We start from the raw sequence: 54,126 nt of genomic DNA on the forward strand, positions 1-54,126 counted from the left end.
CCGGCAATCGCGTTGCCTGCCGGCGAGAGGTCCTCCTTGGGCTTCTGCGCCTCCGGCGGGGCCTCCACCTTGCCGGGGTCCACCTCCGCCTGGTCCTGCGCCCACGCGGCCGCCGGGAGCAGGAGCAGGGCGAGCAGGAGCCCGCGCCGGTGCGTGTGTCGCGTCTGCATCGCCCTCTCCTCTCTCTGTGTTGCGGCGGGCCTACTGCGCCCCGCGCGTGGCGCTGGCCGAGGCAGCGCCCGCGGCGTAGGGGTTACCGCCCAGGGCATTCGAGATGTCTGCGATGGCCTTCTGCGCCTTCACCGAGTTGCCCGCCTCGTCCAGCGGCGGCGAGACCACGGCGATGCCGAACTTGCCGGGCGACACCGCGATGAGGCCGCCGCCCACGCCGCTCTTGCCCGGCAGGCCCGTGCGGTAGAGCCACTTGCCCGAGTCGTCGTAGAGGCCCGCGGTGGCCATCACCGCGAGCACCTCCGGCACGTTCTCGGCCTTCATCACCTGCTTGCCGGTGATGGGGTTCTTGCCGCCGTTGGCCAGCGTGGCGGCCATGGTGGCCAGGTCCTTCGCGTTCACGTTCACCGAGCACTGCTCGGTGTAGATGTCCGTCGCCTCGAGCGGGTCGCTCTTGATGTGCTCGTAGGCGGCCATCAGCATCGCGATGGCGCGGTTGCGCTGGTTCGTGTCCGCCTCGGACTTGAACACCTCCTGGTTCACGGTGAGCGGCCGGGCGGCGAAGTCCGAGTAGTAGGAGAGCAGCTTGCGCCACTTGTCGTTGCGGCTGCTGCCGCTCACCATGCTCGTGGCGGTGATGGCCCCGGCGTTCACCATGGGGTTCATCTCCTTGCCCTTGTACTGCTCCACCGCGACGATGGAGTTGAACACCTGCCCCGTCGCGTCCACGCCCATGTTGTTGGCGATGGCGTCCGGCCCCTGCTCCTCCATCACCAGCGCCATGGTGAAGACCTTGGAGATGGACTGGATGGAGACCTCGGATTTCACGTCACCGGCCGTGTAGACCTTGCCGTCCGGCGTGACGAGCGCGATGCCGAAGATGTTGGGGTCCACCTTGGCGAGCGCGGGGATGTAGTCCGCGTTCTTGCCCTCCTTGAGGTTGCGGTACTTCGCGTACGCCGCGTCCAGCGCCGAGCGGATCTGCGCCTCGGTGGGCCTCGCGCTGGTGGCGGTACCCGAGGGCGCGGGGGTGGCCGGCTGTGCGAAGGCGCCGAGGCCGGCGGTGAGCGCGAGGCCGACCAGCCCTGCGCGAAGCGTGTTCATGCCCATGCGGTCCATCACTTGCCTCCAATGGTGGTCTTGAAGCTGTACTTGGCGGAGAACTGGATGCGCCAGTCGTCGACCGAGAAGCCGTCGCGGAAGTTCTGGCGCCGCCCCCACTGCAGCTCGGGCCCCAGCATCACGCTGGGCACGGGCGAGAAGAGGATGTTGGCGAGCGCGTAGTGCCCGCGGTGGAAGGAGTCCGGCGCCTGCGAGTCCGTGTTCTCCATGTTGATGTACGAGTAGCCGATGCTGCTGCTGACCTGCTTCGTCCACGCGAGGTCGAGGAAGGCCACCAGGCCGAGCACCGGGATGGGCTCGCCGGTGAGCGGCTTGAGCGGGTCCGCCTGGGGCTCCACCGCCACGTCCACCGGCGCGTCGTTCATGTAGTTCTCGATGGCCTTGCCGTAGACGCCCTGCAGGCGCAGCACGTGCTGGGCGACCTTGAGGTTGCCGCTGAGGTTCACGCCCCAGCCCCACGTCCCGCCGGTGAGGTCGACAGGATCCGTGCCGCGGTCATCCCAGTTGATGCGCCGCAGGATGCCGGCCAGCTGCACGTGCCCCATCCCGGAGGCGAGCCGCAGCTGGCCGGAGATGTCCGGCGCGGGGAAGCGCGCGCTCACGTCCGAGAGCTCGAGGCGGTCCGCGTAGTTGGTCAGGTCCTGGCTCGAGCCCGGCTTCTCGAAGGCGATGGCGAAGCGCGATCCGCTCTCCGTCTGCCAGGGCGTGATGCGCAGCTGCACATTGCGGAAGAAGACCATGCCGGTGGGGCCCCAGTACTCGATGGAGTTGGGGAACACGTCCGGGTCCATGAAGGGGCTCCACGTCTGGCCTGCGCCGATGGGGCCCAGCTCTCCCCAGGCGTGTCTGAGCCGGAAGGTGGTCTGGCCCGCGTCCACGCCCACGCCGAAGAGCTCGAACTCGAAGATGGTCTTCAGCTCGCCCAGCCCCGTGGGCAGGTAGGTCTTCACGCCGAAGCGGCTCTGGCGCACGCCGGCGTAGTAGCGGCCGTCCGTGCCGAACTCGTTCTCGAAGGAGGGCAGCTTCGTGGGCCGCACCACGTCGTACCAGGCGGGGTCGTTCTGGCCGAAGTCGTAGCCGAGGTCGAGCATGGCGAAGCCGTAGACCTCCACCTTGGGCCCCTCGGGCTCTTCCTTGGAGGTCTCGGCGGGCTCGGGCGCGCTCGTCTCGGAGGGCGGAGGCGGCTGCTGGGTCGGCGCGGGGCTCTGCGCGCGCGCGAGCGGGGCGAGCAGGAGCGCTGCGGCGAGCAGCCAGGGGCTCGCGCGCGGACGGCCCCTCTCCTCGTGGTGCATGGCGTATCTCATGGCGTCCGACTCCTCTCTGCTCAGGGGGTTCTGTGGGCTCCAAGGGGGTGGGCCTGCTCCCAGGCGCGCACGCGGCGGCGGGCCTCGTCGAAGAGGCGCTCGTAGTTGCCCTTGCGCACCTTCTCGCTCGCCTCGGGCGTGAGCTTCGCGAAGAGGGGCGCGTACAGGTCGTAGACCTTCAGGTACTTCGCCTGCTCGGTCGGAGCGACCTCGTCCGTGCCGAAGATGAAGCGGCCCGGGTAGCGGTTGATGAGCGCCGCCACGGCCTGCGTCGTCTCGGGGGTGGCGACGAGGTACTTGGCCGTCTCTTCCCACGAGAGGTCGATGAAGACGTGGTGCAGCCCGGGCTCGGCGAGCGCGCGCTCGAGCAGCGCGAGCTGGTCCTTCACCGGGCGCACCACGCGGCCCAGGCCGCAGTGGGCCCAGATGATGGTGGTGCGCGGGTGGCGCTGGAACAGCGCGCGCAACTGCGCGAGCTGGTAGGGCTCCTGGTTCGGCTTGGGGAAGGGCATGTCCGCGTCGTTGTGCAGGAGCACGACGAGCCCGACCTCGCCCGCGAAGTCGAAGAGCCGGTCCAGGGCGGGGTTCGTGAGGCTCGCCGTCTCGCCCGCCACCTTCGCGGAGACGAACTCCTTGTGGATGGTGAACTCGCCGATGCCGCTGAAGACGCCGGGGAAGGTCTGCAGCACGCGCTTCACGTGGTCCGCGGCGTACATGTCCGCGGGGTTGAAGCCGGTGATCATCGGGTCGAAGCGCGCCTGCTCCGCCTTGGGGAGCGAGCGGTACTGCATGGCGATGAAGGCGTCCGTGAACGAGTAGTAGTAGAGCGGCGCGTCCGTCTGCAGGTAGTAGGTGGGCGCGAACTCGCCCGTGTTGCCGTAGTCCCAGGTCTGCTGCAGCGGGATGCCGAAGAGGGCCGCGCGGCCCACCTTCGTGCCCATGACCTGGAGCAGGCCGCGCACGTCGATGCCCTCCTGCACGTAGTTCGTCAGGTGCACGTGCACGTCGTTGACGACCGCACCGGCGGGAACAGCACCTGTCGGAACGGCGCTCGCGCGAGGGGCGCTGGCTGGAGCGGCGCTGGCCTGCGCGGCGGAGGTGACCGGCGCGCCCGCCGCGGGCGCGAGCTCCCCGGCGGGCCGTGCCCCTGCACCGAGGAGGAGCACGAGCCCGGCGAGGAGCGGGAGGGCGGGCGGGCGGTGGGGACGGCTCGTCATGGTTTTCCCTCGGGGCCGGCACGGCGCGCGCGGGCTCCTCCAGGAAGCAAGACTGGGCCGCTCTTCCGGGCGCCACATCGGGACAAGCCCCGAGCACGGACCCCGGGACAATGCGGCGGCCTGCTGCCGCGCCAGCCGGAGAGGCCCTGCGCAGGGCGGGCGCCCAGGGGTTTCTCCGAGGCGGCCAGGCAGCGCGCTCGGCGCCGGTCGCGACCCCGGCCTCATTGCGAGCGGGCGGCAGCGCGCCGCACCTTGAGCGGTCGAGCCAGGGAGGAAGCCATGGAGCCCACCGCGCAGCCGCAGCAGCAGAGGGCCACCCGCAGGGCCCCCCGCGTCCCGCACGCGGTGCAGCCGCGCGTGCTGATCGAGGACCACGCCCTCATCGGCGACCTGCACACCGCCGCGCTGGTGGGCAAGGACGGCGCCATCGACTTCCTGTGCCTCCCGGACTTCGACTCGGATGCCTGCTTTGCCTCGCTCCTGGGCGGCGAGGACAACGGCTTCTGGCGCATCTCCCCCACCCAGCCCGTGCAGGGGGTGCGCCGCCGCTACCGCGGCGACACGCTCATCCTGGAGACCGAGCTCAGCTGCGCGAGCGGCGCGGTGCGGCTCGTGGACTTCATGCCCATCCGCGACGGCGCCCCGCAGCTGGTGCGCTTCGTGGAGGGGGTGCGGGGCGAGGTGAAGGTGCGCTCGCAGCTGCAGCCGCGCTTCGCCAACGGCCTCACCACGCCCTCGGTGCGCCGGCGCGACGGCACCTTCGGCGCGGTGGCGGGCCCGGACGCGCTCTACCTGCGCGGCCGCCCCGGCGCGGAGCCGCCGGGCTTCGACACCGAGCTCACGGTGCGCGCGGGCGACCGCGTGCCCTTCGTGCTCTCGTGGGCGCCGCCCTACGAGGACATCCCCCGGGCCCTCGAGCCGGACACCGCGCTCGAGGCCACCGAGGCCTTCTGGCTCGAGTGGATCGACCGGGCGCGGCTGCCCGCGGGCTTCGAGGAGGTGGTGAAGCGCTCGCTGCTCACGCTCAAGGCCTGCTGCTTCGAGCCCACCGGGGCCATCGTCGCGGCGCCCACCTTCGGGCTCCCCGAGACGCCCGGAGGCGAGCGCAACTGGGACTACCGCTTCTGCTGGGTGCGCGATGCGTCCCTCAGGCTCCATGCGCTGATGCGCGCGGGGATGTTCGAGGAGGGCAAGGCCTTCGGCCGCTGGCTCATCGACGCGGTGGGCGGCGCGCCCGGGCAGCTACAGATCATGTACGGCCTGCGCGGCGAGCGGCGCCTCACCGAGGTCACCCTCCCCTGGCTGCAGGGCTACGGCGGCGCCGTGCCGGTGCGCATCGGCAACGGCGCCTACGACCAGTTCCAGCTGGACGTGCTCGGCGAGTTCGCCGCGGTGCTGCACACCGCGGTGGAGCTGCAGGGCACGCTGACCCAGGCCGCGGAGGGGGCGTTCCGCCAGCTTGCCCAGCACGTGGAGCGCGTGTGGCGAAACCCCGACCACGGCATCTGGGAGATGCGCGGCCCCAAGCGCCCCTTCACCGCCTCCAAGGTCGCGGCGTGGGCCGCGGTGGACCGCTGGCTGAGGGTGATCGACCAGTTCGGCCTGCAGGAGGACCGCGCGCGCTGGGAGCGGCTGCGCCAGCACATCTTCGACGAGGTGCTGAGCCAGGGCTACGACGCCGGGCGCAACACCTTCACGCAGTTCTACGGGTCGAAGCAGGTGGACGCGAGCCTGCTCTTCGTCCCCGCCACCGGGATGCTGCCGGCCACCGACCCGCGCGTGGTGGGCACCGTGAAGGCGATCGAGGAGGAGCTGCTCGTGGACGGGCTGGTGCTGCGCTACCGCACCGACCTGAGCGACGACGGGCTCGAGGGCGAGGAGGGCACGTTCCTGGCCTGCTCCTTCTGGCTCGCCCTCACCTACCAGCTGCAGGGTCGCACGAAGGACGCGCGAGCGCTCTTCGACCGGGTGGTGGGCTTCCAGAACGACGTGGGACTTCTCGCCGAGGAGTACCTCCCCCGCGAGCGCCAGCAGCTCGGCAACTTCCCGCAGGCCTTCAGCCACCTCGCGCTGGTGAACTGCGCCTACACCCTGGCGGAGGGCACCCCGCCGGCCGAGAGCACGCGCGCGCCCCAGCTGCACTGAGCGCGCGAGCTCAGTGCGGCTCGCTCGCGGCGGCGGGCTCCAGCCGACGCGGCTCGCTGGTCTCGGCGCGCGCGGCGTCCCGCGCCGGCTCGGCCTCCACCTGCTGCAGGCGGAAGGCGCGCACGGGGCCCGCGGGGCGCTGCTCGGGCGGGATGGCGGCGAGGTTGCCGTCGCGCGCGGACACGTAGTGCGGGCTCATGATCTCCACCCCCGCCTCGAAGAAGGCGTCCAGCACCGAGCGGTTGAGCGCCGCGAGGATCTCCTTGCGCCGCTGCGCCGCCTTCACCGCCACGCGCAGGGTGTGCCGCACGTAGAAGTCCTCCAGCCCCACCTGCCACACCACCGGCTCGGGGCTCTCCAGCAGGTCCGGGGTGCGGCGCGCCGCCGTGAGCAGCAGCCGCTCCACCGTGCGCCACGGCACGTCGTAGCCGATGGTCACCGAGGTCTCGATGACCAGCCCGCCCGTGCCCCGCGTGGCCGCGGTGAAGTTCTCCAGCTGCCCCTGCAGGATGGCGGAGTTGGGGACGGTGATCTCCATCCCCTCCAGCGTGCGCAGCCGCACCACGAGCAGCGTCTTCTCCACCACCACGCCCATGCTGTCCCCCACCTTGATGCTGTCGCTCACCCGGAAGGGGCGCATGTACGTGATGACCACGCCGGCCACCACGTTGGCGATGGCCGCGGTGGAGCCCAGCGAGAGCACCAGGCCCAGGAACACCGAGACGCCCTGGAACGCGGGCGAGCCCGAGCCCGGCAGGAAGGGGTAGATGACCACCGCGAAGAGCGCGAGCGCGAAGAAGCGGGCGATGTTGTACGTGGGCTCGGCCCACTCCGGGTAGAAGCGCGGCAAGGTGAGCCGCCCCGCCTGCACCTCGTTGCTCGCGAGCCGCACCATGCGCAGGAGCCCCCACGTCACCAGCGCCGCGACCGCGATGTAGAAGAGGTTGGGCAGGTAGCTCGCGATCCCCGCCACCACCCAGGCCGCCGCAGCGCTCAGCCGCGCGGCGCTCGCGCGCGCGAAGCCGCGCGTCCACGGGAAGAGCCCCAGCACCAGCACGACCCAGGTCACGAGCAGCCCCAGCGTGAGCAGGCGGCGCGCGAGCGTGAGGCCGCCCAGCAGGATGCGGTCCGCGCGCATCAGCGAGAGCAGGTGGCCCTTGCCCCGGGCGCGGGCGAGGCGCGCATCCAGCCGCTCGCGCACGCGCCGCTCGAGCGGGCGCACGCCGCGGCTGAGCACCCGCAGCAGGAGGAGGAGGCCCAGGGTGAGCCCCACCGCGATGAGCACCGAGCGCCCCAGCGCCTTGGCCGAGCGCGCGGCGAAGTCGCGCGCGAGCGCCGCGTGCAGGCGCTCCGCCGCCTCCTTCGCGAGCACCTGGCGGGGCTTGCCGGCGAGCTGCGCGTCCGCCGCGCCGAAGCCCACCACCACCAGGTCCGCGGCCATCACCCCGCTCAAGCCCCCCACCTCCACGGTGTGGATCTGCTCGAGCACCTCATCCGAGCCGGCCGCGAGCCGCTCCACGCGCGCCTGCACGTTCACCGCCCGCTTCTCCGGCGGCACGCCCTGCATCGGGGCCAGGATGCGGAACAGCTCCTCGCCGCGGAAGCGCACCGGCGCGGGCGGGGGCGCGCTCTCGTCCAGCTGCGCGTGTGCGCTTCCCGCGCCCAGCACCAGGGCGAGCAGCAGCAGGGGGGCGCGGAAGGTGGACATGGGAGAGGCCGCGTCCAGGGGCGCCTAGGCGCCGGTCCTGGAGAGGTTCATTGCACGTTCACGACGACGTACTGCGAGCCGGACGGCTGGTAGTAGGTGCCGCCGCACTGCTGCAGCGAGGTGCCGTTGACCACCACGGTGGTGCAGCCCTTGGGCAGCGTGGCCACGTACATGGACGTGGCGTAGATGGCGCGCCGGGTGGTGCGGCGCGCCACACCCGCCACGCTCACCGGCGTGAGCGGGCGGCCCACCACCGCCTCCGCCTCGGGGACCAGGGCGGGCAGGGCCAAGAGCGCGAGGGCCCACAACTTCTGCTTGCGAGAGGTGCTCATCGCTGTGCTCCCTCTGCTCCGGCTGCGAGCTCACCCAGCTCGTTGGTGGCGAGCGAGTCCACCTTCTTCGCGCCGGCCGGCGGCGTGAAGGCGAAGCGCTGGGCGTCCAGCTTCGGCTGCAGGTTCCACTTGTGCAGGCGCACGGCGTACTGGGGCGCGCCCGTGACCCACTTGCTGGTGATGACGTACTTTACCGGCAGGGGCTTGTCGCCGCGCTGCACCCACAGCTGCCAGTCCACCTGCGCCGCGCGGAAGGCGAGGTGATCGCAGTCCACGCCGTCCACCACCGCGGGGCCCAGGTACATCCCGCTGCTCACGTCCGTGAGCATGCCCTCGGCGGGCTTCGCGTAGAGGAGGTCCGCTCCGCCGATGTCCAGGTTCGCCTTGGTGCGCAGCGCGTCGATGGCCTCGTCGATGCTCCGGGGCCCGCTCAGCTGGTAGTACATGTTCGCGTTCTTGCCGAGCAGGGTGACGGTCTGGCCGTCGAAGAAGAGCTCTGCGTCGGCGAAGCCGCCGCGGCGGGTGGCGTACAGCTTGCCGGGCCGCTGCGCGGCGATGGTGCCCGAGGCGCTGAACTGCAGCTTCTGCCCGTCGGTGTCCATCACCTCGTTGTCCACGTCGTAGTCCACGGTGAAGGCCTGCTGCGCGGCGAGGAAGCCGGACATCGCCTTGAGGATGCGGTCGGCGTCCGCGTCGATCTTCGCATTCGCCTTGGGTTGCGCCGGCGCGAGCCCCGCGCCGAGCGCGAGCGCGGCGAGGGCCAGTGCGCGCAGCAGCGCGTGTGCTCTGGAGGCTGGGGGTCTCATGCGCTTCTCCGTGCTAGGGGCGCGCGGTGCGCCGCCTCGCGGGCAGGTGGTGACAGATGCGGTTGGTGAAGGCGCGCGTGAGCGTGAAGGGCAACCACACCAGGATGGCGCCCACGATCAGCGCGCCCAGGAGGCGGATGCGCCCCAGGGTGAGGTACTGGAGGACGGAGTCCATGCACACGGCGAGCGTGAGCGGGATGGCCGCATCCGAGAACGACTGCTTGAGCAGCTGCCAGCGCCGCCGGTGCGCGTGGAAGAGCCGGAGGAAGAAGGGCCGCTGCCCCTCGCGCGCATCCGCCACCCCCAGCCTCAGGCCCAGGAGGAAGGCCATGAAGGGCTGGAGGAAGAGGCGGAACTGGCCCCGGCCGGAGGTGAGGTTGCGCACCAGGTCGTCCCAGAAGCCGGCGAGCTCCATCGCTGCCTACTCGAAGCGCAGCCCGAACATGATGGGGATGTAGTCGCCGTTCGCGTGCTCGTTGGAGTTCGCGAGCTCGGGCCCGAAGATGTAGTGGTAACGGCCCTCCGCGTAGAGCCGCAGGCCGCCAGCCACGCGCACGCTGAAGCCCACGCCGCCGTTGATGCCCCAGTCCGTGGAGCTGCGCGAGCCGAGGATGGTCTCCACCGAGACCGCGCTCGGGTAGCAGTAGAAGAGCCACGGGTCGCACACCGGGACCACCGTGGTCCCGGCGAACTGGGTGAGCTCCACGCGCCGGTAGTAGAGGCCGCCGCCGCCCAGCAGGTACGCGGTGAAGGGCCCGCTTCGCACCACGTTGCCCACGATGTCCACCGTGCCGTACTGCATGCGGTGGTTCGCATCCAGGGCCGTGCTGTTGAAGATGTTCCCGTTCACGCCGTAGTGGCTCCAGTAGGCCTCCACCTGGGCGCCGAGGTAGCGGTTGAAGTTGAAGCCGACGCCGGCGTTGAAGCCGTAGCCCACGTTGAAGCGGTCACCCGTCTTGCCCATCGGGATGGAGGGGCCACCTCCGACGAAGCCGAAGACGGGCGCGACGTGCTCGGTGTGGCTGTACTCGAGCGGTTCCGTCTCCATCGACGTGTGCGTCGTCGTCGATGTGCTCGTTCCCGGATCCGCAGGTGGGGTCTCCACCGGCGGCTGATCCTGCGCGGCAACGGGCTGAGCGAGACCGAGCGCGAGCAGGCCCGGCAAGACGTACGAGGCAAGGTGCATGGCTCCCTCCAGGTGAGGCCGTTTCCACAGATGGGCATGCGCCGCGCGCCTTCCATCGGTGGAAACCACGACCCCGCACCCGGGTACAACGCACGCACAGGGGGCGAGCCGGCGCGCGGGGGCCTCGGGACTTGTCCCGATCCGGCACGGCTGCAGAGGGCCTACTCTCCGGGTGGGAGCCCTCCGCATGGACCTGCCGGCCAGCCTGCTCGACTTCTCGCTGGTGCGCGGCGGGCCCTTCGCCCGCCTGCTGCCGCGCAGTGCGCCGCGCCGCAGCCCCGAGCGCGCCGCGCTGCTCAGCGCGCTGGGGCTGGTGCTGCTCACCTGGGTGCCCCTGCCCCTCGTCGCACTGGTGGACGGGGGGCCCGCGGCCCTGCGCGCGCTGGCGGGCGACCTGCCCACGCACGCCCAGCTGCTGCTCACCCTGCCGCTGATGGTGCTGGTGGGGCCCTACATCGACCGGCGGCTCGCCATCGCGCTGCGCCTCTTCTGCTCCTCGGAGCTGGTGCGGGAGAAGGACCTGCCGCGGATGGCGCGCGAGGTGGAGCAGATCCACCGCCTGCGCGGCCACCCCGTGGCGGACGGCGTGCTGCTGGCGGCCGCGTACGCGCTCTCGCTCTTCCCCACGCTCGCGCTGTGGAGCAGCTGGGCGGTGCGCGCGGACGCCCACCTCACCGGGGCAGGGCGCTGGTACCACTGGGTGGGCGTTCCGCTGCTGCGCTTCGTGCTGCTGCGCTGGGTGTGGCGCACGCTGATGTGGGACGTGCTGCTCTTGCGCATCTCGCGGCTGCCGCTGGTGCTGGTGCCCACCCACCCGGACCGCGCCGGGGGCCTGGGCTTCCTCGCCATCTTCCAGGCGAGCTTCGGGGCGCTCGTGTTCGCCATCGCCTGCACGGTGGCGGCGGCCATGCGCAAGCGCCAGGAGCTCACGGCGCTCGCGGACCTGCTGCGCTACGCGAGCCCCCTGCTCGTGCTCGCCGCGGTGTCGGTGGTGGTCATCTTCGCGCCGCTCGTCTTCTTCTTCCCCGTGCTGCTGAGGACCAAGGTGCGGGGAGACGAGCACTTCTCCATGCTCGCCGCCCTGCACTCCCAGCACTTCGAGGCGCGCTGGTTCGGCCGCGAGGCGTGGGCCCAGCGCCGCGCCGCGGGCGACGAGGTGCTCGGGGCGCCGGAGATCTCCTCGCTCACGGACCTCGGGACCTCGTTCGAGGTGGAGCGCCAGCTGCGCCTCGTCCCGCTCGGCCGCCGCCCCGTCCTCACCGTCGTCGCCTGTGCGCTCGCCCCCGTGGTGCCCCTGCTCATGTCCCAGCGCCAGTTCCTCACGGTGGTGCTGCAGATGGCGAAGCTCTTCTTCTGATGGCGCCTAGCGGGCGAGCACCAGGTTGAGCAGCGTCACCTGCTCGGCGGGGCTGAGGCCCGTGAAGCCGGCGGGCAGGCTCACGGTGGCGGGCACCTCGCGCGAGCCCGCGCAGTTGCGCTTGCCCTCGTAGCTCAGCTCGCCGCCGGCCCCGCCCGAGCCACCGGTCGCGCTCCCGGCGGCGGCGCCCGCGCGCTGCAGCACGTAGGTGCACTTGAGGAACTGCCCCTCGAGCTTCTGCGGCGTGAGCAGCAGCTGCGAGCCGGAGCCCGCGAACATCCCCTTGGCCATCAGCTGCCCGCCCTGCTGCGCGAACTGCAGCCGCGTCGTGTTGCTGCCCACCTGCCCCACCACCTCCGAGTCGCTGAGCGTGAGGTCCACCGTGGCGCCCGCGATGCGCCCGCGCGCCGCCTTCGGGTCCACCGAGACGCTCACCTGCGGCGCGGTGAGGGTGCCATCCTTCAGCTGCCCACTGGTGGCGCGGCCCGCGGCGTTGACCACGATGTTGCCCTCGACCTTTGCGCCGCTTCCGCTCGCGGAGGACGCCGCACTGCCGGAGCCGCCGGTGCCGCTGCTCGGGGCCGCGCTGCCGCCGGAGGAGGCGCCGGGGGAAGCCCCCTGCGACGAGGGGGTGGCACAGCCGCAGAGCGTGGCGAGAGAGACGAGCAGCAGGAGGCGACGAGTGGACATGGGAGCTCCCTTTCGCTGCACGGATGCGGCAGGCCGCGGCGCCGCGCCTCCGGACAAACCCGGGGGAAGGCGCGGCCGGAGGTGGGCGCGGCCGCAGGGGGCGGGGCCGAGCGTGCGCCTGCGGCGCGAGAATCGACGCGTCCCCGGGTTTGCACCGATGGTCGGCCCGCATCCGGTGTGCACCGTTCCTCCGCTGGCACCGCAAAAAAAGCGCACGCACCGGTCACTGGAGGCTGCATGACCGACGACCACTGGCTCGACGAGGCCATCCGACTCGCCTACGAGAACGTGCGGCACGGAGGGCGCCCCTTCGGCGCACTGCTGCTGCGCGAAGGGCGGATCCTCGCCACCGGGGTGGACCACACGCTGCAGGACTCGGACCCCACCGCGCACGCGGAGCTGCTCGCGCTGCGCGCGGCCTGCCGGGAGCTGGGCACGCTCACCCTGCCCGGCACGCTGCTCGCCGCCAGCTGTGAGCCCTGTGCGCTGTGCCAGGCCGCGGCGCTGCTCGCCGGCGTCCCCCGCTGCATCTACGCCGCCGAGCAGGCCCAGGCGCTCGTCAGCGGCGCGGACCCCGGCACGCTGACGCGCCACCTCGCGATGCCCCCGGCGCAGCGCCCCCTCTCGCTCGAGTACCGCCCCCTCGCGCTCGCGCGGGTGCCGCTGGATGCCTGGCACATGCGCCAGCAGAAGGGGCTCGCGAAGCCGTAGCGCCGGCTCCCTGCTCGTGCATCGAGCGGCACGCCGCGCCGGCGCGTCCTCGTCCCCGGGTCCGAGGCGGAGGGGCGGGCGCAGCCCCATCTGTCCCCCATGCAAGCACGAACGAAGCAGTGTTCCCCCTGGTGTTCCTCCTCAGGCCTCGGGCTGCTGCTGGTGGCCCTGCTGGGCAGCGGTTGCGCCTCCACGCAGCTCAAGGGGGTGTGGAAGGCGCCCGACCCCGGCCCCAAGGTGAGCCGGGTGCTGGTCATCGCGCTCACGCGCAGCGAGACCGGCCGCCGCACCGTGGAGCGGCAGTTCGCCTCCCGCCTGCAGGCGGCGAAGGCGCAGCCCTTCGAGAGCAACCGCTTCGAGTCCGGCCAGCCCCTCGACCGCGCGAAGGTGGAGGAGCTGGTGAAGCGCGAGAACTTCGACTCGGTGCTGCTCGTGCGGCTCGTGGACGTGCACCAGGAGGAGCACTACGTGCCCGGCGGCTACGCGGGCTACTACGGCCCCGCGGGCGGCGGCTTCTACGGCTACTACGGCTACGCGTACCCCATGGCCTACAGCCCCGGCTACGTCTCGCAGAGCACCACCGTGCAGGTGGAGACCCAGCTCTACCGCACCCAGGGCCAGGGCCAGCTGGTGTGGAGCACCGTGTCCGAGACCCTGGACCCCTCCAACGTGGAGAGCGCGGCCTCGGGCATCGCCAACGCGGTGGTGGAGCGCCTGCACGAGGACAAGCTCCTCTAGTGCAGGCGCCCGGGCCTCAGTAGGTGTTGAAGATCTGCTGCACGGCCTTGGGGTCCTTCGTCTTGGTCAGCGCGAGCTGCGCGAGCACGCGGGACTTCGCAGGGTTGAACTCGCCGGAGGCGACGAAGCCCATCTTGTCGTCGTCCACCTCGTTGTTGCGCAGCACCAGGCCGGTCGCGAGCCGCGTGCTGCGCACCGCGAGCACGCCGTTCTGGGTCACCGCCTTCTCCAGCGCCGCGAGCGCCTCCTTCGTCATGTTGCCGTCACCCACGCCGGCGATGACCAGGCCCTTGGCGCCGTTCGCCACGGCAGAGGTGATGAGGTCTGGCGACATGTTCGCGTGCGCGTAGATGATGTCCACGCGCGGCAGCGCCTGGAGCGTGTCCACCGAGAACTCCGAGCGCGTGGTCTGCCGCTTGTCCATGGGCTCGAACCACGCGATCTTCCCCGTGTTCACGAGCCCCTGGGGACCCCGCTCGGGGCTGGCGAAGGTCTGCACGTTGGTGGTGTTCAGCTTCTCCACGTTGCGCGCCGCGTGGATCTCGTCGTTGATGACCACCAGCACGCCGCGGCCCTTGGCCTTGGGGTCCGCTGCCACCGCGACCGCGTTGTAGAGGTTCGCGGGGCCGTCCGCGCCCACCGCGGTGGCGGGCCGCATCGAGCCCACCAGCACCACCGGCTTGTCGCTCTTGGTCACGAGGTTGAGGAAGTAGGCCGTCTCCTCCATCGTGTCCGTGCCGTGGGTGATGACCACGCCGGCCACGTCCTTCTTGCTCAGCACCTCGTTCACGCGCTTGGCCAGCTTCAGCCAGATGGCGTCGCTCATGTCCTGGCTGCCCACGTTGGCCACCTGCTCACCGGTGAGGTTCGCCAGCTCCTTCATGGAGGGCACCGCGTCGATGAGCTGCTGGATGTCGAAGGCGCCGGACTTGTAGCCGTACTCCTTCTGGCTCGCTTGCGCGCCGGCGATGGTGCCGCCGGTGGCGAGCACCACCACGTTCGGCTTCGACGGGTCCGTCTGCGGCTTCGCGGTGGTGGGGGTGGCGGCGGGAGCCGGCTGCTTCGCCACCGGCGCGCTCGGGGTCTGCTGCGCGGCGACGACCGCCGAGCCCAGGGCAGCGCACAGCGCGAGGCCGCCGAGCGCCCGTCCCCAGAACTGACTCTTCACTTCGACCTTCATGACGTCCTCCTTCAGTGCACCTGCTGGGTTTCCTGCTTCCACTTCTCCACGGCGCTGCCCACCAGCTCCTGGAGGTGACGGCCGATCTGCGGGTAGGCGGCGTCATCCAGGTTGGCGAGCGAGATGCGTGCGGACCACGGCGGCCCGTGGAAGCCGCCGCCGTTGAGCAGCACGGTGCCGAAGAGCCGCGCCAGCGCGAACACGATGTCCAGCGGGTCGTGGTTCTCGCGCACGTAGTCCACGAAGTCCTCCCCGATGACCTTGCGGCAGTAGGCCTCCAGATCCAGGGTCTGGTAGTAGGCCGTGCGCAGCGCATCCGGGGTGAGCTCCACGCCGAGGCCCTCGAAGAGTCCGCGCAGCCGCTCCTCGCAGATCTGCCGGCAGCGCTTCTGGTACGCGTCCTCCTCGTCCAGCAGCGCGAAGGCGGAGAACAGGGTCATCATCACCTGCTGCGGCAGGGAGAGGCCGGCGGTGTGGTTGAGGGCGACGAAGCGGCTGTCGGCCACCAGCCGGTCGATGAAGCGCAGCTTCTCGGGCTCGGTGGTGATGGACTGGTAGCGGTGGTTCACCACCTCGCGTTCGTGGGCCGGCAGCCGCGCGATGAGGGCGTCCGCGAGGTGGTCCTCGTTCATCCCGATGACGCCCAGCCGCCAGCCCGTGCAGCCGAAGTGCTTGGAGAACGAGTAGACCAGCAGCGTGTTGTGGGGCAGCTCCGCCGCGAGCGAGCGGAAGCCCTCCACGAAGGTGCCGTACACGTCGTCCGTCACGATGAGCAGGTCCGGCCGGCGCGTGCGCACCAGCTCCACGAGCCGCTGCAGGCCGCTCTGCCGCATCGCCACCGACCCCGGGTTGGAGGGGTTCACGAGGAAGAAGGCCTTGATGCGCGGGTCCGCGAGCTTGTCGAGCTCCGCGTCCGGGTACTGCCAGGTGTGCCGGCCGCCCGCGTCCAGCTCGCTCGCCTCCACGTTCACCACCTGGAAGCGGCACTCGTCCAGGTGCGGGATCTCCAGGTAGGGCGTGAACACGGGCGTGCCCAGCGCGATGGTGTCCCCGGGCTCGAGCAGCCGGTTGGTGAGGAAGGAGTGGAAGAGGTAGGTCATCGCCGCCGTGCCGCCCTCCACCGCGAAGAGCTGCAGCCGGCCCGGCGGCGGGCGCCCGGCACACATCGTCTTGGCGAGGAAGGCGCGCACCACCTGCTCGGCGTGCACCAGCATCCGGTCCGGCACCGGGTAGTTGTCCCCGATGATCGCGTCCACCAGCTCCCAGACGAAGCTGTCCGCGTCGAAGCCCAGCTCCTCGACGCCGTAGGTCACCGTGCGGCGCAGCAGCACGCCCCCCGGGTCCGCGGCGTGCGCCTCGAGGTAGGCGCGCAGCCTCCCGGCGATGCCCGGGGAGCGGGGCATCCCCGCGAGCCCCACCTCGGGCTCGTCCCGCACGCGGCGGGCCTCCTGCAGCGCGAAGGCGCCGAGCAGGAAGAAGGCCTCGCGCGGCACGGTGGCGATCCAGTTGGGGTTGCCGCGCCCGGCGTTGAGCATCACGGCGGCGCGCGTGCGGGCCGCCTCGTCCGCGATGTCGATCAGCTCGTCCTTCAGCTCGAAGGGGCTGAGCAGCCCCACCGCCGTCACCGCCTGGGGGAGGCGCTGCTTCAGGCTCTGCGTCGAGGTCTGGGACGAGGGTGGCAAGGACGTCTGCATGGCTCGAGGCTCCAGGGGCTTCAGTCGAGGCTCGCCATCAGGTAGCAGGCGAGCGTCACCAGCACGTTGCTGAGCGCGAAGGTGACCGGGTACGAGAGCGCAGGCACGGAGCTCTGCGTGAGCTCCTGGGCGGTGCTCAGGCTCGCGCTGCTGCAGCGCGCGCCGGCGATGGCGCCGGTGAGCAGCCCCGCGTTCAGCCTGAAGAGGGACTGGCCCAGCACCCACCCGAGCACCGGTGGCACGAGGCCTACCACCACCGTCCCCACCAGGATGGGGGTGAGCGCGCCCGCCCCCACCGCCGAGACCACGCCTGCGCCCACGTTGAGCGCGGTGACGGCGACGAACACGTTGAGCCCCAGGTCCTCGAGCAGCTGGCGCGCGGGCTCGGGGAAGGGTCCGCCCAGCGTGGGGTTGCGCGTGCGCAGCAGCGAGATGGCGATGCCCGTCATCAGCAGCCCCACCGCCGCGCCGAGCTTCAGGCTCAGCCCGAAGAGGGGAATGGGCAGGCTGCCCAGCAGCGCGCCCACTGCGAGCCCCACCGCGAGCGTGACGATGTCCGTGGAGACGCTGGGGCGCACCACGCGGCCGTCCACCAGGCGCTGCAGCTCGCGCACGCGCAGCGCGCTGCCGGTGAGGCGGAACACGTCCCCGCGCTGCACCACGGTGTCCGGGCCGAAGGGGATCTCCGCGCCCGCCCGGAACACGGCGTTGACGGTGAAGCCGTGCCCGCCCGCGCGCAGCAGCTCTCCCACCGTCCTGCCGATGGCCCGCGCCCCCGAGGCCACTACCTCCACCGTCTGCACGCCCACCGCGCTGAGCGCGGCGTCCACCACCTCGGGGCCCACCCGCTGCCCCGCGCGCAGCATCGCCGCGGGAGGGCCGCTCAGCACCACCGTGTCGCCCCGCTCGAGCCACAGCGAGTCGGAGGGCTCGAGCACCCGGCCCCCGCGTCGCACGCGCTCCACCGCCACGTGCGGGAAGTGCTCGCGCAGCTCGCCGAGCGCGCGCCCCGCGAGCCCCTCCTCCTGCAGCTGGTAGACGCGCACCTCCACCCCGGGGTCGCTGGGCGTGAGCGCCTCGGCGGTGCTCGGCAGCGGGCGCGTGCCGGCCTGCTCGAGCTCGCGCTGGTAGGCCGCGGACTCGCTCACCGCGTCCCTGCCGAAGGCGCGCGGCAGCAGCTTCATCATCACCACGAAGAGCACCAGGCTCACGCAGTACCCGAAGGCGAAGGCGGTGGAGAGGTTGGCGAGCGCGGGCGAGTCCGCGCCGTAGCGCGCCAGGTACACGTCCTTCGCCGCGCCGATGCCCGGCGTGGCGGTGTTCGCGCCCGCGAAGATGCCGGGCATCAGCCCGGGCGCGAGGTGGAAGAGCGCCTTCACCGCCAGCATCAGCCCCACCGAGAGCAGCGGCACCGCGAGGCCCAGGGTGATGAAGGCGCGCGCCGCGCGGCGCAGGCCGCTGAGGAACTGCGGCCCCACCTTCATCCCCACCGAGAACATGAAGAGGTTGAACATCAGCGTGCTGGCGAACTCCGGCACGCGGAAGTCCACGCCGCGCAGGCTCGCCCACACGCTCGCGGTCAGCCCCACCACCAGGGTGGCCGCGGTGGCTCCCAGCTTCGAGGCGCCCAGCGGCACCTTGCCCAGCGCGTACCCGGCGGCGACCGTCAGGAAGAGCAGCACGAAGGGCTGCGAGTTGAGGAAGAGGAACACCGGCCCGAGGAAGCCCCGGGTCTCGGCGATGCCCGGCAGGCCCTGGGCCACCCCGCGCAGCAGCAGCAGCACGCCCAGCGCGAGCGCCAGGGACGCCGCGGCCCGCAGCGCGCGCTCACTGGGTGGGTGCGGCACGGTCTGCGCGGGCATCGACAACCTCCAGGGCACTCGTCGAAACCACAACGTGCGCATGCGCTGCGCGCGCCACATCGCACTTTCAGTCGGCGCGCCGGAGCACGAGGGGCTTCGAGGAGGCCTCCCCTTCCCGTCCGTCCCGGACAAACCCCGGAGGCCCGCCCGGGCGCGCGCGCGGGCCTCCTCGGGGGAAGTCCCGAGCTACAGGCTCAGCTGGAGGCGGCTCTGGAAGAACAGCGTCTCGCCCTTCGCGCTGAAGCGGTCCAGGATGCCGTAGCCGTACGCGAACTCGAGCCGGACGTTGTCGGACATGTGCCAGTTCAGCATCGGCGTCACGCGCCAGAACTTCCCGCCGTGGATGCCCTGGTCGTCCAGGTCGATGTACGAGAAGCGCGCCACCGCCTCCCACGCTCCGGGGCCTCCCTCGAACACCGTCTTGTTCGGGGACACCGCGTTGAAGAAGCCGCCGCGCGTGTTGTACGAGCGCGTCTCGCCCGTGACGAGCCAGCTCACCACCACGTCCCCTCCGTGGAAGAGCGGATTGCCGTTCGGATGGGAGCTCGCCTTCTGCACGAAGTACTCCGTCCCGAAGAGCCAGCGCCCGGGCCGGTAGTACGCCTCCACGCCCACCATGCGGGTGTTGGGGCTGGTGAAGTTCTCGGTGTCGACGAAGTAGGGGGCGGGGTTCGCCTCGGGGCGCGAGCGCAGCCGCAGCGTGTTGTCCAGCGGCTTGCCGTAGCGCAGGCTCACCCCCAGGTGCAGCAGCGTGCCCTTCTTCTCCGAGGCGATGGGCAGCCACATCAGGCGGGCCACGGCCTGGTTCTGGTAGGTGGAGAAGCTCTGCCCCTTGGACACCAGGTCCGTGTACACGCCGAGGTTCCAGAGGAAGCCGCGCTTGGGCAGGTAGCCCAGCCACTTGATGCCGTCCGCGAGGATGGGGATGGTCGCGTCGCTGATGGTGGCGCGCTCCATCGTCCAGCCCGCGTAGCCCACCATCACCTTGTTGAGCGAGAAGCCCTCCTTCGTGCGCCCGATGAAGAGGTGCCCCCACAGCTCCGGGACGGCGATCATGAAGCCCGTCTCGCGGAACAGCCACTCGTCGGTGACGCCGTCGTACATGATGCCGGTGCTGAAGGTGAGCCGCTTGAGCTTGGGGAAGCGCACCTTCAGCATCACGCGCGCGTCGCGCACCTTGGTGTCCGCCGCGAGCGGGAACTGGCCGCGGCTCGCCGCGTCCTGCGAGTAGGCCGCGCCCTCGAAGAGGAAGCCGCCGCCCACGCGGATCCCGATGTAGGGCCCCTCGTACTCGTTGAACTTCACCAGGCGGCGCTTGGGCTCCTGGAACTCGGACTCGCCCGCCTCGAGGGTGCTGTCGAGCGACGTGCCCTCTGCCGGGGCGGGCTCCGTCGCGGGCTCGGCCGCGGGAGCGGGCGGGGCCGCCTGCTCCTGGCCGCGCGCCGCGCCCGGCGCGAGCCACAGCGCAGCCGCGAGCAGCAACCCCGGGTGGAAGTGCGTGTCCATGGTCGTGCGCGGGCTAAGGGGTACCGCTGCCGCCCGTGCCCCGGTACTTGCTGCGATCCAGGCCGGTCAGCTTCACCGGATCCAGGAGCTCGGAGATCTGCTTCTCGGTGAGCAGCTTCTTCTCGCGCACGAGCTGCAGGATGCCCTTGTTCGTCTTGTAGGCCTCCGCAGCGAGCTCGGTGGCCTTCTCGTAGCCGAGCACCGGGTTGAGCGCCGTCACGATGCCCACGGTGGTCTCCATGTAGTGCTCGAGCACCTTCTCGTTCACCGTGATGCCGTCCACGCACTTGGTGCGGAACACCTTCGAGGTGTTGAAGAGCAGGTCCTGCGACTCCATCGAGACCAGGCCCTCCACCGGCTCGTAGGCGTTGAGCTGCAGCTGCCCGGTGTGCGCCGCGTAGCCCACCGCGGCGTCGTTGCCCATCACCCGGAAGGCCACCAGGTTCACCAGCTCGGGGATCACCGGGTTCACCTTGCCCGGCATGATGGAGGAGCCGGGCTGCAGCGCCGGCAGGTTGATCTCCGCGAGCCCCGCGCGCGGGCCGGAGGCGAGCAGGATGAGGTCACCCGAGATCTTCGAGAGCTTGATCGCCGTGCTCTTGAGCGCGCTCGAGTAGGTGACGAAGCCCTGCTGGTCCCACGTCGCCGCGAGCATGTCCGTGGCCGGCACGATGGGCTTCTTCGTGAGCTTGGCGAGCTCGCGCGCGCACGCCTCGGCGTAGCCCTTGGGCGCGTTGAGCCCGGTGCCGATGGCGGTGGCGCCCATGTTCACCGTGTAGAGGGCCTTCTCCGCCTCCTGCAGCTGCTTGATCTCCCCGTCCAGCGAGGAGGCGAAGGCGTGGAACTCCTGCCCCACCGTCATGGGCACCGCGTCCTGCAGCTCGGTGCGGCCCATCTTCACGATCTCCAGGTACGCGTCCCCCTTCTTGCGGAAGGACTGCGAGAGCTGCTGCAGCTCGGCGACGAGCTTGGCGTTGCGCAGGATGAGCGCGACCTTGATCGCCGTGGGGTAGGAGTCGTTGGTGGACTGCGACTGGTTCAGGTCGTCGTGCGAGTCGAGGAACTGGTACTCGCCCTTCTTGTGGCCGCCCAGCTCGAGCCCCACGTTGGCGAGCACCTCGTTCGCGTTCATGTTCGTGGAGGTGCCGGCGCCGCCCTGGTACCAGTCCACGAGGAACTGGTCGTGGTACTTGCCCTGCAGCACCGCGTTGCAGGCCTTCTCGATCATCGCGAGCTTGGGCTGCTTCATCGCGCCCACCTCGGTGTTCGCGCGCGCTGCGGCCAGCTTCACGATGGCCCAGGCGTTCACGAACTCCGGGTAGTGGTTGATGAGCACGCCGGAGATGGGGAAGTTGTCGAGCGCGCGCGCCGTCTGCACGCCGTAGTACGCGTCCCCGGGGATGCTCATCTCACCGAGCAGGTCGTGCTCCGTGCGCGCAGGTCCCGTGGTGTTGCCGGGGCGCACAGGCGACACGCGCGAGGGCTGGGGCGGCGCGGCGGGCCGGGCCGCGGGCTGCGCGGCCGCGGGAAGCGCGAGCAGCAGCGCCAGCGCGCCCGCTCCCACGAGGCGGGACAGCCGCCGGCGGGCCGGCGGCCCGACGGATGACACGTGTTCGAGGCTCATGACGTTCTCCTTGGGGACTCACTGCACCCGCTTCCAGCTCGCATCGGGGTCGAAGGCGCGCATCTGCTCCACGAGCTCGGCGGTCTTCGGTCCCAGGTCCTTCTGGAAGACCACGCCCTCGTGGTTGACGAGGAAGGTCATCACCCCGGAGACGCCGTAGCGGGCGGGCGCGGCCACCACCGCGAAGCCGCCCAGCAGCTTGCCGCGCACCATGTAGTCGTAGGCGCCGCCGTCCGCGTGCTTGCCCTGGGCGGTGAGGATGCGGAAGTCGTAGCCGTGGTAGGCCTCCTGCTCGGGGCTGCGCAGCTGCTCGCTGTAGCCCTCGAGCGAGGCGCGCGCGGCGAGCACGCCGAGCGGGCTGTCCGGCTCCCCGGGGCTCGTCTCCCAGTACAGCCCGTCCTTCTTGCCCGGCGTCGAGCGGAAGCGCTGCGCGTAGTCCGCGAAGCCGTCGCGGTCCGCGTCCTGGGCGGCGTACTCGCGCTGCGCGTCCACGATGGCGAGCAGCGTCTGGATGGTGTCCAGCTCGTTGCCGCCGATGCGGCGGTTGAGCAGCTCCTCGCGCCCCGCCGCCGCGTCGAAGTGCCAGCCCGCGCTGCCCTTCACGATGGGCGCGGGGAAGGGCCAGTCGTCGTTGCCCACCACCAGCACCGCGCGCTCGCCCTCGCGCCGCTGCAGCGCGTGCTTCTCGTCGTACGCGGCGAGGAAGCGCTCCCGGTCGCCCGCGTCCGCCACCGGGTCACCGGAGAACAGCCACGTGGCGGCCTCCTGGCCCAGGACGTCCAGGAAGCCCTCGCGGTCCTTCGCCCGCAGCGCGGTGACGAAGGCGTCCGCGGCCTCGTCGGGCGTCGCGAAGGTGCGCGCGGTCGAGGAGGCCTGCGTGGCCGCCTTGGGCGCCTGCGCCCGGCCCGCGTGCGGCGCCATGAGCCCGAGGGCGGCGGCGAGCGCGGTGCTGAAGAAGTGAGAAGCGCGCTTCATCGCCGGCCTCCCCCGCGCCCGCCGCCACCACCACGACTGAAGCTGCCGCGCGAGCTCGCGGCGCGTGTCGAGGAGCCTCCGCCTCCGGCGCCGGAGAAGCCGCCCCCGCTGAAGCTGCCGCTGCGGCTCCCACTGCCGCTGTAGCTCCCGCTGCTGCGGCTTCCCCCGGAGCCGCTGCCGCCGTAGCTCCCGCTGCGGCTGCCGGCCGAGCCGCTGCCGCTGCGGCTACCGCTGCCCACCGAGCCGCTGCCGCCGTAGCTACCCGAGCGCGAGCCTGCGCCGCCGTAGTTGCCCGAGCGCGAGCCCGCCCCCGAGAAGTCCCCGGACTGCGCCCGCCCGCGGAACTGCTCTCTCGACCGGCTGGCCTGCGTGTTGCTGCCGCGGTTGTAGCGCTGCGCCGTGCCCTGGTCGCGGTAGGCCACGCCACCGCGGTGGTTCACGTTGTGGTTCCAGTTGCTGTTGTTGATGCTGGTGCGGTTGAAGCTGTTGTAGCGGTTCACGTTCACGTTGACGCTGCCGCGGCCCCACGCCACGCCGCCCCACATCGCGGCGCCCACGAAGGCGGCGGTGGTGAACGCGAGCCCCACGCCCACCGCGTAGCCCACCGGGTAGTAGTAGTAGGGCGGCGGGGCGGGGTACCACCAGGTGCCGTAGACGACGGCCGGGTTGTAGGTCGGCACGTAGACCACCTGCGGGTCCGACTGCTCGATCACGATGACGGTCTTGTCCTCCTGGGTCTCCGTCTTCACCTTCTGCTGCTCGGTCGTCTTGAGCGTCCCGGCCTCCTCCGCCTTCGCGCGCAGCTTCTGCACCGTGGCCATCACCTCGGCCTGCTGCGCGAGGAAGGCGTCGCCGAGCTTCTGCGTCCAGTCGAGCTTCTGGTCCATCATCTCGAGGGCCTGCGGCACCGCGACGATCGACTTCACGCTCGGGTCCCAGGGCTGCTTCTGCAGCGCGTCTTCCAAAGCCTTGTCCTTGAGCTTCGGGTTCGCCTTGCGCCAGCGCGCCGCCTCCACCACCTCCAGCGGGTAGGTGGAGGCCATCAGCACCTGCGCGAGCAGCGTGTCCGGGTAGAGCGCGATGGGCGCGAGCAGCTCGTCGAGGTCCTTCTGGCTGAAGGTCTTCTGGCCCTGCGCGGGCTGCTGCCCCTGCGCGCCCTGGGGCGGCACGTTCTGCACGGTCTGCGTCTGTGCGGGCTGGCCGGGCTGGTTCGTCACCGGCTGCGCCGGCGAGGTGCCATTGGTCGCCGCGGGCGTGGGCTGCTGCTGCGGCGGCGGCGCAGCCTGCGCGGTCGTCGGTTGTTGCTGCGCCGGCTGCTGCTGCGCCGGCTGCTGCTGGGCCGCGGGCTGCTGGCCCGAGGGCTTCTGAGCCGCTGGCTGCTGGGTCTTGGGCGGCGGAGGCTTCTGCTGGTCGGCGCAGCCGCCGGGTGCGGCCAGCGCGACGGTGAGCGCGTAGACGCCCAGGCGTTGGTACGGCGATCGATCGCGGCTCATGGCGTCCACCTCGAGGTGCGAGGCCACCGGCCTGTCTCGCCCCTTCGTTGGGTACTGGCGGCGCGGCCTCCGGAATTCCGCTCCTGTCCGCGGGGGCAACTCCGCGCCGTGCGCTGCAGGTCCTCACGCATGGGCCCTCCGCGCTCCACCCAGGGGACGGGGCGGGGGCAGCCTCTGCTCCACGTCGCTGCGCGCGCCGGCCCTCGCCCAGCGCTTGTAGGGCCTCACTGCGAGCAGGCGGAGCAGGACGTAGAGATCGACGACGGAGCGGGCGCGCGAGTCCGGGAAGTGGGCCTGGGCGATGGCGAGCGCGAGCGCCGGGTTGCCGTACACCGCGGCGATGGCCACCGCGATGCGGTCCTCGCGCCGCGGGCCACCCGCCGCGTGGCCGAGCAGCGCCGCGCCCGAGACGAATGCGAGGAAGGCGAGCAGCGTGCGGGGTGAGACGTGCAGCAGGAAGGCGCCGGACCTCGCGAGCGCGAGCAGGATGACGAGCCACAGCGCCACCGAGACGATGCGCTGGGCGAAGCGGGTGAGCACCGGCACCGCGCCGGGCAGCGCCGCATGCAGGAGCATCCCGAGGGCGAGCGGCCCGAGCACGGCGGGCACCGTCGTCGCGAACACCTCGCGGGCGGGCAGCGCGAGCGCGAGGCCATAGGCAGGGCCGATGGACGCGAGCCACAGGCCCAGCGTGAGGGGCGTGAGCAGGGATGAGAGCAGCAGCACGTTGAGCGCCGTGACCAGGCTGCCCCCCTCCTTCTGCGCGGTGGTGGTGAGGTGGGCCACGCCCGGGCATACCGCGAGCAGCAGCAGGGCGAGCGAGGTCTCGGCCGGGAGGCGAGCGAGGCTCACCAGCGCCAGCGCGAGCAGCGGCACGGCCAGCAAGAGCACGCCCAGTGCGCGCAGGTAGAGCGCGGGGCGCCGCCCCACGTCCCGCAGGTCCTCGGGCCGGCTCTGCAGCCCCACGAAGAACATCACCGCGAAGACGAGATTTTCCGAAGCGAAGGCGATGAGACTCCGCAGCATGAGCACTCCTGGGCTTCAGGAGTGCGCACGCCTGCGGCCCGAGCCATCCGGACAAACCCGCAGTGGCGCGCCTCCGCAGAAACCCCGAGGCAGGGCAGCGGGCGACCGCGAGCCGCTTGCACGTGCGCGCCACCGTGGAGACAACGCGTGCATGCTCCGCTCGCTCAACCTCGTCGCGCTCCAGCTCTCGGTGCGCGCGTCGAGCGCGGCGGCGCTGGGCATCGCGGTCTCCCACCTGCTGCGGCTGGAGATCCCGATGCATGCGGTGCTCACCGCGGTGCTGGTGACGGATCTCGACCCGCGCAGGACGCAGGCGGTGGGGCTGCCGCGCCTGGTGGGGACGGTCATCGGAGCGGGGCTGGGGGCCTTGCTCTGCGCCCTGCTGCCGCCCGGCACGCTCCGCGTGGGCCTCGGCATCCTGCTCGCCATGCTCCTCACCTTCGCGCTGCACCTGAAGGGCTCGGCGAAGGTGGCCGGCTACGTCTGCGGCATCGTGCTGCTCAACTTCGGCCACAACCCGTGGTGGTACGCGACTCACCGGCTCGCCGAGACGATGGTGGGCGTGGTGATGGCCGTCCTGGTGAGCTTCGTGCCCAAGCTGCTCAGGGCGCGGCGGGAGCGGCGGCCGTTCACCGGTGAGAAGGCTCCGTCGGGAAGAGGAGCGTGAGCACGAGGCGCCCTCAGGGCTGCGGCTGGGGCGGCAGCGGCGGGATGAGCTCGTCGTCCGCCTCGCTCTCCGGCAGCGCGCTGAGGCCCACGTCCACGCGGCCGCGGGCGCCGAAGAACTGGAAGCGCACCGTCCAGAGGCCCGGGACGCCGGGGCGGGTCTGGTTGTCGAAGTTGTAGTCCGCCGGCGTGGAGTAGAGCTGGGTGCCCGCGGCGTCGAACACGCTCACCACCACCTGCCCGTGGTGCACGAAGCTGCGGTGCGCCACGGCCGCGCGCCCCTCGGGGTTCACCCAGGGCACGCTCACCTCGTCATGCACGTTGTCCAGGTCCTGCGCCGTGAAGCGCAGCTGCCCCGGCGTGCTGTCCACCGTGACGGCGTTCTCCGCGCCCAGCGTCTTGATGATGGTGTCCGCACAGGAGGCCGCTCCCAGCAGCAGCAGCACCAGCAGCGGTTTCAGGGTGCGCATCACGGCGTCCACCTCGGGCCGGCGAGCGAGGCGAAGACGCGGATCTCTCGCCCCGTGCGGTTCACGTCCGGAAAGGCGTCGTACTGGCTGTTGCGCCGGTACCAGGTGGCCGCGGCCCCCAGCCCCACCTGCCCGATGACGAAGAAGCGCGCCTCCACGTCCAGGGACAGCTGCTGGTGGTTGCCGTTGTAGCCGCTGAGGATGGGCTCCCAGAGGTAGCGCCCGGCGGCCTTCAGGCGCGCGCGTCCGGCGAAGAGCAGGCGCATCTCGGCGCGGCCGCCCATGCCGATGCCGTAGTCGTAGTCGCGCCCCTCCTCGGTGACGAAGTAGTCGCTGCGCACCGCGGCGATGGGCATGGGCGTGGCGAGCAGCTCCGTCTCGAAGCGCACCGGCCCCATGGCGCCCCAGCGCGACACCGGCCCCACGGCGAAGCCCTGGCCGCCGTAGTCCAGCGAGGGCGTGCTGAAGTAGTCGTAGGTGATGTAGGTGGCGAGGAAGTGCTGCGCGCCGTCCTCCCCGCCGTGCGAGAGGCGCCAGGCGTGCAGGCTGCCGCGCGCCTGCAGCAGCGAGAAGCGGCGCGCCCCCTCCTCCTGCTTGGACATCAGCCACAGCCGCCCGTCGAAGGTGCTGAAGGGCACGCCCGCGAGGTCCGACACCGGGTCTCCGTAGAGCAGCTCTCCGGCGAGGAAGGCCGCGTCCACCTTCACGCTGTCGCCCGGCAGGGTCTCCCCGTCGCTGCGCCCGTAGCCCAGGTCCAGCAGGCCCATGATGCGCTTGGGGCGAAAGCCCGGCGGGTTCGGGCCCTCGCGCCACGCGTGCCCGTCCACCAGCCGGTTGAAGCCGCGCACCGGGTTGATGAGCGCGGCGCCGATCTCGCGCATCACGCGCTCCGAGCCGGTGGCCTCGTTGTCCAGCACCAGCGAGGACACGCGCCACAGCGTCTCGCCCAGCGTGATGCCGCCGAGGCTGGTGTTCCACAGGTCGTTGGGGCTCGGCGCCCAGCGCTCGCCGAACAGCTCCCACATGAGGCTGCCGCCGAAGGCCCACGGCGCCGAGCGCCAGAAGTCGTAGCCGTTGGCGCGCGCCGAGTTGTAGTAGAGGCTGCCGTGGTACGGGTGGCTGAACTGGTTGTTGAGGAACGCGTTGTTGTCCCACTGCCACGGGTTCTCGAGGTTCGCCGCCCAGCTGGCCGCGTTGATCCTCGCCCACTCCGCGTCGCGCAGGATGATGTTGAAGGAGGAGGGCAGCGCCTGCGTGAGCATCAGCTCGCCGAGGGCGGTCCACGGCCGGGGCCGCACCTCGCAGTCCTGGCAGTGCGGGTTGATGGGATTCGCCAGGGGCGCATCCGCCGGCATCCGCGAGCGCTGCTCCTGCTGCTGCGCGAGCGGGGCATCCGCGAGCGGGGCGTCCGCGGGGGGGCTTGCCTGCGCGCGCAAGCTGCCCAGCAGCACCAGCGCAGCGACGGACATCTCGAGTGGCCACCGCCTCATCCCGCCTCCCCGTGGGTCAGAGAAACCCCCGGGAGCAAGGTGGGCCGCGCGCCGTGCGGGCGCCCACTGCCTCCGGGAGCAACGGCACGGTGCACCAGCGAACGGCCGGCGCGCTCAGTCCCGCGTCCACGACAGCGAGATGCCGCCGCTGCCCACCCACGGGCGCGCCCCGCCGCGCACCTGGAAGGGCTTCCCCGCCCCGGCCTCGAGCCGCAGCTGCGTGCGGTGGCCCAGCTCCAGGGCGAGCGAGGCGAGCCCCTCGGGCGTGGCGAGGAGCACTGCCCCGTCGCCGTAGCCGCGCAGGAAGGTGGGCGGCGCTGCGCCTCCGAACGCCAGCCTCGTGCCCAGCGTGAGGGTCCAGGAGGGCGTGAGCCGCAGGTCGGCCACGAGCGCGCCGCGGGCCCTCGCGTGCAGCAGCTCCACGGTGTTGTTCGTGAACGGCGCGTAGGCCAGCTCGAGCGAGGGCTGCGCGCCCAGCGTGAGGGCTCCGCGCGTGAGCAGCCGGTGGCGCGTGCCCACCTCCACCCCGGCCGCGTAGACCCGGAAGCCCATGTCCCAGTCCTCGCCCATGCCGTGGCGGCCGGTGAGCTCGAGTGCCGGAAGGAGGAAGGCCTCGCGGCCGCGCTCGAAGAGCAGCCCGTCCAGCGCGAGGCCCCACTGCACGCTGCCCTGCGGCGTGGGCGCCGCGCCCAGGTGCGAGGCCGCGCTGAGGCAGCCGCCGAGGCCCAGGCACAGCAGCACGGGCACGAGGCGGCGCGCGCTCAGCGGGGCCATTCGAACTCCACCCAGACCGGGCGGTGGTCGGTGCCCGTGTCCCCGTCGTCCACGCCGCTCACCTGCGCGGAGGCCCCGTGCGAGAAGACGAAGTCCGAGGTGAGGCTGCCCAGCAGCCAGTCCACGGTGCTCCCGGCGCCCGAGGAGGCCCAGAGGTAGTCGCGCTCCTGGAACAGCCTCACCATCTGGTCGCCCGCCCCGAGGTCGGGCGTGTTGAAGTCTCCGCCCACGAAGCGCAAGGCCGCCCCGCTCTCCTGCGCCAGCGCGTCCATCGCGCCGCACACGGCTTCGGACTGGTCCAGGCGCGCGCCCAGCCCGGTGCCCAGCGTGTGCAGGTGCACGCTGGCCACCGCGGCCCGATGGCCCGCGAGGTCCACCACCGCGAGCACCGCGGAGCGCCGGCTGTGCACGTACGGGTCGTAGTAGGGCAGCACCACCTTGCGGTCCGCGAGCAGGGGCCAGCGCGTGAGCACGGCGTTGCCGAAGTCGTCGCCGTCCTTCTGGATGAAGGAGGGGTAGTATACGTAGCGCCACCCCAGCGCGCGCGCGATGCGCTCCACGCCGGGCGCGTCCATCTCCTGCATCACCACGATGTCCGCATCTCCGAGCGGCGGGTGCGAGAGGGAGGCGATGGCCTTGTCCACCTCCTCCCCGAACGCGAGGTTGTACGTCACCACGCGCAGCACCGGCCCCGGCACCGGCGAGGCGGTGACGAAGTCGCCGGTGTAGCGGGGCCCCTCGGGGTCCTCGTAGTTCGTGGCAATCCGGCAGCCGCAGAGCGACAGCAGGAGCAGCAGGGCCGCTGCGCGGGGTACGACGCGGTCTCGCACGGACGGCCTCTCCTCCTTCGAGTCGAGGGAGGCTAGGCACGAGGGCCGGGCTGCTCAGCAGAGGCACCGCCGTGCTGTCCTCCACCCGAGGGATGGGGGGGCGGGGCTTTCACCTCGTGGACGCACCGCTCGTCCCCGAGGACGAGGACGGTGTGGCCCTTGCTGGGAGTCCTGGCGCCCGCTTCCCTGCCCCGGAGGCAGTGGCACAGGGAGGGGTTACTCCCGAGGAGGGCTCGCGCGCACGCGCCCCACACGGCACCTTGGCCAGACGAAAGGCGGTGCCCCATGCTCGAAGAGCCCCAGGACCTGCGCGCGCCCACACACGCGCCCACGCTCGCGCCCCTCCCCGCGCCGGGCACCGCGCCGCACCCGGACCTGGTGTGGATCCCGGGCGGCACCTTCCTCATGGGCTCCGAGGCGCACTACCCGGAGGAGGCGCCGGTGCACCCGGTGGGCGTGAGCGGCTTCTGGATGGACCGCTTCACGGTGACGAACATGCAGTTCCAGCGCTTCGTGGAGGCGACGAAGTACCTCACGGTCGCCGAGCGCCCGCTGAACCCGGAGGACTACCCCGGCGCGAAGCCCGGGGCGCTCGTCCCCGGCTCGCTCGTGTTCCGCAAGGCGCCGCACCCGGTGAGCCTCGCGAACTGGCAGCGCTGGTGGGACTACGTGCCGGGCGCGAGCTGGCGCCACCCCGAGGGGCCGCAGTCGAACCTCAAGGGGCGCGGAAAGCACCCGGTGGTGCACGTGGCCTACGAGGACGTGGAGGCCTACGCCGCGTGGGCGGGAAAGCAGGTGCCCACCGAGGCCGAGTGGGAGTGCGCCGCGCGCGGGGGGCTCGAGGGCGCGGAGTTCTGCTGGGGCAGTGAGCTGCGGCCCGCAGGCCGCCCCATGGCGAACATCTGGGAGGGCGAGTTCCCCTGGCAGAACCTGAAGGAGGACGGCTACGAGGGCACGGCTCCGGTGGGCAGCTACCCGCCCAACGGCTACGGCCTCCACGACATGGCGGGCAACGTGTGGGAGTGGACCCAGGACTTCTACGCCGAGCGCCACGCAGGGCCCGCGACGAAGGCCTGCTGCATCCCGCAGAACCCGCGCAACGCCGCGCGCGAGGCGAGCCGCGACCCGGCCCAGCCGCACATCCACATCCCGCGCCGCGTGCTCAAGGGCGGCAGCCACCTGTGCGCCTTCAACTACTGCCGCCGCTACCGCCCCGCCGCGCGCAGCCCGCAGCAGGTGGACTCGGGCGCCTGCCACATCGGCTTCCGGCTCGTGCTGCGGCCCGAGGCGCACTGAAGGGCCGCGGCCCCCGGGTGCGCCCCGGGGGACCGCGGGCTCCTCAGGCGCGCGCGGTGGGCTGGGGCTTCTTGTTTCCGCCGGTCACGGCGGGGTGCGGCTGCGCGGCCATCGCGTCCTGCTTCTCGCGCGCCTTGTCCAGTGCCTGGTCGATGCTGAAGCTCGCAGGCTTCTGGCGCGGCGGGAACTCCTCGAAGGTCTTGAGGAACTCACCCACGATTTGCTGGGCCGGCACCAGCACGAAGGCGTGGTCCACCATCCACTTGTCGTAGAACATCGAGGCATCCTCGTCCCCGCGCTCGAAGGGGTCGCTGCGCAGGTTGTAGACCTTGGGCGCGCGCAGCGAGACCGTGGGGTCGCGCCAGACGCTCAGGCCGTGGGAGCGCTGCTCCATGAAGGTCACCTTCCACTGCTGCACGCGCAGCGCGAACAGGTCCCCGTCGTCGCTCCAGTAGAGGAAGCCCTTGCGCGGGTTGTCCTCCTCGCCCGTCAGGTGCGGCAGCAGGTTGAAGCCGTCGATGTGGACCCTGAAGGTCTTCTTGCCGGCCTTGTGCCCCTTCTTGAGCTTCTCCACGATGTCCGGCTCGCCGGCCGCCGCGAGCAGCGTGGGCAGCATGTCCGTGTGCGAGAAGATCTCGTTGGAGACCGTCCCCGCGTCGATCTTCCCCGGCCAGCGGATGGCGCAGGGCACGCGCCAGCCCCCTTCGAAGTTCGTGTCCTTCTCGCCGCGGAACGGAGTCGTGCCGCCGTCCGGCCAGCTCATGACCTCGGCCCCGTTGTCGGTCGAGTACATCACGATCGTGTCATTGGCGAGCCCCAGCTCGTCCAGCTTGTCGAGCAGGCGCCCCACGTGCCCGTCGTGCTCCACCATGCCATCGGGGTAGACGCCCAGGCCCGTCTTGCCCTCGGACTCCTTCTTGAGGTGCGTGAACATGTGCATGCGGGTGGAGTTGAACCAGAGGAAGAAGGGCTTGCCCTCCTTCTTCGCCTTGTCCATGAAGCCCAGCGCGCCCTCGACGAACTCCTCGTCCACCGTCTCCATGCGCTTCAGGTTGAGCGGCCCGGTGTCCTCGATGCGCTGAGTGCCATCCGCGTTGGCCCAGCAGTGCAGCACGCCGCGCGGGCCGAACTTCTTCCGGAACTCCGGGTCCTTGGGGTAGTCCGGGTGCTCCGGCTCCTGCTCGGCGTTGAGGTGGTAGAGGTTGCCGAAGAACTCGTCGAAGCCGTGCAGTGTGGGCAGGAACTCGTCGCGGTCGCCGAGGTGGTTCTTGCCGAACTGGCCAGTCATGTACCCGAGCGGCTTGAGCAGGTCCGCGATGGTGGGATCCTCCGGCTGCAGCCCGAGCGTGGCCCCCGGCAGGCCCACCTTGGTCAGCCCCGTGCGGATGGGGGACTGGCCGGTGATGAAGGCAGCCCTGCCCGCAGTGCAGCTCTGCTGGCCATACCAGTCGGTGAAGAGGCAACCCTCCTTCGCGACGCGGTCGATGTTGGGCGTGCGGTAGCCCATCACGCCCAGGTTGTAGGCGCTGACGTTGTACCAGCCGATGTCGTCGCCCCAGATGATGAGGATGTTGGGTTGTTTCGTTGCCATGCGCGGGCTCCAGAGGGGTGGGTGAGAGTTCGCGCAGCAAGCTGAGAACGCCGCGCCGGGCTGCCCATTGGGCGAAAGCCCGAGGCGAGGCGGGGCACGGAGGCTCGGTGCGGGCCCAGCGTGCGGCAGAGGCAGCGCGCCGTGAGGCCAAGTGGAGAGCGGCCCGTCGGCTCCGGACTTCCCCGCAGCGCCATTGCAGGCTGCACGGTCGCGCTCAGCTTGCGCGCAGGTGCCACATGGACGCGACGATGAGCAAGCCCTTACACCCGCCCGAGCTGGAGCTCTCTGCGCGCCAGAGCGGGCTCAGCTTCCAGCGCACGCGGATGAGCACGGACCGCACGCTGCTCTCGATGCTGCGCACCGCCATCTCGCTGGTGAGCTTCGGCTTCACCATCGCGCAGTTCTTCCAGCGCCTGCACCAGTCGCCGCAGTTCGCGCAGCTGGTGGGGACCCACGCCGCGCGCAACTTCGGGATCGCGCTCGTGCTCATGGGCAATGCGCTGCTCGCGCTCGCGCTCGTGCAGCACGTGGCCATCCGGCGCACCCTGCACGCCGAGCGCGCGCTGCTCGTGCGTCAGGGGCTGATGCACGGAGACGAGCCCTTCGCGCCGTCCATGGCCTTCTACGTGTCGCTGCTCTTCCTGCTGCTCTCGCTCGCGGTGGTGCTGGGCATGGTGTTCCGCGCGGGCCCCTTCGACTGAGCGCGCTACGGCCCCTTGCGCTCGAAGGAGAACTGGCGCTTGTCCCAGCGCTGGGGCGTGAGCAGCAGCACGCCCCCTTCCACCTCGCAGCGCAGGCGGGTGACGTTGCGGCCGCTCCAGTCGGGGAGCGCCACGTCGCGCGGCTCCCCGCAGAGCACCCCCTCGAGCGAGCCTCCCAGCGCCCGCGCCTCCCACTCGTCCTTGTCCAGCATCACCACCTGGCCCCAGATGCGCATCGTGAGCGCGTTGCCCGAGCCCAGCGTGGGGCCGCCCAGGCGCGTCTCCATCTCGAAGCAGCCGGGCGCCGCGATGCGCATGAGCAGCCCGTAGTCGGAGCGGATGGACTGGTCATCCGTGCCCTTGCTCTGGCGCACGAAGCCCGCGCCCGTCAGCTCCCACTGCCCCGTCCACTCCTCCGGCAGCGCGAAGGCCGCCCCGGGCTGGGGTGCGCACTGCCCGGGCGCCTCCGCCCCCGGCGCCCCCTTCACCGAGGCGAACACCCGGCCACACGCCTCGGGGCAGGCCTTGCGCCAGCAGGCGGTGTCGCTCGCCGCGCACTGCGCCTTGCGCAGGCAGCTGCGCAGCCCCTTCATGGCGCCCGCGCAGGGCGCCATGCAGCGCTCGAGGCACTTGCCCTCGATGCAGCCGGCGATGCAGCTCCACGTCTCCAGCGGGCAGGCGCGCGGAGGCGGGGGCGGCTTTGCGGGCGCCTGGGCGAGCGCGCGGGGCAGCAGCGCGAGCAGCAGCGCCAGCGCAGCGGGGAGCAGGGGCCCGTGTGCCCTCCGCGCTGGCATGGCGCTCACTCCATCGCGCGCTCGAGCATCAGCCCGAGGATGGTGGCCTGCTGCGCCGGCGCGAGGCGCTCGAAGCCGCTGGGCAGGGTCACCTTCACGTCCGTGGAGGGCTTGCCCTCGCAGTCACGCTCGCCCTTGTAGTCCGTGCCGAGCCCGCTGCCGCCCGTGCCGGCGCTGTTGTAGGCGTTGCTGCGGTTGCTGCGCTTCAGGTCATATCGGCAGGTGGCCACGTTGCCCGAGAGCGTGTTGGGCGAGAACGAGAACGAGGACTCCCGCCCGCGGTAGAGCCCATCCGCGCGCAGGCCGCCCTTCGTGGGCTGCAGCTGCAGCCGGATGGGCTCCTCCCCTACCTTGCCCTGCACCGTGCCCTGCGCGAGCGCGAGGTCCACGGGCGCGCCGTAGGCCTCGCCCTTCGCGGTGCCGCCCTGCACCTCCACGTTCACCTGGGGCCCCTTGAGCGTGTTGCCCTCGAGCGCCACGTAGCGGGTCTTCCCATAGGCCTCCACCATCACGTTGCCCGTGGCCTCACTCAGGCCCGTGCTCGCGACCGCCGCCCCGGTGCTGCCCTTCGACGAAGAGGAGGACGAGGCACAGCCACAGACTGCGAGCAGCGCTGCCGTCATCCACGCCTGGCGCTTCATGAGACACTCCTTCCCTCCCCGGGCAGAGCGCCCGTGAGGGAGGCTGGGGACGGAGGCTCGCGGCGGGATGCGGACAAACCCCGAGCCCGGCAGCGCCGCGCACGTCCGGTCCCCTCCTCACCAAGCTGCCATTACGGCGCGGAGGCCGCGCTCACCGCCACCTTGCCCTTCACCGCCGTCTCGCCGGGCGCGCCGCAGCCCTCGCCCGTGCCGGTGACGGCGCCGGCCTCGCCCACCGTGAGCTGCAGCTCGTGGCAGCCCACCTTGCGCACCGTGGAGGCCTCCTTCATCTGGTCCCCGGCCGCCTGCAGCACCTTCTGGTGGGGCTCGAGCAGCTTCTGGTACTTCTCGAAGCAGGGCTGCATCTGCTCGGGCTTCAGCTTCACGCACTCCTCGCCCATCTTCTGGCTGAGGGCGTTGATCTTCTCCATCGCGGCATTCGTGCGCTCCGAGCTGGACTGCGCGGTGAGCTCCTCGCTCAGCGCCTGCTGCTCCTCGGGCGTGGGCTCCACCTGCGCGCGCCACGCCCCGCCCGAGCCGGAGAGCGCCACGGGCCGCTCGCCCTGGGCCTTGCCCTGGCGGCTCCAGCGGCTCACGCCGCGCAGGTCCGCCGCGTCCTCGCAGCGCGTCGCGTCCACCACCCAGCGGCTGCTCGTCCCGTTCGCCAGCTGCAGCTCCCAGGTGTAGCGCCCCACCACCTGCACGAGCGGGAGGCTCGCCTGGATGCCGCTGCCGGCCGAGGCCACCAGCAGGTCGCAGCGCCCGGGCATCGCGTCCGGCCTCGCGCGCACCTCGAGGCGCAGCTTGCCGCCCTCGAGCTTCTGGTCGACCACGGTGAGCGCGTCACAATTGAAGTCGATGAAGCTGCCCGGCACCACCTTCGCGTCGAGCACCAGCTTCGCCGTCTTGCCCGGCGCGAGGCACACGCGGCTGCCCTCGCTCGCCGGCACCGCGGAGACGAGGCTCAGCTCCGGGGTGGGGTACTTGCGCCGGAGCGCGTCGTAGCCGAGGCCCGTCTTCGCGCGCTCGGCGTCGAGGCGCTTCTGGAACGCTGCGTAGCGCTCCTGGAACGTGGCGCCCGCGCCCTGCCCTCCAGCGGCGGCGAGCACGGCGGCGAGGGCGAGGGTACAGAGCGCGAAGGGGACTCGGTTCAAGGCGTTCTCCTGGGGCTGAAGGCAGCGGCGCACGCGAGGAGCCACAGCAGCAGCTCCGCGGGGCGCGCGAGGGGGAAGTCCACCGCAGCGCGCGCCAGAAGGGAAGCCTGGGTGGCCGCGAGCCCGAGGCCCTCCCGGCCGCCACGGCGCAGCGCGGCGCCGAGCGCGAGCGCGGCGAGCCCCAGGCGCGGCAGCGTCCCGAGGAGGCCGAGGTCCAGCAGCCACTCGAGCGGGTCGCAGTGCACGTGGTCCTGCGCCCCCGCGTAGCGGCGCTCCGCCCCCTGCGCCGCCGCGCCCTGCCAGTGGAGCGCCTCCCACCCGGGCCAGCGCAGCGTGACGGAGCCGGGACCCGCGCCCACCCACGGCGCATCGCGCACGTGCGGCGCGGCCACGGCCCAGAGGTACCTCCGTCCGCCCGCCGCCTCGCCCACGGCCCCGCGCCCGCGCAGGCCCAGCCCCAGCGCGCCCAGCGCGAGCAGGGCGAGGGCCGCGGCGCCCAGCAGCGCGCGGCGTGGACGCCCGCCGTGCCGCGCGGCGTGGACGCCCGCCGCGAGCCCCGCGGCCGCGAGGGCGAGCACGCTCGCGAAGGACTGACAGGCGGCGAGCGCGAGCAGCTGCAGCCCGGCCGCGGCCCACGTCCACCCCGCCCGGGCGCGCGCGAGCGTGGCCACGAGGCACGCGCCCAAAAGGCCCGCGACGAAGTCCGGGTTGCCCAGCGTGGCGTACACGCGCAGGCGCGGCGTCTGCAGGTCCGGCGCGAGCCCCACGAGCCGGAAGGGGTCCGCGCCCAGCCACTGCAGCAGCGCCACCGCCGCCACGGCCGTGCCGGCCCAGGTGGCCCCGCGCAGCACGGCTCCTGGGGACGGGGTGCGCTGCAGCAGCGCGACGAGGAGCAGCGCGGCGCTCGCCTCCAGGGCGAGACGGGAGGGCAGCGGCTCCCCCCCCAGGGCGGACGCCGCGAGCGTGCCCGCCCAGGCCCAGCCGAGCAGGCGCGCGGGCGCGGAGGCCGGCCGGGGCCACGCGAGCGCCGAGGCCAGCGCGAGCAGCGCGCCCGCCGCGAGCACCCCTCCCTTCGCGGTGGAGAAGGGCGTGGGCCCGCCCGGCCACACCGCGAGGGACACGGCGACGGGCAGCAGCGCGGGGAGCAGCTGGGCGGCGCGCGGGTGGGACGAGGTGGAGGCGGTCACGGGAGGAGGGGCGCAGGCTACACCGGCGAGCGAGGCGACCGCCTCCTGCTCCCGGCTGCCCTCGAGGCCCGGGCCCGGGGCGTGCACCGGGCCCCTCCACGGACGCTCTTTTCCTGCAATCGCTCGCGCCCCCGTGCGTGCTCCCCTGCGGAGGACGCACTCACATGGACGCTACTACCGCCTTCGTCGCCATCTTCATCACCGGCATGGTCGTGGGCATTCCGCTGCTCGGCCTGACCATCCGCCTCTCCATCAAGCCGCTGGTGGACGCGTGGACCCGCATGCGCACGGTGCAGCCCGGGGGCACCTCCGCGGAGCTGGAGGCGCTCAAGCTGCGCGTCGCCGCGCTCGAGGCGGTGTTCGAGTCGCCGGACCTCGCGCTCAGCTCCTCCGAGCGCCAGCTGCTCGAGGGGCGGCCGCTGAGCCGGCGCCTCACCGACAAGTCCTGAAGGCAGGTCCCGAGCGCGCCGCCTACCCAGTGTTGCGCAGCCCCGCGGCGATGCCGCTGAGCGTGAGGAGCAGGGGCCGGTCACAGCCGGCCTCGCCCGCGCGCTTGCGCCGCAGCAGCTCCACCTGCAGGAAGGACATGGGGTCCACGTAGGGGTTGCGCAGCCGGATGGAGCGCTGCAGCGAGGGGTTTCCCTCCAGCAGGCGCGCGTGCCCCGTGACGGCCTTCACCCAGCGGCGCGTGAGCAGCAGCTCCGCGCGCAGTGCGCCCCACAGCGGGCGCACCTCGGGCGGGGCGAGCCGCACGTAGCGCCGCGCGATGCCCGCGTCGCACTTGCCCAGCACCATCTCCACGCGGTCCACCACCGTGCGGAAGAAGGGCCACTCGGCGTACATGCGCCTCAGCAGTGCCTCGCCTCCGGGCTCCTTCGCGTACGCCGCGAAGGCGCTGCCCACGCCGAACCAGCCCGGCAGGATGGCGCGGTTCTGCGTCCACGCGAACACCCAGGGAATGGCGCGCAGCGCCTCCACCCCACCCGCCTTGCGCTTGGAGGGGCGCGAGCCGATGGGCAGCGAGCCGATCTCCTCCACCGGCGTCACCGCGGTGAAGAAGGCGGTGAAGCGCGGGTCCTCCCACACGAAGGCGCGGTAGGCCTTGCGGCCCACCTCCGCGAGCGCATCGAACGCGGCGCGGAAGGCCGGCTCGTCCGCCGCGCTCGCGCGCGGCTGCGCATCCAGCGTGTGCACGAGGACACCGCCCAGCACCAGCTCCAGGGTGCGCCGCGCGAGCGCGGGCCGCGCGTACTTGTGGTCCAGCGCCTCGCCCTGCTCGGTGGCCTTGTAGTGGCCGGCCACCGTGCCCGGGGGCAGCGCGAGGATGGCCTCCTGCGCGGGCCCTCCGCCGCGCGCCACCGACTCGCCGCGGCCGTGGAAGAGCACCAGGCGCACGCCCGCCTCGCGCGCAGCTTGCGCGAGCTGCGTCTGGGCGCGGTAGAGCGCCGCGCTCGCCGCGAGCATCCCCACCTCCTTGCCCGAGTCGCTGTAGCCCACCATCACCTCCTGGTGGCCGCGCGCCCGCACGTGGCGCAAGTACGCGGGGTCCGCGAACAGCTCGCGCAGCACGCCCGCGCCCCCGTTGAGCGCGCCCAGCTGCTCGAAGAGCGGCACCACGTCCAGCGTGGCGCACCCGCGAGCCTCGTCCCACAGCCCCGCGGCCCTCGCGCACGCGAGCGCCGCGCGCACGTCCCCGGCGCTCTCCGCCATGCTGAGCACCAGCGTGCGGCACGCGGCCTCGCCGCCCTCCGCCTGCGCCTCTCGCAGCCTCGCGAGCACGGCCTGCAGCCGCGCTCCGCCCTCGTCCAGCGCGGGCCTCTCTGCGGAGCCCGCGGCCAGGTGCGCCGCGAGGTTGCGCGCCTCCTCCGCCGGCACGCGCGCCTCCAGCTCCAGCAGGTGGAAGCCCAGCGTCCGCGCGCGCTCGAGCACCCGGCGCGCGTAGCGAAGCCCCGCGCGCGCCGCCCTCCCCCGCTCGAGCGACTCGCACAGCAGCTCCAGGTCCGCGCACAGCTGCGCGGGCCCCTCGTAGGCGGCCGCCGCACGCGCCACCTCCAGGGCGCCCCGCTCACCCACGGCCCCTACTCCCGCCGCCACGCCCGCCGCGAACGCGCCTGCCTCAGAGGCTCCGGTGGCACCGGTGCGCTTCGCCTCCACCGCGCGCAGGCAGGCCTGCAGCCGCGCCTCGATGAAGCGCAGCTTGCGCCGCCACGGCTCTCCCTCGGTGCGCGGCCCCTGCTGCCGCGCCACCTCGGGCAGCGCCTCGGCGTCGCGCTCGAGCGAGGCGCGCAGCTCCGGGCTCACCGCCACGTAGCGCGCGGACTGCGAGAGCCACGCGCCCAGCCTTCCCACGTCGCGCAGCAGCAGGCGCAGCCCGTGCGCGCGGTGGGCGCGCAGCGTGTCGGCGAACACGTCCGCGGTGACCAGCGGGTTGCCGTCCATGTCCCCGCCCACCCATGAGTGCAGGCGCAGGGGCGAGGGCAAGGGCCCGAGCGGCTCGCGGTACACGCGCTCGAAGGCCCAGCCGATGGTCTCGGGCAGGGACACCACCTGCTCGGCGAGCACCTCCTCCATGTACCAGAGGACGTTCTTCACCTCGTCGCCCACGGTGGGGCGCTCGCGCCGCAGCTCGTCCGTCTGCCACAGCGAGGTGATGCACTCGCGCATCGCGAGCAGCAGCTCCTCGCGCTCCTGCGGCACCAGCGCGCAGCGGTCGCGCTCTTCCAGCAGCCGGGTGAGCCGGTAGAGCTTCTCCAGCAGCGTGCGGCGCGCCGCCTGGGTGGGGTGCGCGGTGAGCGTGAGCAGCAGGCGCAGCTCGCCGAGCGCCGCGCGCACCCGGTCCGCCTCCACGCCCTGCGCTCGCAGCTGGGCGAAGGTGGCCTCGAGCGAGCCGCGCTGCGGCGGGGCCCCCGGGTCGCCCGCCCAGGCGCGGGCGCGGCGCACGCGGTGGTGCTGCTCGGCGAGGTTCGCGAGCTGGAAGTAGAGGCTGAAGGCGCGCACCACCGTCTCCGCACGCTCGGGGGACAGGCGCGTGAGGAGCCGGGCCAGCTGCGCCGCCGCCTCGCGCCGCTGCTCCGGAGGCCCGCGGCGCCGGCGGATGGCCAGGTGGCGCACCTCCTCCTCGAGCTCGAAGAGCGCGCGGCCCTCCTGCTCGATGAGCACCTCCCCCAGCAGCTGGCCGAGCAGCTTCACGTCCTGCCGCAGGGGCAGGTCCTCGGGTCTCTCGCGCGCCATGGCGCAATGCTGCGGCCGGTCGGCGCAGGCGGCTGCGGGGTGTGCACTCCTGCCCGCAGTGGAGGCGAGCTAGTGCACCACGGTGACGGGCCTGCGGGCGTGGTGCACCACGCGGTCGCTCACCGAGCCCAGCAGCCAGCGCCCCGCGGCGGCCTGCCCGCGCGCGCCCACCACCACCAGGTCCGCGCCCAGGGCTTCGGCCTGGGCGCACAGGGTGTCCGCGGGCTCGCCCACCTCCACCACGTGCGCCACGCGCTCCGGCGGCACGCCCGCGCCCACCTCCTGCAGCAGCGCGCGCGCCGCCGCGAGGTGCGCGGGGTCCATGGGGTTGCCCGCCACGGCGAAGCCATCGAGCGGCCCGAAGCTGAGCACCCGCGGCGGCTCGAGCACCAGCAGCAGGGTGAGCCTCGCGCCGAGCGGCTCCGCGAGCGCGAAGGCGAAGCGCGCGGCGCGCCGCGAGCTCTCCGAGCCGTCGATGCCGACGAGGATGTGCTGCACGGGGCGCTGCGCAGGGGGAGCAGGGGGCACGGAGGACCTCGCCGGGCGTTGCAGGAGGACAGCTTCAAGGTGCGCCCCGCCCCGCGCTCGCGGCAGGGCCGGCGCGGCGGCCGGGCGCCTGCCCGCGCGGCGGCGCAGCAACGGGCGCAGCGGGACGTTTCGGGGCGACCCCGGGGACATGGCTGCTCCGGAGGACGGGGCCTATACCTTCGAGCGAACGCGCAGGCGCACCGGAGGTCCCATGCAACGGACACGAGAGATTCCCCGCGAGGGCTGGGCGGCATACCTCGCCGGCCTCAGCCGCCACGAGCACGGCCACCGGGTGCGCATCGAGCTGGAGAGCGAGGGGCTCGGCGCGCAGCACTTCGCCGAGCAGATGCCGCTGCGCGACATCCGCTGGGAGGCGCGCGGCTCGGAGGCCGGCGCCATCTGCGTGCAGGTGGGCCGCGACGACGAGGAGCTCACCCACTGGATCGGCGCGCCCACGCGCGTGTACGCGGAGGAGAGCGACGACGGCGAGCTCGGCTGCCTGGACATCGAGGCCGAGCCCCAGGGCAAGACGCTCATCTTCTTCGAGCCCGCCGAGGCCGAGCCATGGATGCACTGACGACGCACTGACGACGCACTGACGACGCACTGACGCTGCACGGACGCGGGAGCGCAGCATGAAGCGCCTCATCGAGAAGCACCCGGAGCGCGTGGTGGACTACCTCGCCGAGCGCCTCGCCTTCGAGCGCGGCGGCGTGCGGCTGTACGAAGCGCTGCTGGAGCACGTGGAGGAGGCGCCGGAGCCCGAGGTGCGCGCGCTCGCCACGCTGCTGCGGCGCCAGCGCGACGAGGAGCGCGAGCACGTGACGTGGCTGCAGGCGCAGCTCGAGGCGCTGGGCGCGGGCAGCCACCCGCACAGCGCGCGCGCCGAGCTCTCGCGCGAGGAGACGCGCGGGCTCGCCCACGTCATCCTCGAGGGGCACGCGCCCCTGCCCCACCTGCTGCACGCGCTGCTCGCCGCGGAGCTGGTGGACCACGCGGGGTGGGACCTCCTGGTGGCGCTCGCGGACGAGGCCCACGACATGGAAGCCCAGCGCGCGCTGCGCCAGCGCCGCGACGAGGAGGCGCGCCACCTCGCGCTCTGCCGCGAGCTCGCCGAGCGCTTCGCGGTGCAGCAGGTGCTCGACGAGCCGCTGCGCCTGCCCGTCACGCCCTGAGGCGGGAGGCCGCGCCCCCGCCCTGCACCGGGCAGCGGGGGCGCCCTCCACGTTCGCGACGCACTGCACCCGCCCGCGGCCGCGTGGGCGCAGCCGCGGGCGGGCCCTGCGCGCCCTCAGCCGGGCCGCGGCGGCTCGAGCTCCACGGTGGGAGCGCTCGTCACCGCGGGTGAGGCCGAGGGCTCCGCGGGACGCAGCGGGTCCTCCGGTGCCTCGGGGCGCACCACGGCGCGGTTCGGCCCCGGCCCCGGCCCCACCTGCACGCGCGCCGCGGTCTCGGGCGCCACGGCGGCCGCCGCCTGCGCGACGCTGGCTCCCGGCGTGCGCGGCTCGAGCAGGCGCGCCGAGCCCGTGTAGCTCACGGCCCGCGCCGGCACGCCCACCACCACTGCCTGGGGCGGCACGTTCGCCACCACGAGCGAGTTGGCGCCGATGACCGCGCCCTCGCCCACCTTCACCGGGCCGGTGATGGTGGCGCTGGGGCCCACCCACACCCGGTCCGCGAGCTCGGGGCCGCGCTCCCCCTCGCCCGCGCAGCCGATGGTGACCGCGTGGTTCACGTTGCAGTGCGCGCCGATGCGCGCGTGGGGCGAGACCCAGATGCCGCCCCAGTGCCCGATGTAGAGGCCCGGCCCCACCTGCGTCTGCGGGTAGAGGTGGATGCCCAGGCCCCAGGACACCGCGCGGTGCGCGAGCGCAAAGGGCAGCTTGCACAGCAGGCGCACCGGCCGGCTCGCCTCCTCGTGCAGGTACTGCCCGAAGCGGAAGGTGGCCAGCGCCCACAGGGGCTCGGTGCGCAGCAGCACGCCGAGCCGCTGCAGCCGGGTGCCCGGCGCGCGCGCGCCGAGGTAGCGGCTGAGGTCCGCGTGAAAGCGCGCGCGGGCCGAGAGGCGGGGCGTGGGTGACGAGGGAGCCTCAGGCCTCACCGGGCACCCCGCGCATCGCCCGGATGGCCTGTGCGATGCCCTCCACCGTGTCGAAGGACTGCGGCTCCCCGAAGGCGAGCAGGCTCACCCCGTACTGCTGCTCCACGTAGTCCAGCAGCTGCAAGAGCCCCAGCGAGTCCACCCGTCCCGACGACAGCAGCGGCTCCTGCGCCTGCACCAGCTGGTTGCGTCCCCGCTCCAGCACCAGCTCGCTGGAGATGTAGCGCTGCAAGTCACTCTCGATGCTCATGCCCCTGCCCCCGTTTCCCACGCCTTCTTCAACGCCGTGCGGTCCGCCTTGCTCGTGGAGGTGCGCGGCAGCTCTCCGTGTACCGCGATGCGCTCGGGCACCATGTACGCGGGCAGCCGCTCCGCGCAGAAGGCGCGCAGGGCCTGCGGCTCCACCTGGCCTCCGGTGCGCAGGAGCACCGAGGCCACGATGCGGTTGCCCAGCTGCGGGTCCGGCAGCGGCACCGCCACCGCCTCGAGCACCTCGGGGTGCGCGGCGAGCGCGGCCTCGATCTCCCCCAGCTCCACGCGGAAGCCGCGCGTCTTCACCTGGTGGTCGCGCCGGCCGTGGAAGCGGAAGGCCCCGTCCGGCTCGCGCCGCACCCGGTCCCCCGTGCAGTAGGCGAGGCCGGGCACCCCGCGCGGGTCCGGCTGCAGCGTGGCGTGCGTGCGCGCGGGGTCCGCCCAGTAGCCCTGCATCAGGTGCGGCCCGCGCACCCACAGGGTGCCCTCGCGGTCGTCGCGGATCTCCCGCCCCTCGTCGTCCAGCACGAAGCTCTCGAGCCCCGTGCAGGTGTGGCCAATGGGGATGGGCGCATCCCCGGGCGGCAGCTCCTCGGGCACCTGGTACGCGGTGCACACGTTGGTCTCCGTGGGACCGAAGAGGTTCCACAGCTGGGCGTGGGGCACTGCGCGCCGCAGCCTGCGCAGCTGCGGCGTGGGGAACACCTCGCCCGCGAAGAGCAGGACGCGCACGCTGGGCAGCCCTCCCTGCTCGAGCCCGCCTGCCTCCATCATCTGGGTGAGCACGCTGGGCACCGAGTACCAGACGGTGATGCCCAGCTGCCGCACCGTGCGCACCAGGTGCGGCGGCAGCATCGCCTCCACCGAGCTGAAGAGGCGCACGCTCGCGCCCGAGCCCAGCGCGGCGAAGAGGTCCGAGATGGAGAGGTCGAAGTGCAGCGGCGCGTGGCTGCTGAACACGTCCTGCGGGCCGGTCCGGAACGTGCGCTGCACCCAGCGCGTGAAGGCGATGCCCGAGCCGTGCGTGTGCACCACGCCCTTGGGCGTGCCGGTGCTGCCCGAGGTGTAGAGCAGGTAGGCCACCTGCTCGGGGCGAAGCTCGGGCAGCGCCGCGGGCGGGTGCTGCGCGGCCGCCTGCAGCGGCAGCAGCGGGGGCAGGAAGGGGTTCTCGCGCGCGAGCGCGAGCTGGCTGGGCTCGGCGCCGTCCACCAGCACGATGCGGGGGCTGAGCCCCTCGAGCAGCGTGGGCAGGTGCTGCAGGTGAGGCACGTCCACCACCAGCGCCGCGAGCTCGCAGTTGCGCGCGATGGCGGCGCAGCGCGCGGGCGGCGAGCGCGGGTCCAGGGGCACGTAGGCGCAGCCCGCGGCGAGCGCGCCCAGGAGCGCCTGCACCGCGCCCGGCCCCTTCTCCAGGCACAGCCCCACGCGCGCGCCCGGCGGCACGCCCGCCTCGCGCAGGGTGGCCGCGATGCCGCGCGCTCCGTCCAGCAGCGCGCCGTAGCTCAGGGAGCCCGTGGCGGTGAGCAGCGCGGGCTTGCTGCGGGGAACGCGCGCGGCGCCCTCGCACACCAGGTCGAAGAGAGAGCCTCGTTTCATGACAACCCCATCAGGCGAGCGATGATCTTGCGCTGCATCTCCGAGGTACCCGAGTAGAGGGTCCCCGGCACGGCGTCGCGCAGCTCCCGCTCCACCCCGTACTCGGTGGTGAAGCCGTAGCCGCCGTGGAGCTGGATGGCCGCGAGCGCCTGGCGCACGTGCGCTTCGGACACGAAGAGCTTGGCCATGGCCGCTTCCAGGATGGCGTCCTTGCCGGCGTCGCGTGCGGCCGCGGCGCGGTAGAGCAGGAGCCGCCCCGCCTCGAGCGCCACCTTCATGTCCACCAGCTTGTCGGCGATCTCCGGGTGGCGCGAGATGGGCTGTCCGAACTGCTCGCGCCCCTTCGCGTACGCCACGCAGTCGTCGAGCAGCCGCTCCATCGCGCCCAGGTGCGCGGCGAAGATGCAGGTGCGCTCCCAGGCCATCGCCGCGTTGAAGATGCTGCCGCCCGCGCCCTCCGGGCCCAGCCGCGCGCTCACCGGCACCCGGCAGCCCTCGAGCACCACCTCGCCCATGGGCGAGGTGCGGATGCCCATCTTGGGGATGGGGCGGCTCAGCGTGAGCCCGGGCGTCTCGCGGTCCACGAGGAAGCCGGTGACCCCGAGGCTCTTGAGCGCCGGGTTCACCGTGGCGAACACCAGCAGCACGTCCGCGACGGGGCCGTTGGTGATGAAGGTCTTGGTGCCGTCGAGGACATAGCAGTCGCCCTCGCGCCGGGCGCGCGTGCGCATGCCCATGGCGTCCGAGCCGTGTGAGGGCTCGGTGACGGCATGCGCCCCGATGCGCTCTCCGCTCGCGAGCGGCGGCAGGTAGCGCTGCCGCTGCGCCTCGGTGCCGAACTTGAGCACTGGCAGCTGGAAGGCCCACATCTGGGCGTTGAGGGAGAAGACGAGCCCGTTGTCGCGGCAGCCGTGGCCCAGCGCCATCATCGCGAGCAGCGTGGTCATCAGGTCCGCGCCGCTGCCGCCGTACTCGCGCGGCAGCGGGAGGCCCGGGATGCCGAACTCGGCGCAGCGCCGCCAGGCCTCGCGGTCGAAGCGCCCCTCGGCATCGCGCTGCGCGAGCCCCTCGTTGAGGGTGCGCCCGAACTGGCGCACCGACTCGCACAGCGCGCGCTGCTCCTCGTTCGGCTCGAAGAAATTCACGTGCCCCGCCCCCCTCCCCGCCCACCAGACAGGGGCACGGCCCCCGTCAGGCTCGAAGGGTGGGCATGGGCCTGCGCACAGGCCCATCCACCCGCCAGTGCAGCCCGGGTGTCCGCCGGGGCACGGGCGGGTGGGGCTTCAGGGCGGGGTCAGGTGCTGCTGCGGTTCGCGCCGCCGTGGCCCGACGCGCCCGAGTCCCCCGAGGGCGACGCGTCGCTGGAGTGCACCGAGCGGCCCTCGCGGCTCGCCGCGTTGCCGTCCGGGTCCGACTCCAGCTCCGAGCGGCCGAAGATCTCCTTGCGCGCCTCCTCCGAGAGCTTCGAGTTGCCGGCTCCCGGCGCCTCCTGGTTGCGCTTGTAGGGCATGAGCGTCCTCCTGACTGCGGGTTGGCTGACCGTGCGTCGAACGCTGCACTGCGGCGCGCGGGCGGGACTGCGCATGCGCCGGGCAGTGGAGCGGATGACCTCAAACCTCGGCTCCCCCCTGAGGCGTGGCAAGGCGCAGCCTGCGACCTGCCGGCCCGATGCGCCTGCTCCAGCCAGGCGTGGCCCGCGGGGGAATACCGGCCGCGCAGCAGCCTCGAGCAGCCAGGCAGGCGGGGGGCGCGCGGAGCGGGCGGGCCGTCACTATGTTCGCAGTGCGGGCAGGCTGCGTCGCCGTGGTCTTCGGCCGCCCGAAGGAGGCCGCCATGCGGATCCTGTTGGCCATCGATGGTTCCGCCCCCTCGAGCGCGGCGGTGCACGCCCTGGACGCCCGACCCTGGCCCATGCCCACCACCGTGCGGCTCATCTCGGTGGTGCAGTACCTCTACGCGCCGGACACCCCGCTGGTGCCCGAGGCGGGGCTGATGGGCGACGGGCTGGAGAGCGTGTACCGGCAGCTCGAGCAGAACGCGCACGCCGCGCTCGTCCCCGTGGCCGAGGCGCTGCGCACCCGCGGCTTCGACGTGGAGACGGTGGTGCGGCTCGGCGACCCGCGCGTGGAGATCTGCGAGGAGGCCCGCCGCTGGGAGGCGGACCTCATCCTGATGGGCTCGCACGGGCGCACCGGCCTGCGCGCCTTCCTCATGGGCAGCGTGGCCCAGAGCGTGGTGCGCCACGCGCCCTGCTCCGTGGAGGTGGTGCGCGAGACGCACCACGAGCCAGGCGTGGAGCACGGCGCGAGCGCGGGGTGAGGCTCCTGCCTCACCCCGGGGGAGGGCTCAGCGCGCCGGGGCCACGGGGCCGGGGCTGAAGCGCTTGTCGCTCAGCTTCATCTCCGTCACCGGGCCGTACTTCTTCGCCACCTCGCGGATGGCGCTCGCCTTGCCGATGAGCACCAGCGTGTAGTCCTCGGGGGTGGGCAGCACGCGCTGCATCACCTGCTTCACGTGCGCGCGGTCCGCCGCCTGCACCTGCGCCGCGAAGCCGTTCACGTCGCTCGCGTCCAGGCCGTAGAAGGCGAGCTCCGCGAGCTTCGCCGCCTGCTGCGGGCTCGTCTCCAGCGTGGTGGGGAACTGCCCCAGCACGTAGGTCTTCGCCGAGGCCAGCGTCGCCGCGTCCATGCCGTTCGCGCGGTAGCTGCGCAGGGTCTCCAGCGCCAGGTCCAGCGCCTGCCCCGTGCTCTCCGTCTTCGTGTAGCTGGCGATGGCCATCGGGCCCGCCTGCGTCTCGCGCATCACCACGGAGTTGGCCCCGTAGCTCAGGCCGCTCTTGATGCGCAGCGCGGTGTTGATGAGCGAGGTGAAGCGGCCACCGAACACCGTGTTGCCCACCTGCACGTCCACGCGCTCCGGGTCCGTGCGGCTGATGCCCGTGTTGCCCAGCCAGAAGTAGGTCTGGGTCGCGTCCGGCTTGTCCACCAGCAGCACGCGCCGGCCCTGCGGGTGCGGTGAGGGCGGCGCCACCGGCGCAGGCGCCGCGGCCTTGCCCCAGCCGCCCAGCGCGCGCTCCAGCTGCGCCGCGAGCTGCTTCGCGTCGAAGTCACCCACCACGCTGAGGATGAGCCGGTCCGCGCCCAGCTGCGTGCGCGCGTACGCGAGCACGTCCTCGCGGGTGAGCCTGGACAGGCTCTCCTCGCTGCCCGTGGCGGGCCGCGCGTAGGGGTGGCCTGCGAAGTGGAAGGCATCGAAGTAGGTGCCCACCAGCCCGCGCAGGTCTCCGTCCTTCACCGCCGCGAGCTCGGACACCATGCGCGCGCGCGTCTTCTCCAGCTCCGCCGCCTCGAAGCGCGGGCGCAGGAGCAGGTCGCTGAGCAGCTCCACCATCAGCCCGGTGTCGCGCGCCATGAACTGGCCGTCCACCAGCAGCGCCTCGCGCCCGGCGTCCACGTCCAGGTGCGCGCCCGCGCCGTCCACCGCGTCGGCGAACTGCGCGGCGTTGCGGGCGCCCGCGCCCTTCTGCAGCAGCTCCGCGGTGAGCGACGCGAGCCCCTCCTTGCCCTCGGGGTCTCCCAGCGCGCCGCCGCGCAGCCGCGCGCTGAAGGCGACGAGCGGCACCTCGTGGCGCTCCACCAGCAGCAGCAGCGCGCCGTTCTTCAGCTGCACCCGCGTGGGCTCGGGCAGCGTGACGCTGCCTTTCACGGGGGACTTCGCGGCGGCGGCCGGAGCCGGGGCCGGGGTCGGTGCGGCGAGGGCCGGAGCCGAGAGGCTCAGCGCCACGAGAAGAAATGCGATGCGCGCGCTCATCGTGCGGCCTCCTGCTGGGTCGCGGTGTCGTCGGTGGGCACCAGCGTGCCCACGGTGCGGTTGTTGGGGTCGAAGAGGCGCGCGGCCACCTTGCGCACCTGCTCGCGGGTGACGGCCTCGTAGCGCTTGGGCGTGTCGAAGAGCTTGCGGTAGTCGCCCTGGAAGACCTCGGCGCGGCCCAGCGCCGCGGCGCGGCCGTTGATGGTCTCCAGCGAGCGCCAGAAGTCCGCCACGGCGATGTTCTTCGCCTTGCGCAGCTCTGCGTCCGTCACGCCCTCCTTCGCCACGCGCGCGAGCTGCGCGCTGAGCAGCGACTCGGTCTTCGCGAGGTCGCCGCCCGGGGGCAGGTCCACCAGCAGCAGGGTGAGCGAGGGGTCGAAGCCGGGGTCGTAGAGCCCGCGCACCTGGATGGCCACGCGCGCCTCCTCCACCAGCGCGCGGTGCAGGCGGCTCGAGTCGCCGTCGGTGAGGATGCTCAAGAGCACCTGCAGCGCCTCGAGGTCCGGGTCCTTGCCCGAGAGGCTGTGGAAGGCCATCTGCAACAGCGGGCTCTGCGCGGCCTTGTGCACCACGAGCCGGCGCTCGCCCAGCTGCGGCGGCTCCACCGTGCGCACGGGCTCGGGGGCGGGCTGGCGCGGGATGGGGCCGAGGTACTTCTCCGCGAGCGCGAACACCTCCGCCGGCGTCAGGTCACCGCTGAGGATGAGGGTGGCGTTGTTGGGCGCGTAGTAGGTGCGGAAGTAGCGCTCCAGGTCCTTCTGCGTCCAGCGCTCGATGTCGCTGGGCCAGCCCACCACGGGGAACTGGTAGGGGTGCGCGAGGTAGGCGGTGGCCTGCACCTGCTCGAGCAGCAGGCCGGTGTTGTCGTTGTCCACGCCCGAGCGGCGCTCCGAGTAGACGACGCCGCGCTCGCTCTCCACGATCTTCGGGTCGATGGCCAGGTGCCCGATGCGGTCCGCCTCGAGGTCGAACACCGTGGCGAGCGCCGTGCGCGGGAACCAGTCCTGGTACACGGTCACGTTCTCGCTCGTGAACGCGTTGTTGCTGCCGCCGGCCGCCTCCAGCACCCGGTCGAACTCGCCGGGGCCGTACTTCTTCGCGCCGTTGAACATCATGTGCTCGAAGAAGTGGCTGAGGCCGGTGATGCCCGGCGCCTCGTTGCGGCTGCCCACGTGGAACCAGTTGTAGAGCGCCACGTTGGGGATGTCGTGGTCCGGCCACACGATGACCTTGAGGCCGTTCTTCAGCGTGCGCGTCTGGATCTCTCCGCCGGGGTGCGCAGCCTGCGCAGCGGACGGGGTCTGGGCGGGGGCGGCCGTGCCGAGCAGGAGCAGCGCTCCTGCGGCCAGCCAACGAGAGTGCAGCATCGGGGAGCTCCCTGCGGGTGCAACGGGGAAGACGGGGCCTGCGAACGCAGGCCGTGCAGCGCTATTCCGCTAGCGCTCCAGAATCACGAACTCGACGCGGCGGTTCAGCTCGCGCCCAGTCGAGGTGAGGTTGGGGGCGATGGGGCGCGCGCCGCCGTAGCCGTTGACCTCGATGCGGCTCGCGTCGATGCCGGCGCGCACCAGGTAGTCCGCCACCGACTGGGCGCGGGTCTGGGACAGGCGCAGGTTGGTCAGCGCGTTGCCGCGGTTGTCCGTGTGGCCCTCGATGCGGATGCGCTTGATGTCGTTCTTCACGATCGCGCTCACCACCTGGTCCAGCAGCGGGTAGCTGTCCGCGAGCAGCGTGGCCTTGCCGGTGGCGAAGTGCACCTGCTGGAGGATCTGGATGCGGTTCTCCTTCACCACCACCAGGCTCTTGGCAGGCTCGGGGACGAGCTCGAAGGCGACCTTCAGCTCACCGCCCTCGGAGACCTGCACGTCGCGCGTCTGCGCGAGGAAGCCCTCGGCGGTGACGCTGACCGTGTACTGGCCTGCGGGGACCTCGAGCTTCGAGGGGCCGCGAGCGGCCGCCGGCAGCGACACCGAGTCCTCCTTCGGGCCCTTGAGCGTCACGGTCGCCGCCACCGGCTTGCCGCCCGCGCTGGCGCTGACCAGCAGCGCGGAGAGCTTCACCGCGGGCTTCAGCTGGAGCTCGAACTCCGCCGTCTGGCCGGCCACCAGCGTGAGCTGCTGCGAGAGCGGCTCGTAGCCCTCGTGCGAGACCTGCAGCGTGGCGAGCCCCGCGGGCAGGTCGTAGGTGAGGAAGCGGCCCGTCCCCGCGGCCGAGGCCACCGGCGGCAGGTCCTGCCCCTCCACCGTGACCAGCGCCCCGGCGAGCGGCTTGCCCGTCTGCGCATCCAGCACCCGGCCCGCGACGCGCGTGGGCTTGGGTGCCTCGGCAGGCGCGGCCGCGGCTGCACTGGCAGCCGCAGGCGCGGTGGCCGGAGCGGCGGCCCTGGGCGGCGGCGGCGTGAAGCCCACCACCTTCGTGCCCTCCGTGAAGCTCACGCCGAAGAGGATGCGGAAGTCGGGCGTGCCCGGCGCACTCCCCGTGCCCAGCGAGCCGAGCCCCACCAGCTCGATGTTCTCCGCGAGCGCGTAGCGCGGGCCCGCGAGCACCTCGAAGATGCTCGGGCCGCCCTGCAGGAAGTGGCCGTAGCGCAGCGCCACCTCGCCGCGCAGCGCGCCCTCGGTGGTGGCGAGCCCGACGTTGGCCTGCAGCTGGTGGTGGATGGAGACGTCGCCGAGCGAGGCCGGCGGCCGCAGCGTCGCGCCGACCTCCGCCGAGGCGAGGAAGGCGGGAAGGCGCGGCAGGGAGAAGCGGCGGCTCGCGAGCAGGCGCGGCGAGAAGGTGAAGCCGCGCTCGCGCGCGTAGGCCCCTGCGTTGCCGAAGGGCAGCGCGCTCGCCGCCTGCAGCGCGAGGTCCAGCGGCGCGCCGTCCACGCTGCGCAGCAGCGCGAGGCGCGCGCTGAGGATGGGGCTGCCCAGGCCGCCGCTGGAGAGCCGCGGCAGGCCGAACTGCTGCAGGTTGTCTCCGTCCTGGTACACGACGATGGGCAGCTGCAGCGCGAACTCCACGCGCTGGCCGAGCGAGTACTGCCGCAGCAGGTGCAGCGTGAGCCGCTCGCGCACCACCTCGCCCACGTCCTGCCCGTCCACGTGGAGCGTGAGCGGGCTGTATTCGTAGTGGGAGAGGATGGTCGAGCGGAAGGAGCCCGCGGGCATCAGCTCGCCGGCGCCCACCACCAGCGAGCCGATGCCGGAGGGGTTGAGCTCGAGGCGCTCGAGGTCGAGGGTGTCCGTGGCCTGCTGCGCGCGCACCGGGGAGGCCGCGCACAGCACGCTCACGACGAGGAGGAGGAAGGTCTTCGAGCCCACGAGGGGGTTCTTACCCTGTTTCGGAGGCGGTCAAAGTTTCATGCCTGCCTGGTCTGCAAGCAGGCATGAAACAGCTGCTACATGCGACAACATGTATCAAATGCCCCCGACCGTGCCTCTGTGGGCGCATCAGGGAGCAGGTGCTACATGCGCCTGAAAAATCGCACGGGTCGGCGGTACCCCGATTTGACTTCGCCTCACTCGATGCAATTATGCGCCTTGCCTGGACGCTGACAGGCGGATCGCGGCGAGTGGGTCGGCATCGCGCGCGGAGCTCGGCGATAACAAGTTTCGATGTATCAAGTTGGAGTTTCCTCCCCCATGAAGAACAATCTGATTGCCGCGGTTCTGGTGTTTGGCTTTGCTTCCAGCGCGATGGCGGCCCCCGCCTCCTCGGACACCGGCAAGGTGACCATCAACGCGCACGTCTCGAGCAGCGTGTCGCTGAGCTTCGACAGCATGACCTCGGGCGTCACCGGCGGCCCCGCCAACGGCAAGCTGGACCACACGATCGACTTCAAGGACGTGGCGGCGACCACCGCGGCCACCTCGCTGAAGACCGAGGACGTCGTGATGCGCCTGCGCTCCAACACCCCCTACGTCCTGCAGGCCGTCGCCTCGGTCACCAGCGATGGCGGCGCGAGCGGCGCCAATGCGCTCGGCCTCGACGACATCGGCTTCGGCATCACCGACGTCGGCAACACCAGCGCCAACCTGGTGGACACCACGACGGACCACACCACGGACGCGACCACCTACAAGTACGATCCGTCCAGTGCTGACGTCTCCACGGGCGAGGTGGCCTTCACCCACACCCTGCAGGACCTGCAGGCGGCGGCGGTCGACGTCGCGCAGGGTGGCCGCATCTCCAAGGGCGGCAACGTGAAGTCCGACAACAACTACATCACGGTCACCACCCGGTACTCGATCCTGCCCCAGTTCTTCGAGCCGACGACGAGCGACTTCGTCGCCGTGGTGAACTTCACCCTCGCCTCCAACCCGTAGTCGCAGTCCCCTCTCCCGGAACTCCCCATGCCCAGGCTCTTCAGGCAGTACATCGCAGTCCTTCTGAGCAGCCTGGCGCTGGGGCTCCCGGGCCTCGCCGCGGCACAGTCGCAGGCCACTGACTCCGGCAGCGTGACACTCAACGCCCGCGTCTCGGGCTACGTGGACATCGCTGCCGGCGGGCCTGCGAGCGTCACCACGGGCGGCACCGTCTCCGTCGTCAAGAACAAGGGCGACGTGCTCACGGGCATGACCATCGACTTCGGCGACGTCTCGCCGGTCAACACGAACCCGATGGTCAAGGCCACCGTGCCGCTGCGGCTGCGCTCGAACGTCGCGTACACGCTGTCGGTGAGCACCACGGGCTTCAGCAACGTGGACCCGCTGGCCATCCAGCCCACGGACGTCGGCTTCGGCGTGGACAACGTGCGGCGCACGGACTCGGGCGTGAATGCCGGCACGGACACCATCGTCGCCGCCGTCAAGGGCGACCCCTCGTTGGACCCGGACGCGAACACCGGCACGCCCCGCTGGGACTTCGTGACCGCCAAGTCGCTGTCCAACTACACGACCTCGAAGGCCGTGATGACCGGCCCGCGCATCATGCAGGTGGTGCCGGCCGCGAACGTGGGCGGCCTGTTGGTGGACACCTACTTCGCGATCAAGCCACAATTCTTCACGCCTGGCTCCTTCACCACCACCGTCACGTACACCATCACCACGCCCTGAGCGGGCGGAGTCCCGTATGGCAGCGCCCTCCCGCAGCTCCCGGACTGGCGCGCTCGCATGCGGCGTGTTCCTGGTGCTCTGCGCGGCCGGGGCTTTGGCTGCGCCCTCGAGGGACTACGACATCGGCAGCGCGGGCCAGCCCACCATCACGGGCAGCCTCGGCGGGCGGGTCGTGGTCGGCGATCCCAGCCTCCTTGCGGACCTGAGCGTCACGGTGGACCTGGGTGAGCTCTCCCCGGTCAACCGCAACAGCATCATCAAGGTCGTGGTCCCCATCGCCATCCGCAGCGACGCCGCGTACCAGCTCGAAGTCGATGTGTCTTCGGGAGGTACCGGCACCACCCTGGACTCGCCGCAGCTGAGCGACGTGGGCTTCGGCATCCAGAACCTGCAGCAGATGGGGCGCGCCAAGAAGTGCGCGCTCGCCAGCCACCGCATCATGGCGCCCTTCGCCAATGATCCTGCGTTCACGGTGAGCTCGGGTGCTGGGCGGGCCAGCTTCCCCTCCTCGCTTGCCACCGTGGGCACCACCGCGGTCATCATGCAGGGGCCGCAGCTGAGCACGGGCAACATCAACCCCCGCACCACGGACAACGGCTGGCGCTTCGACGCCGTCTTCGCCCTCGTCCCCCAGTTCTTCGCTCCGGGCACCTCCACGGTGACCCTCACCTTCCGCATCTCGGCGTCGGGCACCAACTGGCCCTGCCTCTGAGCCGCAGCTTCCCTTCATGACCCGCCCCGCCCTCTCGCTCCTCGCCCTCCTGTTCACTGTCCCCGCGCTCGCCCAGGCGCCGGCCCCCGCCCCTGCGGAGACCGCGGCGCCCCGCCCCAACGAGCTCGCCCTCGCGCCCTCGCGCTTCGAGCTGCCCATCGCCCCGGGCGACGAGCAGACGGTGGTGGTGAACGTCATCTCGTCGGGCAGCGGCACCACGCCCCTGCGCCTGCGCGCGTCGCTCGGCGACTGGGCGCTCAGCGCCACGGGAGACATGAGCTTCGACAAGCCGGGCACCACGCCGCGCTCCGCGACGCCCTGGATGCTCTACAGCCCCGCGGAGCTCTCGGTGGCCCCCGGCCAGACGCACCCGGTGCGCGTGACCATCTCGGTGCCCAAGGACGCGGCGCCCGGCG

52 protein-coding genes (2 of these 52 running past the window's edge) are annotated in these 54,126 nt (G+C 72.4%); 15 read left to right on the forward strand and 37 right to left on the reverse strand.

Translation table 11 applies throughout. The features are described from left to right. The 4 genes in view from FGE12_RS11905 to FGE12_RS11920 are tightly spaced (at most 31 nt apart) and all read right to left on the reverse strand, a layout consistent with a single transcriptional unit that may run on beyond the window. On the reverse strand, positions 1-170 hold the beginning of the coding sequence (locus tag FGE12_RS11905) for a hypothetical protein (protein WP_153866545.1). Its footprint begins 1,171 nt before the window's first position; the window shows 170 of its 1,341 coding nt (coding positions 1-170); the start codon lies at positions 168-170; the stop codon falls past the left edge of the window. Between the two features lie 31 nt (positions 171-201). Continuing rightward, positions 202-1,275, reverse strand: coding sequence for a glutaminase A (gene glsA / locus FGE12_RS11910; protein WP_153866723.1), 1,074 nt, complete (start codon positions 1,273-1,275; stop codon positions 202-204). 14 nt (positions 1,276-1,289) lie between these two features. Continuing rightward, positions 1,290-2,597: a DcaP family trimeric outer membrane transporter gene (locus FGE12_RS11915; protein WP_194797810.1), complete on the reverse strand. Its 1,308-nt coding sequence runs from the start codon at positions 2,595-2,597 to the stop codon at positions 1,290-1,292. A gap of 20 nt (positions 2,598-2,617) precedes the next feature. After that, the gene (locus FGE12_RS11920) at positions 2,618-3,814 is read right to left on the reverse strand and encodes an amidohydrolase family protein (RefSeq protein WP_153866546.1); all 1,197 of its coding nucleotides are present in this window, start codon (positions 3,812-3,814) and stop codon (positions 2,618-2,620) included. 279 nt (positions 3,815-4,093) lie between these two features. On the opposite strand from FGE12_RS11920, the gene FGE12_RS11925 reads away from it, so the two are divergent. Further along, complete coding sequence (locus FGE12_RS11925; protein ID WP_153866547.1) at positions 4,094-5,959, forward strand: glycoside hydrolase family 15 protein; 1,866 nt, start codon at positions 4,094-4,096, stop codon at positions 5,957-5,959. Positions 5,960-5,969: 10 nt separating this feature from the next. Here FGE12_RS11925 and FGE12_RS11930 read toward each other — a convergent pair whose 3' ends face one another. The 5 genes from FGE12_RS11930 to FGE12_RS11950 are packed head-to-tail and all read right to left on the reverse strand — an operon-like array spanning position 5,970 to position 9,991. Beyond that, positions 5,970-7,667, reverse strand: coding sequence for a mechanosensitive ion channel family protein (locus FGE12_RS11930; RefSeq protein WP_153866548.1), 1,698 nt, complete (start codon positions 7,665-7,667; stop codon positions 5,970-5,972). Between the two features lie 47 nt (positions 7,668-7,714). Next, the gene (locus FGE12_RS11935; RefSeq protein WP_153866549.1) at positions 7,715-7,999 is read right to left on the reverse strand and encodes a DUF6515 family protein; all 285 of its coding nucleotides are present in this window, start codon (positions 7,997-7,999) and stop codon (positions 7,715-7,717) included. Beyond that, a complete protein-coding gene (locus FGE12_RS11940; RefSeq protein ID WP_153866550.1) occupies positions 7,996-8,805 on the reverse strand; it encodes a DUF2092 domain-containing protein in 810 nt (269 codons plus the stop codon). The genes FGE12_RS11935 and FGE12_RS11940 overlap by 4 nt, the downstream gene beginning before the upstream one ends. Before the next feature lie 13 nt (positions 8,806-8,818). Next, complete coding sequence (locus FGE12_RS11945) at positions 8,819-9,220, reverse strand: hypothetical protein (protein WP_153866551.1); 402 nt, start codon at positions 9,218-9,220, stop codon at positions 8,819-8,821. A 6-nt stretch (positions 9,221-9,226) separates the two neighbouring features. After that, on the reverse strand, positions 9,227-9,991 hold the full coding sequence (locus FGE12_RS11950) for an outer membrane beta-barrel protein (RefSeq protein ID WP_194797811.1): 765 nt from the start codon (positions 9,989-9,991) through the stop codon (positions 9,227-9,229). A gap of 187 nt (positions 9,992-10,178) precedes the next feature. Here FGE12_RS11950 and FGE12_RS11955 point away from each other — a divergent pair, with 187 nt between their 5' ends. Next, on the forward strand, positions 10,179-11,348 hold the full coding sequence (locus FGE12_RS11955) for a hypothetical protein (RefSeq protein ID WP_153866553.1): 1,170 nt from the start codon (positions 10,179-10,181) through the stop codon (positions 11,346-11,348). A 6-nt stretch (positions 11,349-11,354) separates the two neighbouring features. Here FGE12_RS11955 and FGE12_RS11960 read toward each other — a convergent pair whose 3' ends face one another. Then, positions 11,355-12,038, reverse strand: a complete 684-nt coding sequence (locus FGE12_RS11960) for a hypothetical protein (protein WP_153866554.1) — start codon at positions 12,036-12,038, stop codon at positions 11,355-11,357. Between the two features lie 237 nt (positions 12,039-12,275). On the opposite strand from FGE12_RS11960, the gene FGE12_RS11965 reads away from it, so the two are divergent. Then, the gene (locus FGE12_RS11965; RefSeq protein WP_153866555.1) at positions 12,276-12,749 is read left to right on the forward strand and encodes a nucleoside deaminase; all 474 of its coding nucleotides are present in this window, start codon (positions 12,276-12,278) and stop codon (positions 12,747-12,749) included. A gap of 99 nt (positions 12,750-12,848) precedes the next feature. Next, positions 12,849-13,487 (forward strand): hypothetical protein, encoded by a 639-nt coding sequence (locus FGE12_RS11970; protein ID WP_153866556.1) that lies wholly within the window; start codon positions 12,849-12,851, stop codon positions 13,485-13,487. Positions 13,488-13,503: 16 nt separating this feature from the next. Here the strand turns inward: FGE12_RS11970 and FGE12_RS11975 are convergent, their stop codons facing one another. The 8 genes from FGE12_RS11975 to FGE12_RS12010 form a co-directional block, all read right to left on the reverse strand. Continuing rightward, a complete protein-coding gene (locus FGE12_RS11975; RefSeq protein ID WP_153866557.1) occupies positions 13,504-14,667 on the reverse strand; it encodes a type II asparaginase in 1,164 nt (387 codons plus the stop codon). 11 nt (positions 14,668-14,678) lie between these two features. Next, on the reverse strand, positions 14,679-16,361 hold the full coding sequence (locus FGE12_RS11980; RefSeq protein ID WP_153866558.1) for a bifunctional aspartate transaminase/aspartate 4-decarboxylase: 1,683 nt from the start codon (positions 16,359-16,361) through the stop codon (positions 14,679-14,681). Between the two features lie 20 nt (positions 16,362-16,381). Beyond that, entirely contained in the window at positions 16,382-18,223 is a 1,842-nt protein-coding gene (locus tag FGE12_RS11985) for an aspartate:alanine exchanger family transporter (RefSeq protein ID WP_194797812.1), read from the reverse strand. A 186-nt stretch (positions 18,224-18,409) separates the two neighbouring features. Beyond that, positions 18,410-19,729 carry an OprO/OprP family phosphate-selective porin gene (locus FGE12_RS11990; protein WP_153866560.1) on the reverse strand — a complete coding sequence of 440 codons (1,320 nt, stop codon included), beginning with the start codon at positions 19,727-19,729 and terminating at the stop codon, positions 18,410-18,412. Positions 19,730-19,742: 13 nt separating this feature from the next. Beyond that, the gene (locus FGE12_RS11995) at positions 19,743-21,353 is read right to left on the reverse strand and encodes an aspartate ammonia-lyase (RefSeq protein WP_228530750.1); all 1,611 of its coding nucleotides are present in this window, start codon (positions 21,351-21,353) and stop codon (positions 19,743-19,745) included. Between the two features lie 18 nt (positions 21,354-21,371). Further along, positions 21,372-22,328 carry a DUF2950 domain-containing protein gene (locus FGE12_RS12000; RefSeq protein WP_153866561.1) on the reverse strand — a complete coding sequence of 319 codons (957 nt, stop codon included), beginning with the start codon at positions 22,326-22,328 and terminating at the stop codon, positions 21,372-21,374. Continuing rightward, a complete protein-coding gene (locus FGE12_RS30290) occupies positions 22,325-23,821 on the reverse strand; it encodes a DUF3300 domain-containing protein (protein ID WP_228530751.1) in 1,497 nt (498 codons plus the stop codon). The genes FGE12_RS12000 and FGE12_RS30290 overlap by 4 nt, the downstream gene beginning before the upstream one ends. 123 nt (positions 23,822-23,944) lie before the next feature. After that, positions 23,945-24,847, reverse strand: coding sequence for a bile acid:sodium symporter (locus tag FGE12_RS12010; RefSeq protein WP_153866562.1), 903 nt, complete (start codon positions 24,845-24,847; stop codon positions 23,945-23,947). A gap of 151 nt (positions 24,848-24,998) precedes the next feature. On the opposite strand from FGE12_RS12010, the gene FGE12_RS12015 reads away from it, so the two are divergent. Then, positions 24,999-25,514, forward strand: coding sequence for an aromatic acid exporter family protein (locus FGE12_RS12015; protein WP_194797813.1), 516 nt, complete (start codon positions 24,999-25,001; stop codon positions 25,512-25,514). Between the two features lie 13 nt (positions 25,515-25,527). Here FGE12_RS12015 and FGE12_RS12020 read toward each other — a convergent pair whose 3' ends face one another. The 4 genes from FGE12_RS12020 to FGE12_RS12035 form a co-directional block, all read right to left on the reverse strand. Further along, on the reverse strand, positions 25,528-25,983 hold the full coding sequence (locus tag FGE12_RS12020) for a hypothetical protein (RefSeq protein ID WP_153866564.1): 456 nt from the start codon (positions 25,981-25,983) through the stop codon (positions 25,528-25,530). Further along, positions 25,983-27,473, reverse strand: a complete 1,491-nt coding sequence (locus FGE12_RS12025; protein WP_153866565.1) for a DUF3943 domain-containing protein — start codon at positions 27,471-27,473, stop codon at positions 25,983-25,985. The genes FGE12_RS12020 and FGE12_RS12025 overlap by 1 nt, the downstream gene beginning before the upstream one ends. Positions 27,474-27,587: 114 nt before the next feature. Beyond that, positions 27,588-28,247, reverse strand: a complete 660-nt coding sequence (locus tag FGE12_RS12030; protein WP_153866566.1) for a hypothetical protein — start codon at positions 28,245-28,247, stop codon at positions 27,588-27,590. Beyond that, positions 28,235-29,077 (reverse strand): endonuclease/exonuclease/phosphatase family protein, encoded by an 843-nt coding sequence (locus FGE12_RS12035; RefSeq protein WP_370458965.1) that lies wholly within the window; start codon positions 29,075-29,077, stop codon positions 28,235-28,237. Before FGE12_RS12035 ends, FGE12_RS12030 begins: the two co-directional genes overlap by 13 nt. Positions 29,078-29,362: 285 nt before the next feature. Here FGE12_RS12035 and FGE12_RS12040 point away from each other — a divergent pair, with 285 nt between their 5' ends. Then, positions 29,363-30,373 (forward strand): formylglycine-generating enzyme family protein, encoded by a 1,011-nt coding sequence (locus FGE12_RS12040; RefSeq protein ID WP_153866567.1) that lies wholly within the window; start codon positions 29,363-29,365, stop codon positions 30,371-30,373. Positions 30,374-30,416: 43 nt separating this feature from the next. Here FGE12_RS12040 and FGE12_RS12045 read toward each other — a convergent pair whose 3' ends face one another. After that, positions 30,417-31,964: an arylsulfatase gene (locus tag FGE12_RS12045; protein WP_153866568.1), complete on the reverse strand. Its 1,548-nt coding sequence runs from the start codon at positions 31,962-31,964 to the stop codon at positions 30,417-30,419. Between the two features lie 248 nt (positions 31,965-32,212). Between FGE12_RS12045 and FGE12_RS12050 the strand changes: the two genes are divergently transcribed. Then, the gene (locus tag FGE12_RS12050; RefSeq protein WP_228530752.1) at positions 32,213-32,665 is read left to right on the forward strand and encodes a YidH family protein; all 453 of its coding nucleotides are present in this window, start codon (positions 32,213-32,215) and stop codon (positions 32,663-32,665) included. A 5-nt stretch (positions 32,666-32,670) separates the two neighbouring features. Here the strand turns inward: FGE12_RS12050 and FGE12_RS12055 are convergent, their stop codons facing one another. The 4 genes from FGE12_RS12055 to FGE12_RS12070 all read right to left on the reverse strand — a co-directional run bounded on the left by FGE12_RS12055 (position 32,671) and on the right by FGE12_RS12070 (position 36,528). Beyond that, entirely contained in the window at positions 32,671-33,459 is a 789-nt protein-coding gene (locus FGE12_RS12055) for a hypothetical protein (RefSeq protein ID WP_153866570.1), read from the reverse strand. 5 nt (positions 33,460-33,464) lie between these two features. Continuing rightward, positions 33,465-34,100, reverse strand: coding sequence for a hypothetical protein (locus FGE12_RS12060; protein WP_153866571.1), 636 nt, complete (start codon positions 34,098-34,100; stop codon positions 33,465-33,467). A gap of 131 nt (positions 34,101-34,231) precedes the next feature. Continuing rightward, entirely contained in the window at positions 34,232-35,254 is a 1,023-nt protein-coding gene (locus tag FGE12_RS12065) for a hypothetical protein (RefSeq protein ID WP_153866572.1), read from the reverse strand. After that, a complete protein-coding gene (locus FGE12_RS12070; RefSeq protein ID WP_153866573.1) occupies positions 35,251-36,528 on the reverse strand; it encodes a hypothetical protein in 1,278 nt (425 codons plus the stop codon). The genes FGE12_RS12065 and FGE12_RS12070 overlap by 4 nt, the downstream gene beginning before the upstream one ends. 77 nt (positions 36,529-36,605) lie before the next feature. On the opposite strand from FGE12_RS12070, the gene FGE12_RS12075 reads away from it, so the two are divergent. Then, positions 36,606-36,890, forward strand: a complete 285-nt coding sequence (locus tag FGE12_RS12075) for a hypothetical protein (RefSeq protein ID WP_153866574.1) — start codon at positions 36,606-36,608, stop codon at positions 36,888-36,890. Between the two features lie 22 nt (positions 36,891-36,912). On the opposite strand, the gene FGE12_RS12080 is transcribed toward FGE12_RS12075, so the two are convergent. Both FGE12_RS12080 and FGE12_RS12085 read right to left on the reverse strand, forming a co-directional pair. Beyond that, complete coding sequence (locus FGE12_RS12080) at positions 36,913-39,672, reverse strand: phosphoenolpyruvate carboxylase (RefSeq protein WP_153866575.1); 2,760 nt, start codon at positions 39,670-39,672, stop codon at positions 36,913-36,915. Between the two features lie 69 nt (positions 39,673-39,741). Next, positions 39,742-40,200, reverse strand: a complete 459-nt coding sequence (locus FGE12_RS12085; protein ID WP_194797814.1) for a universal stress protein — start codon at positions 40,198-40,200, stop codon at positions 39,742-39,744. A 211-nt stretch (positions 40,201-40,411) separates the two neighbouring features. Between FGE12_RS12085 and FGE12_RS12090 the strand changes: the two genes are divergently transcribed. Further along, positions 40,412-40,777 carry a DUF5335 family protein gene (locus FGE12_RS12090; protein WP_153866577.1) on the forward strand — a complete coding sequence of 122 codons (366 nt, stop codon included), beginning with the start codon at positions 40,412-40,414 and terminating at the stop codon, positions 40,775-40,777. 58 nt (positions 40,778-40,835) lie between these two features. Further along, positions 40,836-41,375 (forward strand): hypothetical protein, encoded by a 540-nt coding sequence (locus tag FGE12_RS12095; protein ID WP_153866578.1) that lies wholly within the window; start codon positions 40,836-40,838, stop codon positions 41,373-41,375. A gap of 116 nt (positions 41,376-41,491) precedes the next feature. Here the strand turns inward: FGE12_RS12095 and FGE12_RS12100 are convergent, their stop codons facing one another. The 5 genes from FGE12_RS12100 to FGE12_RS12120 form a co-directional block, all read right to left on the reverse strand. Continuing rightward, the gene (locus tag FGE12_RS12100) at positions 41,492-42,301 is read right to left on the reverse strand and encodes a serine O-acetyltransferase (RefSeq protein ID WP_370458966.1); all 810 of its coding nucleotides are present in this window, start codon (positions 42,299-42,301) and stop codon (positions 41,492-41,494) included. Further along, positions 42,291-42,551 carry an acyl carrier protein gene (locus tag FGE12_RS12105; protein ID WP_153866579.1) on the reverse strand — a complete coding sequence of 87 codons (261 nt, stop codon included), beginning with the start codon at positions 42,549-42,551 and terminating at the stop codon, positions 42,291-42,293. The genes FGE12_RS12100 and FGE12_RS12105 overlap by 11 nt, the downstream gene beginning before the upstream one ends. Continuing rightward, entirely contained in the window at positions 42,548-44,149 is a 1,602-nt protein-coding gene (locus FGE12_RS12110; protein WP_153866580.1) for an amino acid adenylation domain-containing protein, read from the reverse strand. The genes FGE12_RS12105 and FGE12_RS12110 overlap by 4 nt, the downstream gene beginning before the upstream one ends. Beyond that, the gene (locus tag FGE12_RS12115; protein ID WP_370458967.1) at positions 44,146-45,294 is read right to left on the reverse strand and encodes an acyl-CoA dehydrogenase family protein; all 1,149 of its coding nucleotides are present in this window, start codon (positions 45,292-45,294) and stop codon (positions 44,146-44,148) included. Before FGE12_RS12115 ends, FGE12_RS12110 begins: the two co-directional genes overlap by 4 nt. A 149-nt stretch (positions 45,295-45,443) precedes the next feature. After that, a complete protein-coding gene (locus FGE12_RS12120; protein WP_153866582.1) occupies positions 45,444-45,659 on the reverse strand; it encodes a hypothetical protein in 216 nt (71 codons plus the stop codon). A gap of 323 nt (positions 45,660-45,982) precedes the next feature. Here FGE12_RS12120 and FGE12_RS12125 point away from each other — a divergent pair, with 323 nt between their 5' ends. Then, on the forward strand, positions 45,983-46,468 hold the full coding sequence (locus tag FGE12_RS12125) for a universal stress protein (RefSeq protein WP_153866583.1): 486 nt from the start codon (positions 45,983-45,985) through the stop codon (positions 46,466-46,468). A gap of 27 nt (positions 46,469-46,495) precedes the next feature. Here FGE12_RS12125 and FGE12_RS12130 read toward each other — a convergent pair whose 3' ends face one another. The 3 genes from FGE12_RS12130 to FGE12_RS12140 all read right to left on the reverse strand — a co-directional run bounded on the left by FGE12_RS12130 (position 46,496) and on the right by FGE12_RS12140 (position 51,264). After that, positions 46,496-47,959, reverse strand: a complete 1,464-nt coding sequence (locus tag FGE12_RS12130) for a pitrilysin family protein (protein ID WP_153866584.1) — start codon at positions 47,957-47,959, stop codon at positions 46,496-46,498. Beyond that, the gene (locus tag FGE12_RS12135) at positions 47,956-49,326 is read right to left on the reverse strand and encodes a pitrilysin family protein (RefSeq protein ID WP_153866585.1); all 1,371 of its coding nucleotides are present in this window, start codon (positions 49,324-49,326) and stop codon (positions 47,956-47,958) included. The genes FGE12_RS12130 and FGE12_RS12135 overlap by 4 nt, the downstream gene beginning before the upstream one ends. 69 nt (positions 49,327-49,395) lie before the next feature. Then, entirely contained in the window at positions 49,396-51,264 is a 1,869-nt protein-coding gene (locus tag FGE12_RS12140) for an OmpA family protein (protein ID WP_153866586.1), read from the reverse strand. A 321-nt stretch (positions 51,265-51,585) separates the two neighbouring features. Between FGE12_RS12140 and FGE12_RS12145 the strand changes: the two genes are divergently transcribed. The 4 genes in view from FGE12_RS12145 to FGE12_RS12160 are tightly spaced (at most 27 nt apart) and all read left to right on the forward strand, a layout consistent with a single transcriptional unit that may run on beyond the window. Then, entirely contained in the window at positions 51,586-52,269 is a 684-nt protein-coding gene (locus FGE12_RS12145) for a hypothetical protein (protein WP_153866587.1), read from the forward strand. 27 nt (positions 52,270-52,296) lie between these two features. Then, a complete protein-coding gene (locus FGE12_RS12150; RefSeq protein ID WP_153866588.1) occupies positions 52,297-52,998 on the forward strand; it encodes a hypothetical protein in 702 nt (233 codons plus the stop codon). Positions 52,999-53,014: 16 nt separating this feature from the next. Beyond that, positions 53,015-53,710 (forward strand): hypothetical protein, encoded by a 696-nt coding sequence (locus FGE12_RS12155; protein WP_153866589.1) that lies wholly within the window; start codon positions 53,015-53,017, stop codon positions 53,708-53,710. Positions 53,711-53,726: 16 nt separating this feature from the next. Beyond that, positions 53,727-54,126, forward strand: partial view of a hypothetical protein gene (locus FGE12_RS12160; RefSeq protein ID WP_153866590.1) — the beginning only. The gene runs 473 nt beyond the window's last position; only the first 400 of its 873 coding nucleotides appear in the window; the start codon lies at positions 53,727-53,729; the stop codon falls past the right edge of the window.

Origin of the sequence: Aggregicoccus sp. 17bor-14 (genome assembly GCF_009659535.1) — a bacterium.
Lineage (GTDB): Bacteria > Myxococcota > Myxococcia > Myxococcales > Myxococcaceae > Aggregicoccus.

Excerpts from the sequence above, each read along its gene's own strand:
- FGE12_RS11930 (WP_153866548.1), bottom strand. The coding sequence starts at position 7,667 with ATGTCCACCTTCCGCGCCCCCCTGCTGCTGCTCGCCCTGGTGCTGGGC.
- FGE12_RS12110 (WP_153866580.1), bottom strand. The coding sequence starts at position 44,149 with ATGAAACGAGGCTCTCTCTTCGACCTGGTGTGCGAGGGCGCCGCGCGC.
- FGE12_RS12135 (WP_153866585.1), bottom strand. The coding sequence starts at position 49,326 with ATGCTGCACTCTCGTTGGCTGGCCGCAGGAGCGCTGCTCCTGCTCGGC.
- FGE12_RS12125 (WP_153866583.1), top strand. The coding sequence starts at position 45,983 with ATGCGGATCCTGTTGGCCATCGATGGTTCCGCCCCCTCGAGCGCGGCG.
- FGE12_RS12120 (WP_153866582.1), bottom strand. The coding sequence starts at position 45,659 with ATGCCCTACAAGCGCAACCAGGAGGCGCCGGGAGCCGGCAACTCGAAG.
- FGE12_RS11950 (WP_194797811.1), bottom strand. The coding sequence starts at position 9,991 with ATGCACCTTGCCTCGTACGTCTTGCCGGGCCTGCTCGCGCTCGGTCTC.
- FGE12_RS12145 (WP_153866587.1), top strand. The coding sequence starts at position 51,586 with ATGAAGAACAATCTGATTGCCGCGGTTCTGGTGTTTGGCTTTGCTTCC.
- FGE12_RS12150 (WP_153866588.1), top strand. The coding sequence starts at position 52,297 with ATGCCCAGGCTCTTCAGGCAGTACATCGCAGTCCTTCTGAGCAGCCTG.
- FGE12_RS12025 (WP_153866565.1), bottom strand. The coding sequence starts at position 27,473 with ATGAGGCGGTGGCCACTCGAGATGTCCGTCGCTGCGCTGGTGCTGCTG.
- FGE12_RS12000 (WP_153866561.1), bottom strand. The coding sequence starts at position 22,328 with ATGAAGCGCGCTTCTCACTTCTTCAGCACCGCGCTCGCCGCCGCCCTC.
- FGE12_RS12050 (WP_228530752.1), top strand. The coding sequence starts at position 32,213 with ATGAGCAAGCCCTTACACCCGCCCGAGCTGGAGCTCTCTGCGCGCCAG.
- FGE12_RS12075 (WP_153866574.1), top strand. The coding sequence starts at position 36,606 with ATGGACGCTACTACCGCCTTCGTCGCCATCTTCATCACCGGCATGGTC.
- FGE12_RS12130 (WP_153866584.1), bottom strand. The coding sequence starts at position 47,959 with ATGAGCGCGCGCATCGCATTTCTTCTCGTGGCGCTGAGCCTCTCGGCT.
- FGE12_RS12010 (WP_153866562.1), bottom strand. The coding sequence starts at position 24,847 with ATGCTGCGGAGTCTCATCGCCTTCGCTTCGGAAAATCTCGTCTTCGCG.
- FGE12_RS11965 (WP_153866555.1), top strand. The coding sequence starts at position 12,276 with ATGACCGACGACCACTGGCTCGACGAGGCCATCCGACTCGCCTACGAG.
- FGE12_RS12060 (WP_153866571.1), bottom strand. The coding sequence starts at position 34,100 with ATGAAGCGCCAGGCGTGGATGACGGCAGCGCTGCTCGCAGTCTGTGGC.
- FGE12_RS11925 (WP_153866547.1), top strand. The coding sequence starts at position 4,094 with ATGGAGCCCACCGCGCAGCCGCAGCAGCAGAGGGCCACCCGCAGGGCC.
- FGE12_RS11920 (WP_153866546.1), bottom strand. The coding sequence starts at position 3,814 with ATGACGAGCCGTCCCCACCGCCCGCCCGCCCTCCCGCTCCTCGCCGGG.
- glsA (WP_153866723.1), bottom strand. The coding sequence starts at position 1,275 with ATGAACACGCTTCGCGCAGGGCTGGTCGGCCTCGCGCTCACCGCCGGC.
- FGE12_RS11960 (WP_153866554.1), bottom strand. The coding sequence starts at position 12,038 with ATGTCCACTCGTCGCCTCCTGCTGCTCGTCTCTCTCGCCACGCTCTGC.
- FGE12_RS11985 (WP_194797812.1), bottom strand. The coding sequence starts at position 18,223 with ATGCCCGCGCAGACCGTGCCGCACCCACCCAGTGAGCGCGCGCTGCGG.
- FGE12_RS11945 (WP_153866551.1), bottom strand. The coding sequence starts at position 9,220 with ATGGAGCTCGCCGGCTTCTGGGACGACCTGGTGCGCAACCTCACCTCC.
- FGE12_RS11995 (WP_228530750.1), bottom strand. The coding sequence starts at position 21,353 with ATGAGCCTCGAACACGTGTCATCCGTCGGGCCGCCGGCCCGCCGGCGG.
- FGE12_RS11990 (WP_153866560.1), bottom strand. The coding sequence starts at position 19,729 with ATGGACACGCACTTCCACCCGGGGTTGCTGCTCGCGGCTGCGCTGTGG.
- FGE12_RS12080 (WP_153866575.1), bottom strand. The coding sequence starts at position 39,672 with ATGGCGCGCGAGAGACCCGAGGACCTGCCCCTGCGGCAGGACGTGAAG.
- FGE12_RS12020 (WP_153866564.1), bottom strand. The coding sequence starts at position 25,983 with ATGCGCACCCTGAAACCGCTGCTGGTGCTGCTGCTGCTGGGAGCGGCC.
- FGE12_RS11915 (WP_194797810.1), bottom strand. The coding sequence starts at position 2,597 with ATGAGATACGCCATGCACCACGAGGAGAGGGGCCGTCCGCGCGCGAGC.
- FGE12_RS12045 (WP_153866568.1), bottom strand. The coding sequence starts at position 31,964 with ATGGCAACGAAACAACCCAACATCCTCATCATCTGGGGCGACGACATC.
- FGE12_RS12015 (WP_194797813.1), top strand. The coding sequence starts at position 24,999 with ATGCTCCGCTCGCTCAACCTCGTCGCGCTCCAGCTCTCGGTGCGCGCG.
- FGE12_RS12040 (WP_153866567.1), top strand. The coding sequence starts at position 29,363 with ATGCTCGAAGAGCCCCAGGACCTGCGCGCGCCCACACACGCGCCCACG.
- FGE12_RS12030 (WP_153866566.1), bottom strand. The coding sequence starts at position 28,247 with ATGGCCCCGCTGAGCGCGCGCCGCCTCGTGCCCGTGCTGCTGTGCCTG.
- FGE12_RS11935 (WP_153866549.1), bottom strand. The coding sequence starts at position 7,999 with ATGAGCACCTCTCGCAAGCAGAAGTTGTGGGCCCTCGCGCTCTTGGCC.
- FGE12_RS12155 (WP_153866589.1), top strand. The coding sequence starts at position 53,015 with ATGGCAGCGCCCTCCCGCAGCTCCCGGACTGGCGCGCTCGCATGCGGC.
- FGE12_RS30290 (WP_228530751.1), bottom strand. The coding sequence starts at position 23,821 with ATGAGCCGCGATCGATCGCCGTACCAACGCCTGGGCGTCTACGCGCTC.
- FGE12_RS11975 (WP_153866557.1), bottom strand. The coding sequence starts at position 14,667 with ATGAAGGTCGAAGTGAAGAGTCAGTTCTGGGGACGGGCGCTCGGCGGC.
- FGE12_RS11970 (WP_153866556.1), top strand. The coding sequence starts at position 12,849 with ATGCAAGCACGAACGAAGCAGTGTTCCCCCTGGTGTTCCTCCTCAGGC.
- FGE12_RS12055 (WP_153866570.1), bottom strand. The coding sequence starts at position 33,459 with ATGCCAGCGCGGAGGGCACACGGGCCCCTGCTCCCCGCTGCGCTGGCG.
- FGE12_RS12090 (WP_153866577.1), top strand. The coding sequence starts at position 40,412 with ATGCAACGGACACGAGAGATTCCCCGCGAGGGCTGGGCGGCATACCTC.
- FGE12_RS11940 (WP_153866550.1), bottom strand. The coding sequence starts at position 8,805 with ATGAGACCCCCAGCCTCCAGAGCACACGCGCTGCTGCGCGCACTGGCC.
- FGE12_RS11955 (WP_153866553.1), top strand. The coding sequence starts at position 10,179 with ATGGACCTGCCGGCCAGCCTGCTCGACTTCTCGCTGGTGCGCGGCGGG.
- FGE12_RS12105 (WP_153866579.1), bottom strand. The coding sequence starts at position 42,551 with ATGAGCATCGAGAGTGACTTGCAGCGCTACATCTCCAGCGAGCTGGTG.
- FGE12_RS11980 (WP_153866558.1), bottom strand. The coding sequence starts at position 16,361 with ATGCAGACGTCCTTGCCACCCTCGTCCCAGACCTCGACGCAGAGCCTG.
- FGE12_RS12095 (WP_153866578.1), top strand. The coding sequence starts at position 40,836 with ATGAAGCGCCTCATCGAGAAGCACCCGGAGCGCGTGGTGGACTACCTC.